The organism is Streptomyces albireticuli, assembly GCF_021228125.1.
Classification (GTDB): Bacteria; Actinomycetota; Actinomycetes; order Streptomycetales; family Streptomycetaceae; genus Streptomyces; species Streptomyces albireticuli.
Genome location: NZ_JAJQQS010000015.1, coordinates 1 through 54,154, shown reverse-complemented (window position 1 = coordinate 54,154; position 54,154 = coordinate 1). Strand labels below are relative to the sequence as shown.

Here is a 54,154-nt window from a genome sequence, read left to right as displayed (position 1 = left end):
GGCCGGGCAGTCCTGCCACTTGATGCCGGTCTTGGCCGCGCGCTCGGCGGCTATGCGCACACCGCGCGCCTCGGCGGCGCCGCCCGGCACGCGCTCACCGGCGCTGGCGGCCGGGGCGGTCAGGAACCCGGCCACCAGCGCGCCGGTCACCAGAGTGCCGGCCGCGCCGAGTATGGATGTAGCTCTCACGTAGGAATCCCCCTGCTGGGTGCGCCGCTTGGAGCGGCGTGATCGCAATGCACTGCTGGCGGGGATCCTTCCGTCTCCCATGCCACATACGACAGGTCGTACGGGTGTTTCTTTACTAATTCGTAAGGATGACGTCACAAAAAGCGGCACACGTGCCGCTGTTCATCACTCCTGCTCCCAAATCCCCCCATCGCGGCATTCCCTGGCAAACTCCCTCCATCCCCGGTCCAGGGCCCCGCGCAGCTCCAGTCCGTCCCGCGCCACCGCGCCCACCACCGCGGCCGGGCCCGCGAGCGGCATCAGCGCGGCGCCCTCGCCCAGCACCCTGGACGCCGCCGGGCGCGCCTCGAAGGCCGGGTCGACGACCAGAAGTTGGCCGACCGCCCGGAGGCCGCCCAGGACCGCCCCGCCGTCCCAGCCGGGCACCCCGGGCCCGTACGCCAGCTCCTGGTCGAACAGGACCCGGCCGGCCCGCAGGACGGTCAGCCGGGACCGCAGCCTCCCCGGCTCCTCCCCCGCCCGCCCGAGGATCTGCTCCTCCCGCAGCACCAGCCGGGCCGTCGGGGCGAGCTCGACGCGGGTGGTCGCCCGCAGGTCACTGCCGCGCGCGGAGATCAGCGGCTCCGGCAGCCAGCGCAGCACGGCCCCGTCGCCGACCCGGATCCGGGTGTCGTAGGTGGCCGGTTCCCCGGTGCGGCCGGGCAGGGCGAGGGTGGCGGCCGTGGTGGTGAACGTCAGCGCCGTGCCGTCCCCGGCCTCGGCGGTGAGCGCGAGCCGGTCACCGCCCAGCGGGGCGCTCATCGCCCCGACGAGCGCGACCCGCGCCCCGGGCCCGTACGGCCGCAGCCTGCGCAGCGCGAACGGGCCCGCGCCGTCGAGGACGGGCAGCGCCGTGCCGCCCCGGCCGTCCACGGCGGCGACGATCCGGGCCGTGGCCCGGAGTCCGGCGCCGGGGCGGGCGGCCCGGACGGCGCCCGCCGTCACGGCCTGACGGCCCAGTCCGCGAGCCGCGCGCGCACCCACTCGACCACGGGTGCCACGCCGCCCTCGGTGACAAGGGAGGTGAACACGACGGGCAGGCCGCCGCGCTGCGCCTCGGCGTCGCGCGCCATGCCCGCGAGGTCGGCGCCGACGTACGGGGCGAGGTCCGTCTTGTTGACGACGAGCAGGTCGGCGGTGGTGACGCCGGGGCCGCCCTTGCGGGGGATGTCGTCGCCGCCCGCGACGTCGATGACGAAGATCTGCGCGTCGACGAGGCCCTTGGAGAAGGTCGCCGTGAGGTTGTCGCCGCCGGACTCGACGAGGATCAGGTCCAGCGGGCCGACCGCGTCCTCCAGGTCCTCGACGGCCTCCAGGTTGGCGGAGATGTCGTCGCGGATCGCGGTGTGCGGGCAGGCGCCGGTCTCCACGGCGGTGATGCGCTCGGGCGGCAGGACGGCGTTGCGGAGCAGGAACTCGGCGTCCTCACGGGTGTAGATGTCGTTGGTGACGACGGCGAGCGAGAGGCCGTCGCGCAGTTCGCGGCAGAGCGCGGCCACGGTCGCGGTCTTGCCGGAGCCCACGGGCCCGCCGAGGCCGATGCGCAGGGCGCGGCGGGTGCCGTCGGGACGGTGGGGGTCGGCGGCGCTGTAGGTGTGCCGGTGGGGGAAGGCGTCGGCGTGGTCGAGGTGCACGAGGGGCTCCAAGAGTCGGGTGGGGTGGGGTGGGTGGATTCGGGGTCGGGTGAGGTGGGAGGGCTACGGGGCGGTTGAGTCGGGAGGGATGCGGGGCGGGGTCACGGGCGGCCGGGGCCGCGCGGCCGCCTCGTACGCCCGGTACGTCTGGTGCGCCCGTGCCCCCCGTCCGCCCCGGCCCCCCGTCCGCCCCGTCCGCCCCGGCCACCCGCTACGAGGCGAAGAGCCGTACCGCCCAGGCCGCGTGCTGCTCCGCCATGAGGTCCAGGAGCGGGGCCGAGGCCGCCGGAAGGGCGTCCGCGCCCTCACCGAGGGCCCGCCGCGCGGCCTCGGCGGCCCGGGCCGCCACATGATCGAGTTCGGGCGCGAGGCGGGCCAGCACGGCCGTCGCGTCGAACGGGTCGAGGCCGAGCAGCCGTACGGCCGCCGTGGTGGAGCCGCTGACCGTCTCGTGGCCGGCGGCGAGGGCGGCGTCCGGCGGTCCCAGGCCCGCGGCGCGCGCGGCGAGGCCGAGGACGACCGGCTGGTGGGCGCCGCGCGGCCGGGCGGCGGCCAGGGCGTCCAGCTCGGGCGAGGGCCAGGTGGCGCGGGCGGCCCGCAGCAGCTGACGGCCGAGCCTGCGGGCCGCGGCCCGCAGGGCGGGCGCGGGGGTGCGGGCGTCGGCGGCGTCGTCCAGGGCGAGCGGGTCGACGCCGGCGGCCGCCGCGGCGGCGAGGGCCGCCGCCGTCAGGCCGGTGGTGTGCAGACGCCCCCGGCAGAACTCCTCCAGGGTCCGGGCGTCGTGGATCCGCCCGGCCTTGACGGCCGCCTCGGCACCGCCCGAGTGCGCGTGGCCGCCGGCGGGGAAGCGGCCGTCGGCGAGGACGAGCAGCGCGGCGCGACTCCCAGCGGACGGCGCGGGAGCCGGCGCGGCCACCGGTACCGGTACCGGCGCGCCGTCCAGGACGTCGGGGTCGAGGCCCATCAGCACCCCATCAGAAGAGGAAGTAACGCTGGGCCATGGGCAGTTCCGCCACAGGGTGCGGGTCGACGGGGTCACCGTCGACGGTCACGGTGAAGGTGTCGGGGTCCACCTCGACGCGTGGCCGGGCGTCGTTGTTGCGCATGTCCGCCTTGGTGAGGCCGCGGGTGGACCGTATGGGGACGAACCGCTTACCGAGGCCGAGCCGCTCGGGCAGGCCGTCGTCCAGGGCCCACTGGGTGGTGAAGTTCAGGGAGTTGGCGGCCGGTGCCCGGCCGAGGGCGCCGAACATGGGGCGCGGCAGCACGGGCTGCGGGGTGGGGATGGAGGCGTTGGCGTCGCCCATCTGCGCGTACGCGATCTGCCCGCCCTTGAGCACCAGCAGGGGGCGGACGCCGAAGAACGCCGGTTCCCACAGCACGAGGTCGGCGAGCTTGCCGGACTCGACGGAGCCGATCTCGTGGTCGAGCCCCTGGGCGACGGCCGGGTTGATGGTGTATTTGGCGACGTAGCGGCGCGCCCGCAGGTTGTCGGCCGGCCCGTCGCCCGGGAGCGCGCCGCGCCGCCGCTTCATGACGTGCGCGGTCTGCCAGGTGCGCATCACGACCTCGCCGATACGGCCCATGGCCTGCGAGTCGGAGGAGATGATCGAGATGGCGCCGAGGTCGTGCAGGACGTCCTCGGCGGCGATGGTGCCGGGCCGGATGCGGGACTCGGCGAAGGCGAGGTCCTCGGGGACGGCCGGGTTGAGGTGGTGGCAGACCATCAGCATGTCGAGGTGCTCGTCGACGGTGTTGACGGTGTGCGGGCGGGTCGGGTTGGTCGAGCTGGGCAGGACGTTGGCCGCGGAGACGACCGTGATGATGTCGGGCGCGTGCCCGCCGCCGGCGCCCTCGGTGTGGTACGCGTGGATGGACCGGCCGGCGATGGCGGCCAGGGTGTCGCCGACGAAGCCCGCCTCGTTGAGGGTGTCGGTGTGGATGGCGAGCTGGGCGCCGCTCTCCTCGCACACGGCCAGACAGGCGTCGATCACGGCCGGGGTCGCGCCCCAGTCCTCGTGGATCTTGAAGCCGACGGCCCCGGCGCGCAGTTGGGCGCGCATGGAGTCGTACGAGACGGTGCTGCCCTTGCCGAGGAGGCCGATGTTGAGGGGGTATCCCTCCATCGCCTCGAACATCCGGGCAAGGTGCCAGGAGCCCGGGGTGACGGTGGTGGCCTTGCTGCCCTCGGCGGGGCCGGTGCCGCCGCCGACGAGCGTGGTGACACCGGAGGCGAGGGCCTCGTCGGCGAGCTGCGGGCAGATGAAGTGGACATGGGCGTCGACGGCGCCCGCGGTGAGGATCCGGCCGTTGCCCGCGATGACCTCGGTCTCGGGGCCGATGACGAGGTCGGGGTGGACGCCGTCCATGGTGTCGGGGTTGCCGGCCTTGCCGATGCCGGTGACACGGCCGTCACGGATGCCGATGTCGGCCTTGACCACGCCCCAGTGGTCGAGGACGACGGCGCCGGTGATCACGGTGTCGGGGGCGCCCTCGGCACGGGTGACGCGGGACTGGCCCATCGACTCGCGGATCACCTTGCCGCCGCCGAAGACCGCTTCGTCGCCGGCGTGGCCGGGGCCGCCGCTGCGGTCCTCCTCGATCTCGATGAGCAGGTCGGTGTCGGCGAGCCGGATCCGGTCGCCGGTGGTGGGCCCGTAGAGCTCGGTGTAGGCGGCGCGGCCGATCTCAGTCATCGAGCGGCCCTCCGCACTCGCCGCGCAGCCCTTCGACGACGCGCTTGCCGCCGATGGGCACGAGCTCGACCTCGACGGGGATGCCGGGCTCGAAGCGCACGGCGGTGCCGGCGGCGACGGAGAGCCGTTTGCCGTGCGCGGCGGCGCGGTCGAAGACCAGGCCGGGGTTGGCCTCGGCGAAGTGGTAGTGGGAGCCGACCTGGACGGGCCGGTCGGCGGCGTTGAGGACGGTGAGCCGGGTGCGCGGCAGTCCTTCGTTGAGGCGTACGGGGCCGTCGGCGGCCAGGATCTCGCCGGGAATCATCGCGGTGCCCCCGTCAGCCGATGGGGTCGTGGACGGTGACGAGCTTGGTGCCGTCCGGGAAGGTGGCCTCGACCTGTACCTCGTGGATCATCTCGGGGATGCCCGCCATGACGTCGGCCCGGGTGAGCACCTTGCGGCCGGAGGACATCAGCTCGGCCACGGTGCGTCCGTCGCGGGCGCCTTCGAGGACATGGACGGTGATGAGGGCCACCGCCTCCGGGTGGTTGAGCAGCAGCCCCCGGGCGCGGCGCTTGTCCGCCACGTCGGCGGCCACATGGATGAGCAGGCGTTCCTGCTCGTGTGGGGAGAGTTGCATGGGTCCACCTCACTGACGAACCGGGGTCCGGCCGAAAAGACCAGGCGCACAGCCGAGTTCAACACACTGTTGGCCTGGGGTTCTTCTTCCGGTGACCAGGGATTGCAGATTAGGGCGGAACCTTTTCCAACGCGTTAACTGACCCTTTGCACATCCATGGCCAGAGGTACCGGATTCACCGGAACGCCCCACGGAGCCGGCGCGGACACGGGACACTCGCACCTCACCCCTCTCCCCCGCCCGTCCCGCCCCGGGGGAAAGCGAAGAGAGCGGCTGCCGTCTGCAACTACGGGATCTTCTGGGCCGGATCAACTCCGCACGCGCGCATGACACGTACGGCGGTCTACGGGCCGCGCAGACCTTGGTCGTCGCCGCCGCGTGACCACCGGAAGCGCCCGAACCGGCGTTCGGCCGGGCTCGTCGGGAGTGGCGCGCGGTGCGCCCTGACGCGGACGGTGCCGGTGCCGGCCGGGGTGCGAAGGGCGCGTCAGGGCGCCGTCCCGCTCACGCTCCCGCCCGCGCCCACGGCACCCGGGTCGGCGGGCGGATAAACACCGCTCCCGCAGACGCCGGACGGTGTCGTAGACAGCGCGCGGTGATCGATTTCAACCGGGCACGCACACCGCGCCGGAGCAGGTGCGACGGCCCGCAGGCCAGGACCTCAACAGGGGAACCGGGACATGATCAAATCGCCCCGTGTCCACCGGAATCGCCCAGGAGTGATCAGGCTCACATACCTTTGGTTCCGCTCGGAATCCGTACCAGGGCTGCGCCAAGATCCGGTCGACGACAAGACCCCGCCATCCCGGCGGGGCGGTCCAGGCGGACGCCGAACCCCGCCGCTGTCTGGATGCCGGGTCGACCGAACTCATCGGTGGGGATGGAGGACCCAAGCACGGTGGGACGACCAAGAGTAGTGCGGTCGGCCCTTGGGGTGAAGCCGTTGACACGGCCGGGCAACCTTCGCCTGCCCGAACCCGACAGGTCATCCTTCACAGGCGGCTGACGAAGGGTTGGCATCATGGGCGCGCACAAACGTCCGTCAAAGCTGTCCAAGGCCGGAGCGGCCTCGGCCCTCACGCTCGCCGCCGTCGGCGCCACGGTGCTGGTGCCGGGTGGCGCGGCCGACGCGGAAGCCTCGTCCGTCTCGACCAAAGCGCTGAGCATCGCGGCCTCGAAACAGGGTTCCCCCTACCAGTGGGGCGCGACCGGCCCCCACCGCTTCGACTGCTCGGGCCTGACGCTCTACTCCTTCAAGCGGGTCGGGAAGTCCCTGCCCCGCACCGCCGCCCAGCAGTACAACGGGACCCACCACATCCCGCGCGCCGCCCGGGAACGCGGCGACCTCGTGTTCTTCGTCTCCGGCCGGGGGATCTACCACGTCGGGATATACGCGGGGAACGGCAAGATCTGGCACGCTCCCAAGACCGGCACCGTCGTCCGCCTGGAGCGGATCTGGACGAACAACGTCCTGTACGGCCGGGTGAACTGACCGACGACGGCCCCGCCCCGGCCCGCCCCGGTCCCCGCGCACCACGCGGGGGCCGGCCCCGGCGGGGAGGGGCCCGCGCCGCGCGCGCGGCGCCCGGCGGACTCAGCGCTCGGCGACGGCCGGCTCCGTCCAGGGCAGCGAGATCCAGACCGTCTTGCCGCCGTCCGAGGTCGGGGTGAAGAACAGCCTCCCGCCGTACTCGGCGGTGAGGCAGCGGATGATGACCAGACCGCGGCCGTTGTCCTGCTGGACGGCCGCGGGCAGCCGGCGCGGGTACCGCGGATGGCTGTCGGTCACCCCGATGCGCAGCTGCTGCTCCTGGTCGAGCCGGATGTCGACGGTGAACGTCGGCGACTGACCACGGGTGTGCTGAACGGCGTTGGTGGCGAGCTCGGAGACGATCAGCCGTACGGTCTCGGCGGTGTCCGTGCCACCCGGCAGCCCCCAGTCCGCGAGCACACCCGCCACATAGCGGCGGGCCGTGGAGACCGAGGCGGGAGCGCTCGGCAGAGTGACGGTGGCTTCTTGATGGTCTGCCATGACCTGTCCCTTTCCCGCCGAGACCGGATCCCGACGCATCGCGTGAACGAACGATTGCCGAAAGGGGGGAGCGGTTCTCGGACGGCTCTTCGCGACAGAGTGCCACTGATAACAGCAGTGATGTGAGCGATCCACCGAGATATGCATATATCTGTCGCCCGAAGCGGTGAACTCTACGACGGAAGACCGGATTTGGACGGCACACTGGTCTATCGACACCGACGTGACGTGTTCACCCCGTTCACCTCAATCACCTCGGGCGGTAGGGAGGGCAGATGCGATACGGACCCGCGGTGCGCCGCCGCAAACTCGGTGCGGAGCTGCGCCGTCAGCGCGAACTCGCCGGGCTGACGAGCCTGGAGGCCGCGCGCGCGGTGGGCTGGCACCAGTCGAAGGTCAGCCGGATCGAGACAGGCAGCAGCGGGGTGAAGTCCTCGGACGTCGCCCTGTTGCTGGATGCCTACGGAGTGACCGACGGCGAGCTGCGCGCCCTGCTGGGGGCGCTCTGCGGTGCCGGGTCTGCCGATGCGGAAGGGGCCCGCCGGGGCTGGTGGTACGCCTATCGCAATCTGCTGCCGCCCGCCTATCTGGACTTCATCAGCCTGGAGTCGGAGGCGTCGCGGTTACGGACCCTGGAGACCACGGTGGTGCCGGGGCTGCTGCAGACTCCCGCCTACGCCCGTGCCGTCACCCGGGCGGCCCTGCACGATCCCCCTCCGGAACAGGTGGAGGAGCTGGTGCGGGTGCGCATGGCGAGGCAGTCGGTACTGCGGGGCAGGCAGCCGCTGGAGCTCTGCGCGGTGCTGGACGAAGCGGTGCTGCGCCATGAAGTGGGCGGGCGGCAGGTGATGGCCGGTCAGTTGCGGCACCTGGTGGAGACGGGGGCGCAGCGGCATGTGCGGCTGCATGTCCTGCCGTTCACCAGTGGTGGTCATCTCGGCATCACCGGACCTTTTGTTATCTTCTCATTTCCGCGCATTGCTGATCTGGATGTGGTTGTTCTCGACCACTTGACGAGTAGCCTCTACTTGGAGCGGAAAGAAGACCTCCGGGCGTACGTCACGGCATTCTCGACGCTGCAGGCGCACGCCCTCTCGCACGAGAACTCGTTGGAATTCATCGCCGGGATCAACGACGGCGCGTAAGGAGGCACCATGTCCGCAATGCCTCGGTACGTTCCCTCTGCATCGACCCTGGGCGCCGCAGCGTGGCGGCGCAGCAGTCACAGCACCGGAATGAACAACTGCGTCGAGACGGCGGAGCCGGCCCCGGGGTTCCTGGCCGTGCGCGATTCCAAGCGCGCGGCGGGCCCCGCTCTGCTGTTCACCCCGAAAGCCTGGTCGTCGTTCGTCGGAGGGCTGAGCGAAGGGGTGCTCCGCCCTCCCGCCGTTCGCTGAGCGAGCGGCTCCGGGCACACTCAGGCGGCCGGCGCGGTCCGTAGGACCGTGGCGGCCGCCTCTTCGATCTGCCGGTCCGACAGGTCCGCGCGGGCGGTCAGCCGCAGCCGCGAGACGCCGTCGGGCACGGACGGCGGCCGGAAGCAGCCCACGGCGAGCCCGTCGGCCCGGCAGTCGGCCGCCCAGGCGACCGCGGCCTCCGGTGAGGGCGCCCGCACGGACACGACCGCGGCGTCGGGGCGTACGGACACCCGGCCCGCCGCGGTCACCCTGCGGTGGAGCTCCGCGGCCACGTACCGGACGCGGGCCGCCCGTTCCGGCTCGCGGCGCAGCACCGCGAGGCTGGCGAGGGCCGCGCCGACGGCGGCCGGGGCGAGGCCGGTGTCGAAGATGAACGTACGGGCGTTGCTGACGAGGTGGCGTATGACCCGGGCGGGGCCGAGGACCGCGCCGCCCTGGCTGCCCAGCGACTTCGACAGGGTGACGGTCGCGACGACGTCCGGGGAGCCCGCGAGGCCCGCCGCGTGGACGGCGCCGCGGCCGCCGTCGCCGAGGACGCCCAGCCCGTGCGCGTCGTCGACCAGGAGCGCGGCGCCGTGCGCGCGGCAGGCGTCGGCGAGGGCGGCGAGCGGCGCGGCGTCGCCGTCCACGGAGAAGACGGAGTCGGTGACGGCGAGCGCGGGGCCGCTGTGGGCCTCCAGCGTCTTGCGGACCGCCTCCGGGTCGGCGTGCGGGACGACGGCCGTGCCGGCGCGGGCGAGCCGGCAGCCGTCGATGAGCGAGGCGTGGTTGCCCGCGTCGGAGACCAGCAGGGGGCCGGGCCCGGCGGTGTCGGCGGGTGCGGCGAGCGCGGTGACCGCGGCGAGGTTGGCCGCGTAGCCGGAGGAGAAGACGAGCGCGGCCTCGAAGCCGCAGAAGTCCGCGAGCTCCGCCTCCAGGCGGGCGTGCAGCTCGGTGCTTCCGGTCACCAGCCGGGAGCCGGTCGCGCCGGCGCCCCAGCGGCGGGCGGCCTCGGCGGCCGCGGCGGTGACCTCGTGGTGGCGGGTGAGGCCGAGGTAGTCGTTGCCGGCCAGATCGGTCAGGGGCGAGTCGGCGGGGCGCGGGCGGAGGGTCCGCACGAGGCCGTCGGCACGGCGCCGCGCGTGGTGCCGGTCGATCCAGTCGAACGGGTCCTGAGCCAGCGGAGCCATCTGCCGCCCTTCGCGTCGTGTCGTGCGTGCCTGCCTGCCGCGCCCCGGCGCCCCTCCGTGCCGCGCCGGTGTCGCGATTTTCGTGGCGGAACGGGGCGCGTTCTGTTCGGTCCCACCAGAGCGCACGGGATCTGCCTAGAACCTAGCCCCGGTCCCGCCTGGTCACGGTGTGGCAATACACACACCTCGAACAGGCGGTGTTGTGTGATTCCTCCCTGGCCGAGGGTCGGTGGGGTGGGGAAGGATCTCCGGCATGGACCTGCTGAACACGCTGGTGGACAAGGGGCTGCGGCGGGAGCTGCCGACCCGCGAAGAGGCGCTCGCCGTGCTGGCGACCTCCGACGACGAGCTGCTCGATGTGGTGGCCGCCGCGGGCAAGGTGCGCCGCAGGTGGTTCGGGCGCCGAGTGAAGCTCAACTATCTGGTCAACCTCAAGTCCGGGCTCTGCCCCGAGGACTGCTCGTACTGCTCGCAGCGGCTCGGCTCCAAGGCCGAGATCCTGAAGTACACCTGGCTCAAGCCGGACGAGGCGTCGAAGGCCGCGGCCGCCGGTGTCGCCGGCGGCGCGAAGCGGGTCTGCCTGGTGGCGAGCGGGCGCGGCCCGACGGACCGGGACGTCGACCGGGTCTCGAAGACGATCGCGGCGATCAAGGAGCAGAACGAGGACGTCGAGGTGTGCGCGTGCCTCGGTCTCCTCTCCGACGGGCAGGCCGAGCGGCTGCGCGCGGCGGGCGCCGACGCCTACAACCACAACCTCAACACCTCCGAGGCCACGTACGGCGGCATCACCACGACCCACACCTACGCGGACCGGGTCGAGACCGTGCAGCAGGCCCAGGCGGCGGGCATGTCCGCCTGCTCCGGGCTGATCGCGGGCATGGGCGAGAGCGACGCGGACCTGGTGGACGTGGTCTTCTCGCTGCGCGAGCTGGACCCGGACTCGGTGCCGGTCAACTTCCTGATCCCCTTCGAGGGGACGCCGCTGGCCAAGGAGTGGAACCTCACCCCGCAGCGCGCGCTGCGCATCCTGGCGATGGTCCGCTTCGTCTGCCCCGATGTCGAGGTGCGGCTCGCGGGCGGCCGTGAGGTGCACCTGCGTTCGATGCAGCCGCTCGCGCTGCACCTGGCCAACTCCATCTTCCTCGGCGACTACCTCACCAGTGAGGGCCAGGAGGGCAAGGCCGACCTGGCGATGATCGAGGACGCGGGCTTCGAGGTGGAGGGCGCGGGCACCACGACGCTCCCGAAGCACCGGGCCGACGTGGCCGAGGCGGCCGGCCAGAGCGGCGGCTGCGGCGGGCATGGTGGTGGCGGCTGCGGCCCGTGCGGTGACGGCGGCGCGGAGCCCGCCGGGGCCTGCGGGCCCGTCGGCACCGCCGAGGCCGCTCCGGTCGCGGCGGCCGAGGTGCCGGCGCCGGCCGGTGAGGTCCGTACGGACCTGGTCGCCGTGCGGCGCCGGGGCGCGGGGACGGACCTGCCGCCCAATGCCTGATCTCACCCCCCAGGAGCTGCTCGCCCTCGACCGGCAGCACGTCTGGCACCCCTACGGCCCGATGCCGGGCCGGCAGGAGCCGCTGGTCGTCGCCTCCGCGTCGGGGGTGCGGCTGCGGCTCGCCGGGCCCGTCGCCGGGCAGCCGGGACCGTCGGAACTGATCGACGGGATGTCGTCGTGGTGGTCCGCCGTCCACGGCTACAACCACCCGGTGCTCAACGAGGCGGTCCAGGCGCAGCTGGGGCGGATGAGTCATGTGATGTTCGGCGGGCTCACCCACGAGCCCGCCGTGCGGCTGGCCTCCCGGCTGGTGGAGATCACCCCCGAGGGGCTGGAGCACGTCTTCCTCTCCGACTCCGGATCGGTGTCGGTCGAGGTCGCCGTGAAGATGTGCCTCCAGTACTGGCGCTCGCTCGGCCGGCCCGCCAAGCGCCGTCTGATGACCTGGCGCGGGGGCTACCACGGTGACACCTGGCAGCCGATGGCGGTGTGCGACCCGGACGGCGGGATGCACGAGCTGTGGTCGGGGGCGCTGCCCCGGCAGGTCTTCGCGGACGCCCCGCCGGACGGCTTCGGCGCCGGTACGGACCCGGCGTACGCGCGGCACCTGTGGGATCTGGTCGGCCGGCACGCCGACGAGCTGGCGGCGGTCATCGTGGAGCCGGTGGTGCAGGGCGCGGGCGGCATGCGCTTCCACGACCCGGGGTACCTGCGGGTGCTGCGGGAGGCGTGCGACGCGCACGACGTGCTGCTGGTCCTCGACGAGATCGCGACCGGCTTCGGCCGTACGGGCGCGCTGTTCGCGGCCGACCACGCGGGCGTCACCCCCGATGTGATGTGTGTGGGCAAGGCGCTGACCGGCGGTTACCTGTCGATGGCGGCGACCTTGTGCACGCCGCGCGTCGCGGACGGCATCTCGCGGGGCGAGGTCCCGGTGCTGGCGCACGGCCCGACGTTCATGGCCAACCCCCTCGCCGCCGCCGTGGCGAACGCCTCGATCGACCTGTTGCTGTCCCAGGACTGGCGCGCGGAGGTCCGGCGGATCGAGGGCGGGCTGCGGGCCGGTCTGGCGGACGTCGCCGGGCTGCCCGGTGTACGGGACGTCCGGGTGCTCGGCGCGATCGGCGTCGTCCAGCTCGACCACGGGATCGACATGGCGGCGGCGACCGCGGCCACGGTCCGCGAGGGCGTCTGGCTGCGGCCGTTCCGGGACCTGATCTACACCATGCCGCCCTATGTCACGGACGACGAGGACCTGGCGCGGATCTGCGCGGGTGTCCGCGCGGCGGCGGAGGCCGGCTGACGGCGCGTCGGTGCGGGCCGGCGAATGGACGAGGGAACGGGTACGGGAGCGGAGAGCGTGAACGCCATGGGAATACTGATCGTCACCGGCACCGGCACCGAGGTCGGCAAGACCGTGGTGACGGCGGCGGTCGCGGCGGCGGCGCTGGCCGCGGGCCGCACCGTCGCGGTGCTCAAGCCCGCCCAGACCGGGGTCGCGCCCGGCGAGGACGGTGACGTCGCGGAGGTGCGGCGGCTGGCCGGCGAGGTCACGGGCGCCGAGCTCGCCCGCTTCCCGGAGCCGCTCGCGCCGGCGACCGCCGCCCGCCGGGCGGGCCGCGCGCCCGTACGCCCGGAGGAGGTGGCGAAGGCGGCGGCCGAACTCGCCGCCACGCACGACCTGGTGCTCGTCGAGGGCGCCGGCGGGCTGCTCGTGGAGCTGGACGAGGCGGGCGCCACGCTCGCGGACGTGGCACGGCTGCTGGACGCTCCCGTGCTGGTCGTCGCCCAGGCCGGGCTGGGCACGCTGAACGTGACGGCGCTGACCGCGGAGGCGCTGCGCTCGCGCGGGCTGCGGTGCGAGGGCGTCGTCATCGGCAGCTGGCCGTCCGCGCCCGATCTGGCGACCCGATGCAACCTGGCGGACCTGCCCCGCTCGGCGGGGGCGCCGCTGCTGGGCGCGGTGCCGGAGGGGGCGGGGGCCTTGTCGTCCTCCGCGTTCCGCGCGGCGGCGCCGGGGTGGCTGGCGGCGGGGCTGTCGGGGACGTGGTCGCCGGAGCGGTTCGCTTCGCGGTACGCGGCGGAGCCGTACGGGGGCTGAGGCTTTCCCCCCGCCCCTTCCCGCTGCGTCCGATATGCGGCTCCGCCGCGTGGCGGGGCTCCGCCCCGGGCCCCGGTCCTCAAGCTCCCCCAGCTACCGCTGGGGGTGCCCCCGGACGGGCTGGATTTTCCAGCCCGTCCGGCGCTTGAGGACATTCGGGAAGGGGCGGGTAGGGGAAAACACCCCCGTCGCGGGAACAATCGCGGTAGCCGACGGATCCCTTCACGAAAGGGTGTGCCATGCCCCGCAGCCCCCGCGCCTCGAACGACCTCGTCCACCACCCGGTCTTCTCCCGCGCCTACGCCGCCCTCAGCCCCCTCGTCGACGTCCGCGCCGGGGTCGCCGCCCACCGGCGGGAGTTGCTGGCCGGGCTGTCCGGCCGGGTGATCGAGATCGGTGCGGGCAACGGGCTGAACTTCGCGTACTACCCGGGGACCGTCTCCGAGGTGGTGGCGATCGAGCCCGAACGGCGGCTGCGGAGACTGGCCGTGGAGGCCGCGGTGCGGGCCGGTGTGCCGGTGGACGTGGTGCCGGGCGTGGCGGAGGCCCTGCCGGTGAAGAGCGAGGCGTTCGACGCGGCGGTGCTGTCGATGGTGCTGTGCTCGGTGCGGGACGTCCGGCGATCCCTCGCGGAGTTGCGACGGGTCGTCAAACCCGGTGGCGAGCTGCGCTTCTTCGAGCACGGGCGGGCGACGGGGCGGATACTGGCGACGGTGCAGCGCACCCTGGACGCCTCGGTGTGGCCGGCCCTGTTCGGCGGCTGTCACACGGCGCGGGACCCGCTGCGGTCGATTACCGCCGCCGGGTTCGAGACGGTGACGTACCGGCGGCTGCGGGTGCCGGAGAGCAGGGTGCCGCTGCCCGCGTCGGCGTTCGTGCTGGGCACGGCCCGCCGCCCGGCCGCCGGGCCCGAGGATCCCCGGTCGCCGTGAGCGGGCCCCGTGACTTCGGTCACGGCGTTTCCGGGCGAACAGCGGGAATACGGACCGGGAGCGCACGCCTCCGCGCGGGCCGGCGAACCGGAACGGCCTAACCGGAGAGACCCTCCGCTAAATTGGCCGCCTCACCGTCGATCTTGGGGGATCCGATGTCACGACCGTTCCGCTTCGCCGTCAACATGCTCACGCCCGGCTCCGCCGCCGAGTGGCGCGAGAAGTGCCGCAAGGCCGAGTCCCTCGGCTACGACGTGATCCTCGTGGCCGACCACCTCGGCATGCCGGCGCCCTTCCCCTCGCTGGTCGCCGCCGCCGAGGCCACCGAGCGTCCGCGCCTCGGCACCTTCGTGCTCAACGCCGGCCTGTGGAACCCGGCCCTGCTCGCCCGCGAGGTGGCGACCACGGACCAGCTCACCGGCGGCCGCCTGGAGCTCGGCCTCGGCACGGGCTATGTGAAGGAGGAGCACGACCGGGCGGGGCTGCCCTTCGGCTCGCCGCGCGAGCGGGTGGACCACCTGGAGCGCACGGTCACGGAGCTCGACCGCACCCTGGCCGACCCCGGGCACGTACCGGCGCCCGCGCAGGCGCCGCGCCCGCCGCTGCTGCTCGGCGGCAACGGCAAGCGCATGCTGCGGCTGGCCGCGCGGCACGCCGACATCACGGCGTTCAGCGGGGCCGGGTCCTCGGACTCGGGGGCGCTCAGCCTGCTGCGCCCGTCCGTCCTGGAGGAGCGGACGAACCTCTACAAGGGCTTCGCGGCCGGGCGCGCGACGCCCGCCGAGCTGAACATCCTGGTGCAGGTCGTGGCCACAGGCGCGGACCGCCGGGCCACGGCGCGCAAGCTCGCCGAGTACGGCCAGGACCTCACCGAGGACGAGCTCCTGGAGCACCCGGTGGTGCTGGCGGGCTCGGTGAAGGACATCGCCGACCAGGTGCGCGCCCACCGTGAGCGGTACGGCTTCACCTATCTGACCGTCCTGGAGCCGAACCTGGAGGTGTTCGCGCCGGTGATGGAGGAGCTGCGCGGCTCCTGACAGGGGCCTGCCGTCCCTGGGCGCGGAGCCGACGGCCCGCGCCCACCACGACCTGGCTTTTTGCTGGTCCTTTACCATGGGTGGCAGCCATTGCCGTTCGGTACCCCTGAGTACCCCCCGTTTGAAAGGTGTGAGCGTCCGCCCATGGGCGAGCCTCCCAGTAGCCGACACCGCGCGATCCTTCCGCCTCTGCCCGACCATGGGACGGAGGTGAACCGATGACCGAAGTGCTCCTCCTGGTGGCGGCCCTGGTACTGACCCTGGCCTGCGCCGTCTTCGTCGCGGCGGAGTTCTCGCTCACCACCGTCGAGCGCGGCGAGCTGGAGCGGGCCGCCGAGAACGGCGACCTCGGCGCGGAAAGCGCCCTCAAGGCCGTCCGCGGCCTCACCTTCCAGCTCTCCGGCGCCCAGCTGGGCATCACCGTCACCGGCCTGATCATCGGCATGATCTCCAAACCGTCCATCGCGGCCCTGCTCACCGGGCCCATGGAGGCGCTCGGCCTCGGCGCCTCGGCGGCGTCCTCCACCGCGCTGATCCTGGGCACCGTGCTGTCCACCGTCGTGCTGATGGTGATCGGCGAGCTGGTCCCCAAGAACTGGGCGATCTCGCGCCCGCTGCCGGTGGCGAAGAAGGTGTCCGGGGCGCAGCGCGCGTTCAGCGCCGCCTTCGGGCCGCTGATCCGGCACCTGAACAACACCGCGAACCGCACCCTGCACCGCATGGGCCTGGAGCCGGCCGAGGAGCTGGCCACCGCGCGCGGCCCGCAGGAGCTGGCCGCGCTCGCCCGGCACTCCGCCAAGGAGGGCACGCTGGAGGCGGACACCGCCGAGCTGTTCGTGCGCACCCTGAGCCTGGCCCGGCTGACGGCCGAGAACGTGATGACCCCGCGGGTCCAGGTCACGGCGCTGGACGCGCAGTCCACCGCCGAGGACGTCGCGAACGCCACGCGCGCGACCGGCCTGTCCCGCTTCCCGGTGTACCGCGGCAATCTGGACACCGTCATCGGCATCGCGCACATCAAGGACGTCCTGGCGATACCCGCCGAGCGGCGCCCGCACCACCCCGTCACCGCGATGCTGCGCGAGCCCTTGCTCGTACCGGAGTCGCTGACCGTGGACCGGCTGCTGGACCGGCTGTCCGGCCGGCGGACCATCGCCGTCGTGATCGACGAGTACGGCGGCACGGCCGGGGTCGTGACCCTGGAGGACATCGTGGAGGAGGTCGTCGGCGAGGTCCGCGACGAGCACGACCCCGACGAGCTGCCCGACCTGGCACCGGCCGGGACGGACGCCGGGGGCCGCGCGCTGTACGACGCGGACGGCGCGGCCCGCACCGACCAGCTGGAGATCATCGGCCTGCGCGCACCGCACGGGCCGTACGAGACGCTGGCCGGCCTGGTCGCCACCGAGCTCGGCCGGATCCCGGCCGAGGGCGACACCGTGGAGGTGGCGGGCTGGCGGATCGATGTCGTCGACGCCTCCGGCCGGCGCGCCGCGCGGGTACGGCTCACCGGTCCCCGCCCGGCGGGGACCGGCCCGGAGACGGGCACGGACGGCAAGGACACGACGGACGGGGAGGCCGGCCGATGACCCTCGTCCAGTTGCTCATCGGTCTGGCGACGCTCGTCGTCAACGCCTTCTTCGTGGGCGCCGAGTTCGCCATGATCTCGGTGCGCCGCAGTCAGATCGAGCCGTACGCCGACCAGGGCGACCGGCGGGCCCGCAGCGTGCTGTGGGGCCTGCGGCACGTCTCGGCGCTGATGGCCGCGGCCCAGCTCGGCATCACCCTGTGCACGCTGGTGCTCGGTGTGGTCGCCGAACCGGCCATCGCCCACCTGCTGACACCGGTCTTCGACGCGGTGGGAATGCCGGAGGGGCTGGTGCACCCGCTGTCGTTCGTGATCGCCCTGGCCGTGGCGACCTATCTGCACATGCTCTTCGGCGAGATGGTGCCGAAGAACATCGCGCTGGCCGAGCCGGTGCGCACCGCCCTGCTGCTCGGCCCGCCGCTGGCCACGCTGGCCCGGGCGCTGCGCCCGTTCGTCTTCGCCATCAACTCGCTGGCGAACGGGCTCCTGAAGCTGATGCGGGTGGAGCCGAAGGACGAGGTGTCCGCGACGTACTCGGACGATCAGCTGGCCCGGATCGTCGCCGACTCCAGCGCGGCGGGGCTGCTCGACGACCGGTCGACGGAGCGGCTGCGGGACGCCCTGGAGCTGGGCACCCGGCCGGTCAAGGACGTGGTGACGCCCGTCGAGCGGGTCGTCTCGGCCCGGCTCGGGGTCACCCCGGAGCAGTTGGAGCGGCTGTCCGCCGAGTCCGGCTTCTCCCGCTTCCCGGTCATCGACGGCGCGGGCCGGATCCTCGGCTATCTGCATGTGAAGGACGCGCTGGACGCCAAGCCGCGCGACCTGCCGTTCCCGCTCCAGCGGATGCGCCGGATCGCGACCGTGCGCGCGTCGACCCCGCTGGACGACGTGATCACGACGATGAGCGGCACGGGCACGCACCTCGCGGCGGTCATCGGCGAGGACAACCGCCTCGCGGGCCTGGTCACCCTGGAGGACGTGCTCCGGGAGCTGGTCGGGCGGCGCGTGCACGGGTGACCGGGGTCCATCCCGGGGCGCCTGCCTTCGGGTCGCCGGACGGCCGGATCCCGGCCCGTCCGGCGCCTGGGGGCGCCGAGCGGAGCGCGGCGGTTCCGGAGTAGGATCGCCGCGCCATGCAGATGAATGCCACGTACACCAGTTTTGTCGCGGTCGGTGACTCCTTCACCGAGGGCATGTCGGACGGCCTCCCGGACGGCTCCTACCGCGGCTGGGCCGACCTGCTCGCCGCGCGCCTGGCCGCCCGTACGCCCGGCTTCCGGTACGCGAACCTCGCGGTGCGCGGCAAGCTGATCGGGCAGATCGCGGACGAGCAGGCGCCGGCGGCCGCCGGGATGGGCGCCGACCTCGTCACCCTGGTCGGCGGGCTCAACGACGTGCTGCGCCCCAAGTGCGACGTGAACCTGGTGTGCGCCCGGCTGGAGGAGGCCGTCGGCCGGCTGGCGCCGCACTGCAAGCAGCTGGTGCTGATGCGCAGCCCGGGGCGCCAGGGGCCGGTGCTGGAGCGGTTCCGGCCCCGCATGGAGCAGTTGTTCGACTTCATCGAGGAGCTGGCAGGGCGGCACGACGCGCTGGTCGTGGACCTCTTCGGCGCCGCGGCGCTGGGCGACCCGCGGCTGTGGGACGAGGACCGGCTGCACCTGAACGCCGAGGGCCACCGCCGGGTGGCCGAGGCGGTGTGGCAGGCCCTCGGTTACGAGCCCGAGGAGGACTGGCGGCGGCCGCTGCCCCCGGCCGTGCGCCCGGGCTGGGTCAGCCGCCGCGCCTCCGACGCCCGCTTCGCGCGCGAGCACCTCGGGCCGTGGATCGGCCGCCGGCTCACGGGCCGCTCGTCGGGCGACGGCCGCCCGCCGAAGCGCGCCGAGCTGCTGCCCTACGACGCCTCCTGACCGCGCTTCGTAGCTACCTACGAACCGGGGCGCGGCGCGGACCTGCGCGAACCGCCAGTAGAATCCGGTCACTGTTCTACGGACAGAGTTATTCGTACAGGTCAGATGAGGTAAGGGCTCTGAGGTAAGAGATCAAATCTCACAAATTCTCACATCAGCCTTTTGATCTACGCCGTGGAACACGTCCAAGGCGTCGGCCGCGCCCCGCATGTCCTCCGGCTCGATGGACACGTACCTGCGCTTAGTGAAGGCCGCGTTCGTGTGGCCGGCCCACGCCGCGAGGATCACATCAGGCACACCGGCGAGCGCCAGCGCCTTCAGCACAGCGTGACGGGCGTCGTACAGGCGCACCTGCCGCAGACCCAGTCTCCGCATCAACCGGTAGGCGTACTCCCGCAGCTGCCGGGTGTTCAGCGGCAGGCCGAGTTCGTCGACGGTGACGTACCCCGTATCGGCGTACCCCTCGCCCGCGAGCTCCTTCTCCAGCAGCTGTAGCACCTGGAAAGCGCGCAGGGCCTCCCACGGGCCGCGAGGCAGCGGTAGCCCGCGCTCGCCGGCCGCAGTCTTGGTGTCCTTTTCCAGCACCAGGTGATTGCCCACCATGGTCCGCGTCAAGGTGATGGACAGCAGGCCGGCGTCGAGGTCGACGTCGAGCCAGCGCTGCCCGCAGACTTCCGCCGGCCGCATCCCCATCAAGGACAGCAGCAGCGGCGCGCACAGCCGGTCGTCGGCGATGCCGCGGATGAACGTCTGCACCTCGATCACGGTCCACGGCTTGGGCCGCTCCCGCTCCCGCTTGTCCGTCTTCCTGTCGGCGAGGGACACCGTGACGTACTGGGCAGGGTTCACCGGGATCAGCTTCCGCACGACCGCGCGCCCCAGGGCCTCCCTCAGCCGCGTCAGGATGCCGAGGACCGTCGACACGGCCAGCCGAGTACCGGGCAGACCGCCCTTGCGGCGCCCGGTCGCCACGAGCGCATCCAGGAAGTCCTGGACCTGGTCCTCCGTGAGTTCCTGTAGCCGCACATGCCCGAGGCGTTCGTCGACGTGCACCAGCGCCATGCGGTAGGTGCGGATGGTCGTCTCCTCGACGTCCCGGCGCTTATGCTCCAGCCACTGGTCGAGCCACTCCCCCAGCGTGATCTTGTTGGGGGCGATGAACGTCCCGGCCGACCGCTGATGCAAGATCCGGTCACGCTCGGCTCGGCACTCCTTCGCGGTGTCCCTCGTGACCGTGAGCTGGATCCGCTTGCCGTTCTCGTCACGGCCAGCCTCGACCATCAGGCGGTAGCGGATCTTCCCGCTCGACAGGATGATCCGCTTCGGCTCAGCCACCTCCACCTCGCGACTCCACGATGTACCCGGGGATCCGATCGTCTCCCCGAGCGGCGAACAGGCCGATGGGGCGAGCGTCGAGCAAGAACTGCTTGACCGCCCGATCCGCCTCCGCCTCGTCCTCCGGCAGGGTGATCGGCTCGGTGCACCACATCCACTGCCACGCAACAGCCGCCTCAACCGCTCCAACTGCGGTCACCTCGGCCGCCCCGCGGGCGTCCTGAGGCAGCAGAAGCGATGCGGGGGATACGCCGAGGATGACGGCAAGGGCGATCAAGTCGTCGACGTCAACGCGCCTTACCTGCTTCCGCGTGCCCGCCTCGGCGCCGTTCTCGATCTTGTTGATTGCGTCCGGGCTCAGGTTCCTGCCAGCTCGGGAGAGGGCTTCAGAGAGCGCCCTCAAGCTCATGCCTCGCGAGGTGCGGAGCCGCTTCACGTTCGCAGCCACAGCTCGACCGGTGGGGCCCAATTCGATTCGTCCCGTCGTCATGATCTCGATGTTACTCATCGCGATAATCTCGATGAGTAACGAGATCTTGCGGATACTTCAATCAAGCCTTACGCTCGCCATCATCACCGAGTATCACGCGATGATGCAAGCTATCATCGCGAAAATCTCGACAGGAGTGATGATGGACAAGATCGAATGGCTCACATCTCGCGAGGTCGCCACTCAGCTCAGGGTCCACCCGGGCACTCTCGCCAACTGGCGTCACCAGGGCATCGGCCCCCGCTACACAAAGCTCTCCACCGCCCCCAACTCCGCTGTCCGGTACCGCAGTGACCACGTCGAGTCGTACCTGCGCGAGCAGGAAAGGAGGGCGGCGGCATGAACAAGAGCACCAGGCCGACTCTCTCCGACGTCCGAAAGTGGCCCGCGACCATCAGCGTCGCTCAGGCCGCCAGTGCGATCGGATGCAGCAAGAGTCACCTGCACGAACGCATCAGGCGCGGGGACAGCCCCGTCAAGACCATCCCTCTTGGCTCCCGCCACGTCATCATCACCGCCGACCTGGCTCGGCTGCTCTCCGCTGAAGGCGACGCAGCCGGAGAGCCAGACGGCATCCGGGGGGCGGCGTGACGATCAACGCAAAGACCCGCCCGGGGCTAACGGGCGGGTCTCAGGAAGTCCTCGCGGCGGGCGAAGGGACTGCGGTCACCGTAGCGCAGGGCCACCCGCCGCGTGTAGACGGCCGGCTCGACACGTACCGCTCCCGCTCGCGGAAGTGGCACCGGCAGGTGAAGGTCGAGAAGTGCCCCGGATGCGGGCACCCGCACCTGCACCGCGTGCCCCTGCCGCTCGTCCGGAGCGTGCTCAAGACCGCGCCCTGCGGGCTCGTGTACGTCGTGGTCCTGCGGACGACGCCGGTGGTGATCGCTTGAGCGCGTACCGCCGGATCGCCGAAGCTCTCCAGGCGCACGGCAGCAACGGCCGGGGTACCGCCTGGCAGTGCCCCTCGCACGATGACCGCTCGCCCTCCCTGTCCGTCACCAACGGCAACAAGGGCGTGGTCATCAACTGCCACGCCGGATGCGCCACCGAGGACATCGTCTCCACCCTCGGGCTCTCCATGGCCGACCTCTTCGACGAGCCGCTCCCGACCCGGGAGCGGCCCCAGGCGGTGGCGGAGTATCCGTACTGCGACGAGCAGGGGCAGGTGCTCTACCGCGTGCGCCGGATCGAACCCGGCTACGACGGGGAGAAGAAGACCTTCCGCCAGTACCGGCCCGACGGCACCGCGGGCGTCAAGGGCATCCGGCGCGTCCTCTACCGGCTGCCCGAGGTCGTCGCCACGGTTCAGGCCGGCGGGCCGGTGTTTGTCGTCGAGGGCGAGAAGGACGCCGACAACCTCCGGGCCACCGGAGCCACCGCCACGTGCAACGTGGGCGGGGCCGGGAAGTGGCACGACGACTATGTCCGCCACCTCGTGGGCGCCTCGGAGATCGTTGTGATCGCCGACCGCGACGAGCCCGGTCGCAAGCACGCCGCAGCCGTCGCCGCCTCGGTACGAGGCGCGGGCGTCCCGGTCCGCGTCCTGGAACCGGCCGTGGGCAAGGACGTATCAGACCACCTCTCGGCCGGCCTCGGCTACGAAGACCTCGTTCCCCCGGAAGCGCATCCCGTAAATCCCAAAAACCGGGTGGCGTCCCAGGATCCGGACTCTGGGCAGGGTTCTGGGATTTCTGGGACGCGATCCGAGGAAACAGGGTGGGACGAGCCGATCCCCATCGACGCCCCGCCCATGCCCCGCTTCCCCACGGAAAGACTGGGGACCCTGGGCAAGTTCGTCACCGCCACCGCGGCCTCTCTCCAGACCCCCGAGGACCTGGTGGCGTTCGCCGCGCTGGCCAGCATCTCCACAGCCACTGGTGGGCGCGTGCGCGTGCAGGTCAAGCCGGACTGGCACGAGTCCACGGCGCTCTACCTCGTCGCCCTGGCTGACTCCTCGGAGAAGAAGACCCCGGCCCTGAACGCCGCCGCCGCTCCCCTGCGGGAGATGGAAGAGGGGCTGATGGAACAGGCCCGGCCAGAGGTGGAGGCCACGGCCCAGGAGATCCGCATCACGACGGCCCGCATGTCCAAGGCCGAGCAGGGCGCCACGTCCCCGGACGCTGCCAAGCGTGCCGAGGCCGAGGCGGACGCCGAGGCCATGCGGGCCCGGCTGCTGGAGCTGGGAGACGCACCGGAGCTTCCCCGGCTGCTGGTGCGGGACATCACCCTCGAAGCGCTCGCCAAGCGCATGTACGAGCAGGGTGGGCGCATCGGCTCCCTGGCCTCGGAGGGCGGCCTGTTCAAGGTGGCCGCCGGCCTGTACGGCAACAACGGCAAAGCCAACACAGACCTGCTCCTGGAGGCGTACACAGGCGGCCCGTACACGATCGACCGCACCGGCCGGGCCTCGGCCCGCATGGCCCACACCTTCCTCGCGCTCGGGCTCGTCGTCCAGCCGGGCATCGTCGCGGGCCTAGAGAAGCAGAACCCGGAGTTCCGGCAGTCCGGCCTCCTCGGACGCTTCCTGTACGCCAAGCCCAGCCCGACCGACGAGGACACGTTCGACTCCCCACCGGTCCCCCTGCCGGTCGCCGAGGACTACCGCGACCGGATCCGCCACCTGATCACACGCCTATGGATGGGCCCACCCACGGCCCCCGAGACCATGTACCTGTCGCCCGGGGCCCGGCAGACGTTCGGGGAGTTCTACAACTCCTTCGCACGCCGCCGGAAGCCCGGCGGGGACCTGTACGACCTGGCGGACTGGGCGGGCAAGCTCCGCGGCCAGCTCATCCGTATCGCCGCCTGCCTCACGCTCTACGAGGACCATGCGGCCCGGGAGATCAGCGAGGAGCGCATCCGAGACGCACTCGACATGGCCCCCTACCTGATCGCTCACGCCCGCGCCGTGTTCGACCTGATGGGCCGCAACCGCGAGGGCAAGCTCAAGCCCCTACGGGAACTGCTGACCTGGCTCGGCGCCCGTAAGGACCCCGGAGCGGACTTCTCCGCCCGGGACGCCTGGCAGGCCCTCAAGGGCCGCGAGTGGGCCGAGGACATGGACGCCATGAACGACGTCCTCCTCCAGCTCGAAGAACACGGCTGGATCGCCCTGATCCCACCCCCCGACAACACCGGCAAGCGCGGCCGCAAGCCGTCCCCGCGGTTCGCCGTGCACCCCAAGGTGAGCACCGTCGGCGGCCGAGGCGCGGGACGAGGAGACGAACAGGCATAGGGAGTCGCAATCACGAAAACGGACATCACGGACAGCGCCCCGGTCAGCCGGGAAGACGCGCGCTCAATTCGCCGATAAGGGGGCAACGGAGAGATGACCATGGCCGATGAGCAGGATCCGACCGTCGAGGCCGCGCCGGATTGGCACCGGCCGCGCGCGAGCACGGTCCCGGTGGAGCCGCCGAGGTGGGACGGCCAGCCGCAGGAGATGGCGACGGGCGATCCGCTGGACGTGCAGGACTGGGATGACCGGCTGTGGAGGCGAGTGTGATGGTCAAGGCGATCGACGGCCGGACGGCCGCGGGCGTCCGGCTGCTGACAGTCGTGGTGGAACACGCGGAGGCGTCGGCGATGCCGTCGGGCCGGTGGCTGACGGAGGCGTCGGAGGGCCGTCTGATGGACGTCGAGGGCAGTGTCTGGTTCGTCGTGGAGGACGGCCTGGAGGTGCAGCGCCTGCGCATGCTGTCCTGCCCGTGCTCCTGCGCCGAGTTGACGGTCTACCAGGACGGCCGCGAGATCAGCCGCACTGTCGGCGCTGCGGCGTAGACTGATATCAGGTTGATCGACGGCCAGCAGTAGGGACCGCGAGCAGCTGCTCCGTGAGCGACGGAGGCAAGGGGCACGGCGGCGGCCACCGGTATCCAGTCCGGCCGCCAAGTCGCCGGCCCCGCGCCGACCCCCGCGGGCAGTGCCGCCAGCCCTGGTGTCCGCCCAGTTCGGCACCGCCCGGATCAGACCGAGCCCCCGCCCAGCGTTGCACGCGGCCGGCGCCCTGGGTGATGCGGGAAGCGATCACTACTTCCCGAAGGACAATCATGAACACCGAGACCATGCGCGAGCAGGCGGTCACCCATCTCAAGGCCGCTCAGGCCATCTTCGCGAAGGCCGACGAGGAGGGCCGGGACGTCACGCCAGGCGAAGTCGCCGAGGCGCAGCGCCTGGCTGCCCTCGCCAAGGAATGCAAGGCTCAGTGGGAGAAGGGGCAGGGGAAGGACTCCGTCCGGGGTGTGCTGCGGTCCCTCGGCGACGCCATCAGCGGCGAGCCGCGGGCGGCGAAGTCGCAGCTTCACCCGCGGGTGAAGGCGGCGGGCGGCTCCGAGTGGGGCGCCCAGGTCATGACGGCCACGGCGGATCACTTCGGCCAGTACAAGGGCATCCTCGCGTCTGGGTCAGTCCCGGTGTCGGTGCCGCTAGACCCGGAGCCGGTCCGCACCGACGTCCCCGTGCTGTCCCTGCGGCAGCTGATCCCGGCCGTGCAGAACAGCACGGGCCGCTTCTCGTACCTGCGGCAGACGACGCGCACGAACAACGCGGACGTCGTCGCCCCCGGGGCGAAGAAGCCCACGTCGGTGTACACGCTGACGCGGTTCGACGACCGCACGCGGGTGATCGCGCACCTGTCGGAGCCGATCAGCCGGCAGGATCTCGACGACGCGCCGATGCTGCGCACGTTCATCGACCAGGAGATGCGGCTGGGCCTGGAGCTCGCCCTGGAGGACGAGATCGTCAACGGTGACGGCACGGGCGAGCACATGACCGGGATCGCGAACGTGTCCGGCTCGCAGTCGCAGGCGTTCGCCACGGACATCCTGACGACCGCCCGGAAGGCGATCACGAAGCTGGAGCAGTTCGGCTACCTCGACGGCGCCGGCTGGGTGGTCAACCCGGCGGACTGGGAGACGTTCGAGCTGACGCAGGACAACGAGGCCCGGTTCTACTACGGCGGCCCGGTGGCCGCGGTGAACGCCTCCTCCCGCCGTCTGTGGGGCGTGCCCGTGGTCACCTCCACGGCCGTCACGGCGGGCACCGCGTACCTGGCGGACTTCGCCCGCGCCACGCGGCTGCAGGTCCGCCAGGAGGGTCTCCTGGACTGGTCGGAGAACATGTACGACCCCAACGCCCTGGGGACCGGGGTCGGTGCCTCGGACTTCGAGCGGAACATGCTGCGCTTCCGCTTCGAGGGCCGGTTCGGTCTGGAGATCCTGCGCCCGTCGGCGATCGTCGAGGTCGACCTGACCGCGTGACGTGGTGAAGCCCCCGGATCAGGCTTGCGAGCAATCCGGGGGCAGCCAGGCTACTTCGCAATCTTTCGCAATCCTCCTGCGCAGACCGTGAGCCACAGACGATTCTGAGGGCTCTGATCGACCACGCTGAGAGGAAGCCACTCATGGCCCTGGAGTTCATCGGTACGACGTCCAAAGACGGCGACTGCCCGACCCTCTATCGGGACACCGAGACCGGCAACTACGTCGTCCAAGGCGACCGGCTCACCGACCCTGAGCACCTCGCGCAGCTGCGCGACGTCAAGAAGTCCGAGACGTTCGTGGTCATCCCGGCCGATCTGCTCACGCGCTTCGCGCCCAAGGAGTAGGCGGCGTGCCCAACCTGATCAGCGGGCCGGGCATCACGGAGTTCTTCCGTGACGGCTTCCAACACACGGCGTGGCGTTGGGAGACGCGGCGGGCATACGGAGTGGCCCACGAGACCGAGGATCTCCAGCGCTTCCTGCGCGGCGAGCCACCGGTACCAGGGCCGGCGAGACCATGGCTGCTCACCATGGCCTCGCTGGAGGAGGAGGGGAAACGTGTTGAACGCGTCCGCGTGATCGATGAGCCGCCCACGGACTACCAGCGGTGGCTCCTGGAGGACGTGGCGGACAGCGTCGCCGCCGGCGAGGACATCCGGTACCTGCCCCGGGCCGAAGCCGAGCGGCTCGAAGTGCCGATGCGGGACTTCTGGTTGTTCGACTCCCGGATGATCGGGCTGTTCCACTTCGACGGGGACCGGTCTCTCGGCATGGAACTGACGGACGACCCGGCTGCCGTGCTCCAGGGCTGCCAGATCCGTGACGCCGCATGGCACTACGCATGCCCTGCCCACGAGCTGACAGGGCCGGTACGTTCCTCCATGTGAGCAACGATTTCCAGCAGGCCCGGGTAACCCTCGGTGCGCGTATGCGCGAACTGCGCACCGAGGCGGGCCTGAACGGGAAGGAGGCCGCGGACGCGCTGAGCTGGGCGCCATCCAAGGTCTCCCGCCTGGAGAACGGCAAGCAGACGCCCACGGCCGCGGACCTCGACGCGTGGGCCGTCGCCTGCGGGCAGCCTGAGACCGCCGGGGAGCTGAAGGGCCGGCTGCGGGGGCTGGAGACGCGCTACCGGACGTGGCGGCGGCAACTGGCCGGCGGACACCGGCCACGCCAGGAAGCCGGAATCGAGCAGACCCAGCGGACCGGCGTCACGCGCTCCTTCGAGGCGGGCATCGTGCCGGGCATCCTCCAGACCGCCGACTACGCCCGGCACGTCCTCACCCGGTACGGCCAGTTACGGAGCACGCCCCGGGACGTCGAACCCGCGGTGAACGCCCGCATGCAGCGCCAGGCGGCCCTGTACGAGGCGGGCAAGCGCTTCGACCTCGTGGTCTGGGAAGCGGCCCTGTATGTCCTGCTGTGCCCGCGCGAAGTGATGGCCGCCCAGCTCGACCGGCTCATCTCCGTCGCCGGGCTGAGCAACGTCACCCTCGGCATCATCCCGCTCGGCGCCCAGATGAACGTCGCCCCCGGAGACGGCTTCTCGGTCTACGACGAACGCCTGGTGATCTCCGAGACCTGGACTGTGGAGATGTGGCTTGACGATCCGGACGAGATCGCCATGTTCCTGAAGATCTGGGAGACCCTGCGCGAAAGCGCCGTCTACGACCACCAGGCGCACCGCCTCCTCGCCCGCGCCCGAGCAGCCCTGGACCTGAGTTAGCAATCCCGTGAAAGCCGGACCACCGGCTTCGCAATACCGCGCAATCGCAGCACGGGGTCGCAAACATTGCTCGTACGGTCCCGGCCATGAGAACGCCCGTCACTTCCGTGCCTCGCCGTACCCGCCCGCCGTGGTTACCCGCCGAGAGGGTCATCGACGCCGTCGGCGCCGGCCGCTGGTGGGACGCCATCGCCGTCGACGGGCCCCTCGGCTACGCCACCGCGGCCCGCCTCAAGCAGATCACCGACGGGCACACCGGGCCGATCATCTGCGATCCCCAGGGTCCCGAGCCCCGCCTGTACTTTCTCGTCCCCGCTGGCACCGCCGACCGCTGGGCCGAACCGGACACCACGCCGTTAGGGCAGTGCTGCTACGTCGGCGTCAACGGCACCCTCGACGCCGACACGGTCGGCCTCCACTGGATCACCCCGCCCCGCTGCTCACGCCCCGAACCCCTCGTCCGCCCGCAGCAACTGCGCAGCGCACTCGGCACCGCGCGGGGCATCTCGTGAGCGAGCACCCCGGGACGACGTGGCTCGCATCCTGCTCCCCGAGCCCGGACACGGTCCGCCGAGCCTGGCAGGCCGGGGAACTCGCCGCGGTCGCCGGCACCGGGTGGAGGGCCGTGGAAGCCCCGCTCATCCGGTCCATCGACGCCATGCAGATCCTGCGCCGGTCCGGGAAGCTGGGCCCCGTCCTGGCCTACGCCGAGGTATCGGTGGTCTGGTGGCTCGTGGGAGACGGGGCGGAGGAGCAACTCGCCGACCTGCCGATGCTGATCGTGCGCCCACCGCGGTGGCCCCTGCCGTGTCCGCCTGCCAACGAGTACATACACAGCCGGATCTGGCTGGAGAAGCCTGACGAGTCCGGCCGCCTCACCGACCCGATAGACCTGGGTGCCGCGTTCAGCCACGGACGCAGGCTCGCCGGAGGGATTTACGGGTGACGCCCTCGCAGGCCACCCGCCTGGCCATGGACCGGGAGACGTTACGGGAGGCGCGTGCGGCCGACCTGGCGGCCATGGAACCGGTGGCCCTAGTGCTCCTCGTCGAGCGGCTTCGCGGCGCGCTGGACGATGCCGTACGGCTCGGGGACGAACTGACCGAATGACCCACCGAGACCGGCGTGCCCTGGGCCCGTCCCGCCCCCCAGGCGGCGGCGCGGGGCACGCCCCCTGCTGCCCGTGGACGGCGCGTTCGTGCGAGGGGCGCCGGCACCCGTCCCGATGGCGGGCACGGGCACAAGGACGGCCCCCGGGGTGGCGTTGCGCGCATCCGCACCCTGGGGGCCGTCGCGTTGCTCGTCGGGAAAGGTGTGGTGTGCATGTGACGACGAGGTTTTCAGATCTGAAAACCTGCGAGACAGAGCCTGAAGAGCCAGACGGGACGTGGGGAAACTCCACACGTCCCGCAGCGGGCGCACCAGGCGACGGAATAGGCCGAGGAAGGGGTACTCACCAGCGAGTACCCATCGGTCCAAGGGTGGGCACTGATGCCCACCCTGGCGGTATGGGTACGCACCAGTCCCGACCCCTGGTGATCGTGGTGGCTCCCCTCCGCGAAGATCCGAGAACGCAGATGCCCCCCGCTCCCAAGGCGTCCGGGAGCGGGGGGCATCTGTTCGTCATCGGTCTGCGGATCGGCGTCGGCTCACCGCCGGAAGAGACGTCGAACCGAGGTAGCTATGCCGGTAGTCGAGTCGGGTACGCGGGTAGTTGACGGGTAGTCGTCGCAGGTCACAGGTGGACTACCTACCGAACTACCCTCCTCGGGGGCCTCCATGGAGGAGGCGAGGGGAGAGCGGTCCTGTGGACCCCGACGGAGGTGTCCCCGGCCACCTTGATGGAGTCCTTCACGGGCACCCCCAGCGCGGTGCACAGGGCCCGTGCTTCGGGCACTCCCCAGTCGGCCGGGGCGCCAGCCTCGTGGCGGTCGGCGACGACGGTCCGCAGGAGCACCCCGTTCCGGTCACCGATCAGCGCCCGGAGACGGGCCAGGAACTCGGCCGGTTCGAGGGGATCGGCGGACGCCGCAACGGGCTCCTCGCCGTCCGGTTCCTCGTCCGCCTCGGCAGCTGGGACGACAGCCTCGTCCACCTCGTCCTCGGGCTCTGCGGCGAGCGGGGGCGACTGCATCCAGGCCACCCCGAGCCACGCGAGGTACACACCGCCGGCCACGATGGGGGAGGACCCCGTCAGCCGGAAGGCGGTGCCGACGCCGATCACGAGCGCGAGGGCGCGCCAGACCTTGCTGGCTCCCTCGCCCGCCATGCACCAGGCACAGACACGGCCGATCGTGCGGTAGGTCAGGGCCCACGACCCGCGGACGAGATTGAGCGCGACGGCTTTCACGAGGCGAACCCCACGGCGAACTCGCCGAGGCTTCCCGCGATCATCGCCCAGCCGCCACCCGCGTTCGCGAAGACGGTAGCCATGGCCAGGCCGTTGATCCCAGCGGTGCGGGGCTTGAGCTTGACCAGGTAGGCGATCAGGACGAGTACCAGGGCAACTGCACCAGGCTGGACGTCGCCGAGCGGGCCCGTGCCGTTGCCGACGTGGAGGGCATGCAGGGCACCAAGGGTGAGGTCATTGGGCATGCCCCAGACGTGGCCGGCTGCGGTGAATACCGTGCCGGCGGCGAGGCCGCAGGTGACGGCCTGGACCTTGTTGAACCGGTGCTCGGCCTTGTCGCGGGTGCCGAGGATCAGGGCGGTGGTCAGGACTCCGGCGACGCCGCCGGTGCCGAGGCTGCCGAGGATCTCCGCGCCCGTGCTGGCGGCGGCGAGGGTGATGTCGTCGTGCATCGTGTTCCTCCGGTCAGAAGCGGGCGTCGGGGGTGTACAGGGCGAGGGCGAGGACGGCGGTGGCGAGGGGGATGCGGGCGAGCCAGCCCAGGAGCCGCATGGCGATGTGGTTGTTGGGGCCGCGCCAGTTGTGGGAGCGGATCTCCGCGAGGGCGGCGACGGCGATCACGCCGCAGCCGACGTAGACCCCGTTGGGCGTGTCGTGCTGGCCGTAGAAGATGAGGGAGTCGTGGACCCACGGGCCGATGCCGAGCCACCACCCGGTCCCGGCCGCCGAGCCGTTGTAGGCGAGGAGTTCGAGCTGACGCCGACGCTTCGGGTCATCGGTGACCGTGTCCAGCACGGCACGGATAGGGCTGCGAGGGGCCCGCTGCTCGCGCGGCTGCTCCGGCTCTTCCAGTTCCTCCTCCGGCTCCTCCTCGGGCTCGTTGGCCTCGGGGTCCGGCTCGGGCTCGTCGTCCTCGGCCGCGGGCTCCTCCTCCGGGTACGCCTCCGAGTCCTGGTCCGCTTCGGGCTCCGGCAACGCGGGCTTCGGGCTCCACCAGTCCGGCAGACGAGGGGCCACCGGTCGCGACGGGCGCGGCGCCTCGTCGGCGTACAGGTCGTCCCACCAGTCCGGTGCCGGGGCTCCGATCGTCGGCGGGTGCGCGGGCGGGGGCGGAATCAGTTGCTCGGTCATGGGGTTCCCCAGTGGAAGAGCGCGGCGACGTAGGCCACGGCGAGCGTGATCAACGTGGTGGTGGCGAGCACCGGGCGCAGGGCCCGCGGGGCGACGAGGAGGGAGGTCACGCCGCCCTCTCAAGCTCGGTCTTGATCCGGGCCGCTCGGGCCTGGCCGATGCCGTAGCGGGTCTTCAGGCCGCGGATGGACGGCACGTTCCCGGCCGCGAGGATGGCGGCGAAGTCTTCCCGGGCCTGAGGAGTCAGGGTGTCCTCGGCGGGCGGGGGCGGACTATCGTCGACGGGCCCCTCGATGGGGTCGGGCCCGTCCCCTTCCTGCCCCTCAGGTACGGGCGGGATGATCGGGTCGGGTACGTACTCGGCGTGTACTTCGAGGCGGGTACGCGCGGCCTCGGCGGCGACCGTGCCAGGCTCCGGCTGTCCAGCCGGGCGGGCCACGATCGGCAGCAGCCGGACGCGGGCGGGTACGGCCCGGGGTACAGGCGGGCCAGGGTGCTTGTCCGTCTCCGCGCGGTCCTGCCGGTGGTCCTCGGGCGCGGTCAGCTTCGGCGGCTCCTGGACGGCGCGTGCGGGAAGCTCCGGGTACATCTCGGGCGCGGGGATAGGCGCGGATACGCGCTCGACTTCCACTTCCCCGGCCTCGGGTACGGGCGGGGCCTGCCAGGGGGAGGGCAGGGCAATGGAGGCGAGTTGGCTGGCGTGCCGGTACGCGCCGATCCGCTCCAGGAGTACGGTCCGCTGCTCCGGGAGTACGCCCGCGTCCGTGCGGTCGACGGCGACGGCCAGGCGGCGGCGGGCCCGGCGGATGCGGCACGGCCAGGCGCCGGCGTCCTTGAGATCGGCGAGACGGGCGGCGCGCACGGTGGCGGCGCGCGTCCACCGGTCCCGGGTGATCTGCTCGGCGTCCCGGCCGCGCTGCGCGAGGCCGAGGCAGGACACGAGCCGTTCCCGCGCCTCCCGGGCGAGCATGGCGGGGAAGGACTGGGAATCGGCTCCCGTGCGGTGCCGCAGCTCGATCCCCATTGCGAGGTGCCACAGCAGGGCGGACATCACCGGGCCGACGAACGCGCGGACGGTACCGGCCACGATGCCGGACTCGGAGTACGCCGGGATCACCTGTACCCCGGTGACGATCCACACCAGGACGCCGGGCGTACCCGGGGCGCCGTCCGTGCGGAGGTTCTGGCGTGCCATGAACGCCATGGCGAACAGGCCGAGCTCGGCGGCGGCGAACATCATCGCCCGCTCACCGGTCGAGGTCATGCCGAGGTGGTCGCCGGCGAAGTTCCACGAGGTGTCGGCGGAGTACGCCGTACACACCACCGCGCCGATCGCGGCGACGACGACCGCAGCGGGAACACGGCCGACCGTCTCGCGGGCCTGGCGGGTTCGGTAGATGGCGGCGAGGAGTACGGCGGCGAGTACGCCGAGGACGGTGAGCAGGTACGGGGAGGCACTCGCCCAGAAGGCGGGTACGTCAACAGCCATGAGTGCTCCGTGAAGTACGGGAAGAGGAGCCCCGCCCGGGGCGCAGCAGCCAGAACGGGCGGGGCTGCGCTGGATTCAGCGGGTGGGGCCGCCGGAGCGGCACACGGGATAGCGGGTGGCCATCAGGAGCGCACCCCGCTTCCCCGGCACGTCTTGCAGGTGCGCCAGGTGCGGAGCACGACACCCTTGCGGGTGGTCTCCTCCACCCGGCCCCCCTCGCCGTCGCAGGCCGGGCACGGGGGCTTGCCGGTCATCCGGGCACCTCCCCGGCGGCGAGGAGCGCGGACAACTGACGGGCCAGGGAGCGCAGTTTGGCGGCGTGGTCGACGAGCGCGACGGCCAGGGCGTCCAGGCCCTCCGCGTCGAGGGTCAGCCAGTCGCCGCCCATGTCCACCGCGACGGCCGGGGCGGGGTCCCGGGTCTCGGCGAACGGGTAGGCCACGAGGCTGGCGGCGAGGATCCCGAACCCGTGGAAGCCGATGGCGGTCTCGGGGCCCTGGTGGGCGATGTCGACGCGGTGGCCGCCCTCGGGGTGGTGGCCGAGGCACCAGGCCGGTTCGGCCAGAGTGACCAGGCCCGCGCCGAGGGTGCGCACGGTGACCGTGGTGGCGCCCATCAGGTGCCAGCCCTCACCGGCTCGCGGTCCATCTCGCCGTTCTCGGCCCGCACCTGCTGAAGCAGCCGGAGCGCTTCGGTGAGCGGCACCTGGGCGGTGTCGAGGACGAACCGGGTCCGCCCGTCCGCGCCGGTGGTGAGGCGGATCGGCTCCCCGGCGGGCAGCTTCGCCAGGACCAGGACACCGCCGACGGTGATCACGGCGCCAACCGGGCGGCCGTGACGGCGGCCCAGCTCGGCGCGGAGGACGGCCTCCGCCATGGCGCGGGGGGTCTGGGCGGGGTCGTACGCGGCGCGGACCACGTTCTGGTGCTCGGAGAAGACGACGTAGATGTTCGCGTCGAGGTCCGCTTCCTCCAGGACGACCGGGGCGGTCGTGCCCGCCACGGCGGGCTCGACGCGAACGGGGGTGCCGACGGTCTCGGTCCGCTTGCCCTTGGGCGAACGGGCCGTGGCCTTCACACGCGGGGACCGCTCGGCGAAAGGCGTGGGAATGGGTACAGTCGTGCTCATGGTGAGACTCCCTTTGCGGAGGGTTCTGACCTAGGCCCCGGACTGGTGCGGACACACCGGTCACGGGGCTGCTGACTTTCCGGGGAAGCCCCGGTGTCATGACACCTACGCTAGCCCTGGTGTCATGACACCGCAAGGGCTAACCTCAGGACATGCCGAACGTGGAGAAGACCCCCCGCCAGACGGTCCGGGTCGACAAGGATCTGTGGGACAAGGCGGGCCAGGCCGTCGGCACACGGAAGCGCGGAGAAGTGATTCGGGACTTCCTGCGCTGGCTTACGCACGAGATCGACGAGCTGCCGCAAAGACCTCCGCGCCCGGCTGCCGCTGAGCCTCCAAAGAGACAGCCAGCTACCGAGTGACCTGACCTCGGCTGCCTGAGCCCCCGCCTGGGCGGGGGTTCAGACGTCTCACATCCGTCTCACAGACCCGACCGCGCATCGGCGGTCGGGGTCCTTTGACCTGCCGCTCAGCCCCCGCCGTGGACGGAACCGACACGCCATGGACGGCGGGTAAACTCCGGTCACGTGACTGCTGCGTCTTTGAAGCCCCGCATCCCGAACGTCCTCGCCGGCCGCTACGCCTCCACCGAGCTGGCCGTCCTCTGGTCCCCCGAGTACAAGGTCAAGCTGGAGCGCAAGCTGTGGCTCGCCGTGCTCCGCGCCCAGAAGGACCTGGGGATCGAGGTGCCGGACGCCGCCCTCGCCGATTACGAGCGGGTCCTGGACCAGGTGGACCTGGCCTCGATCGCCGAGCGCGAGAAGGTCACGCGCCACGACGTGAAGGCCCGGATCGAGGAGTTCAACGCCCTCGCCGGCCATGAGCACGTCCACAAGGGCATGACCTCCCGCGACCTCACCGAGAACGTCGAGCAGCTCCAGATCCGCCTCTCGCTGGAGCTCGTGCGCGACCGCGCCGTCGCCGTCCTGGCCCGGGTGGCCCGGCTCGCCGGTGAGCACGCGGAGCTGGTCATGGCGGGCCGCTCGCACAACGTGGCCGCGCAGGCCACCACGCTCGGCAAGCGCTTCGCCACCACGGCCGACGAGCTGCTGGTCGCCTTCGGCCGGGTGGAGGAGCTGCTCGCCCGCTACCCGCTGCGCGGGATCAAGGGCCCGGTCGGCACCGCCCAGGACATGCTCGACCTGCTCGGCGGCGACGCCGCGAAGCTGGACGAGCTGGAGGGCCGGATCGCCGCGCACCTGGGCTTCGCGCACGCCTTCACCTCGGTCGGCCAGGTCTACCCGCGCTCGCTGGACTACGACGTGGTGACCGCGCTGGTGCAGCTGGCGGCCGCGCCGTCCTCGCTGGCCAAGACGATCCGTCTGATGGCCGGGCACGAGCTGGTGACCGAGGGCTTCAAGCCGGGCCAGGTCGGCTCGTCCGCGATGCCGCACAAGATGAACACCCGCTCCTGCGAGCGCGTCAACGGCCTGATGGTCATCCTGCGCGGCTACGCCTCGATGACCGGCGAGCTGGCGGGCGACCAGTGGAACGAGGGTGACGTCTCCTGCTCCGTGGTGCGCCGCGTGGCCCTGCCGGACGCCTTCTTCGCGCTCGACGGCCTGATGGAGACCTTCCTCACCGTCCTCGACGAGTTCGGCGCCTTCCCGGCGGTCGTCGCCCGTGAGCTGGACCGCTACCTCCCCTTCCTCGCCACCACCAAGGTGCTGATGGGCGCGGTGCGCGCGGGTGTCGGACGGGAGGTCGCCCACGAGGCGATCAAGGAGCACGCGGTGGCGTCCGCGCTGGCGATGCGCGAGCAGGGCGCCGAGCGCAACGAGCTCCTCGACAAGCTCGCCGACGACGAGCGCATCCCGCTGGACCGGGCCGGCCTGGACGCCCTGATGGCCGACAAGCTGTCCTTCACCGGTGCCGCCGCCGCGCAGGTCGGCCAGGTCGTCTCCCGCGTCGAGGAGATCACCAAGCGGTACCCGGAGGCGGCCGGCTACGCCCCGGGGTCGATCCTCTGACACCCGCGGAGCACGGCTCCCCGTGAACGGCCGAGGGGCCGGTGGACATCTCCACCGGCCCCTCGGCCGTACCGGCGTCCGCCCGGCCCGCGCGCGCCGCACCCCTTGACCGCTATGTCTGGAATGTAGCGTTCTGCGTGCCTCATCGGACGTCCGACGCTAGGGAGCCGACCGTGCTCAAGGGTTTCAAGAACTTCGTCATGCGCGGTGACATCGTCACCGTGGCCGTCGGTCTGATCATCGCCTTGGCGTTCAGCACCCTCATCAAGGCGTTCACCGACTTCGTGGTCAACCCGGTCATCACCCGCCTCCAGGGCGGCCGTTCGATGGGCCTGGGCTGGCAGCTCGGGCGGCCCGGGAACAGGTCGACCTATCTCGACCTGGGGTCGTTCCTCTCGGCGGTGATCTACTTCCTGATCTTCATGGCCGTCGTCTACTTCTTCATCGTCGTGCCCTACAAGCACGTACAGGCCCGGCGCGGCCAGGTCGTCTTCGACGAGCCCGGCCCCCTCAAGACCTGCCCGGCCTGTCTGTCCGAGGACCTGCCCGAGGCCGCCTCCAAGTGTCTGCACTGCGCCTCGGAGCAGCCGCCGGTGAGCCCGGCGCGGCCCGCGTAGGAGCGGGCCCCGGGGCCGGGATCCGCCCGATCACGGGACGCACGGCCTCACGTATCCTCGGGACGACCGTCTTCCCGAGGAGCCAGGAGGGGCCGCCCCGTGATCGGTGACGTGATCGCCGAGGACCTCCGGGTCCTGTTCTGCGGCATCAACCCCGGACTGATGTCCGAGGCCACCGGCCACCACTTCGCCCGCCCCGGCAACCGCTTCTGGCCCGTCCTGCACCTCTCCGGCTTCACCCCGCGCCGGCTCGCCCCCGCCGAGCAGGAGGAGCTGCTGGAATACGGTCTCGGCATCACCAACGTGGTGGCGCGCCCCTCCGCGCGCGCCGACGAACTGAGCCGCGAGGAGTACCGCGAGGGCGGCGTGATCCTCAGCGAGAAGGTCACCCGGCTGCGCCCGCGCTGGCTGGCCGTCGTCGGTGTCACGGCCTACCGCGCCGCCTTCGACGACAGGCGCGCCGCGATCGGCCGGCAGGAGCGGACGATCGGTGACACCAGGATCTGGGTGCTGCCCAACCCCAGCGGACTCAACGCCTCCTGGTCACTGCCGAGGATGACCGAGGAGTACGAGCGGCTGCGCGCCGCCGCCGACGGCGAGGACTGAACCCGGACCGGGCCGGATCCGGTCGGACCGGACGGACCGTACGGACCGGACGGGCTCAGGCGTCGCGGCGGCATATCGCCCACCAGCCGGCGCCGGCCGCCGCGGCCGCCCACAGCGCCGTCACCCCCAGCCCCGTCCACGCGCCGAGCAGCCCCTCGGGCGCGGCGTGCAGGATCTGCTGACCCGCCCGGTCGGGGAGGAACTGCGCGACCCTGCCGACCGCCGAGCCTGAGTCACCGCCGAGCACCGGGGACAGGAAGCAGACGACCGGGACGAGCAGGCCGATGGTGCCGACCGGGCTGCGCAGGACGGCCGCCGCCCCGGCGGACAGGGCCGCCAGCAGCGCCAGGTGCAGACCGCAGCCGAGCACCGCGCGCAGTACGCCCGGGGCGCCGGGGCCGACGCCCCGGTCGCCGAGCACCCCCTGGCCCACGAAGAAGGCGCACACCCCCGCGAACAGCCCGGCGGCGAGCACGAGTCCGGCGGTGACGGCCAGCTTGGCCCCGTAGAGCAGGCCGCGGCGGGGCACCGCGGTGAGCGAGACGCCGATGGAGCCGCGGCCGTACTCCCCGGCCACCATCAGGGCGCCGAAGCAGACGGCGGCGATCCGGCCGAAGGAGATGCCGAAGAAGGACGCGAAGAGCGGTTCGAATCCGGGGTCGTCGCCGTCCCGCTGGAGCGCGCAGACGAGGACCGAGACGCCCGCGGTGGCCACGAAGGCGCTCACGAGGGCGAGGACGAGGGCCCGGACGGAGCGGAACTTGGTCCACTCGGAGCGGAGTACGGCGGTGAAGGACATGGTTCAGGACCTCTCGTCGGCGGTGTACTCGACGGCCCCGGCCGTGAGTTCGAGGTAGGCGCGCTCCAGGGAGCCGTGGCTCCCGACGAAGCCGGCCAGCGGTCCGTCCGCGAGCAGCCGGCCGCGGCCGAGGACGAGCACGTGGTCGGCGGTCTGTGCCGTCTCGGCCATCAGGTGGCTGGAGACGAGGACGGTCCGGCCCTCCGCCGCGAGGCGCCGCATCAGTTCCCGGACCCAGATGATGCCTTCCGGGTCCAGGCCGTTGGTGGGCTCGTCCAGCATCAGGACGGGCGGGTCGCCGAGCAGGGCGGCGGCGATCCCGAGCCGCTGGCGCATGCCGAGGGAGAAGGTCCGTACACGCCGCCGGGCGGCCTTCGTCAGCCCGGTCTCCGCGAGGACCTCGTCGACACGGCGGACGCCCAGCCGGTTGCTGTGGGCGAGGGCGAGCAGATGGTCCCGGGCGGTGCGGGCGGGGTGGGCCGCTCCCGCGTCGAGGAGCGCGCCGACGTGCCGCAGCGGTTCGTCGAGGGAGGCGTACGGGCGGCCCCCCACGGTCGCGGTGCCCGAGCTCGGCCGGTCGAGGCCGAGGACGAGGCGCATGGTGGTGGACTTGCCGGCGCCGTTGGGGCCGAGGAAGCCCGTCACCCGGCCGGGTTCGACGGTGCAGGTGAGGCCGTCCACGGCACGGACCCGGCCGTAGCGTTTGGTGAGGCGGACGAGGTCGATCGAGTTCATGCCCCCAGGCTGGCGCCGCGGAGGTGCCCCCGGCCTCCCTCCCGGGCGGGTACCTCCTCCCCCACGCGGGGGAGGTCCCGGCCGGGAGGGGGTTGAGAGGATGACGGCATGCTCGCTCCGTTCCGGCCGCGCCTTCGCGCCGTCGTCCTCACCCGCTGGCTGCACCTGGTCATGGCCTGTGTGGTCGGCACGCTCTTCGCGTTCGTCACCCCCGGGCTCGCGCGCATGAATGACACGCGTGGTCTGTGGCTGCTGGTGCTGCCGCTGCCGTTCCTGTTCGCCGCCGCGACGATCCCGGGCGTGCGGCTCTCCGAGGGCACACAAGCCCGTCTGCTGCTCTTCCCCCACGCCCGGGACGGCCGGCCGCCGGCGGTCGCCGCGAGCGCGTCCGTCTCCTGGGGCGACCGGTGGCGCACGGGGCTGTGGATGGCCCTGCGCTACGAACTGGGCATGCTGACGGCGTTCCTGAGCGTGCATCTGCCGTTCCTCGCCGCGGCGCTCGTCGCGCCGGCCCGGGGTACCATGCCGCCCGCGAAGCCGCCGGTCTGGCCGTCCGCGCTGTGGCCCTCCGGCGGCGGCGCGTGGCACGCGGCGCTCGCCCCGCTGCCCCTGGCGGCCCTGGTGGTGTTCGTCGTCGCGGCCGGTGCCCTGACGGCCGGGGCCGCCCGGCGGTTGCTCGGGCCGTCGGCGGCCGAGCGGATCGCCGCGCTGGAGGAGCGCACGGACCGGCTGCTGGAACACAACCGGCTCGCCCGGGAGTTGCACGACTCCGTCGGGCACGCCCTGACCGTGGCCGTGGTGCAGGCGGGCGCGGCGCGGGCGGCGGGGTCCGAGGAGTTCACCCGGCTGGCGCTGACCGCCATCGAGGAGACCGGGCGGCACGCGCTGGAGGATCTGGAGCGGGTCCTGCGGACCCTGCGGGAGGACGCCCCCGGACCCGGCGACCGCCCGACCCTCGCCGACACCGAGCGGCTGCTGACGGCGGCCCGGGGTTCCGGCGCCCAGGTCACGGCGGAGGTGACCGGCCCGCTGGAGGCCGTACCGGGCCCGGTGTCCCGCGAGGGCTATCGCATCGTGCAGGAGGCGCTGACCAATGTGGTGCGGCACGCGGGTCCGGTGCCGGTGTCCGTACGGATCGCGGTACGGGAGGGGACCCTGGAGCTGGACATCCGCAATCCGCTGCCGTCGTGCCCGGTGGCGGCCGGCGGCCTGGGCGGCGGCAGCGGGCTGCGGGGGATCCGGGAGCGGGCGGCGCTGCTCGGCGGGCGGGCGGAGACCGGTGAGCACGACGGCGGTTGGCGGGTACGGGCGCTGCTGCCGGTGCCCGGGACCGCGCCCCGGGGACCCCGGCTCGGCAAGGGCGGCAAGGGCGGAAGGGACGGACAGGGCGGAAGGGGCGGAGAAGGTGGAAGGGGCGGAGAGGAGTGGCGGGGGGAATGGCCCTCGCCCGCCGCGTCCTAAGGTGATCCGATGCCGATAACCGTCCTGCTCGTCGACGACGAACCCCTCGTCCGCGCCGGTCTCCGCGCGGTCCTCACCGCCCAGCCCGACATCGAGGTCGTCGGCGAGGCCGCCGACGGTGCCGCCGTCCTGCCCCTGGTGCGGTCCCTGCGGCCGGACCTCGTGGCCATGGACGTCCGGATGCCCCTGATGGACGGCATCGAGGCGACCCGGCTCGTGCTCCGCACGGTGGACCCGCCGCCGAAGATCATGGTCGTGACGACGTTCGAGAACGACGACTACGTCTACGACGCGCTGCGCGCCGGGGCGAACGGCTTCCTGCTCAAGCGGGCCGCCCCCGCGGAGATCGTGCGGGCGGTGCGGACGGTGGCCGCCGGGGACTCGCTGCTCTTCCCGGCGGCGCTGCGCGGGCTCGCGGCGGCGCGCGGCAACGAGCGGGCCCGCGCCGCGATGGAGCGGGCGGGGCTGACGACCCGGGAGGAGGACGTCCTGCGGCTGATGACGCGCGGGATGTCCAATCCGGAGATCGCGCGGAGCCTGCTGCTGGGCACCGAGACGGTGAAGTCGCACGTCAGCGCGGTCCTCGCGAAGCTGGGTGCGCGGGACCGCACCCAGGCGGTGATCGCCGCGTACGAGTCGGGATTCGTCTCCCCGGGGTGACGGCGCGGCGCGGTCCCGGACCTCGCCGCCCCGGCCGCCACCCGATACGATCCCGCCAGACAGCAAAGAGCGCGCAAAGCGGCGCGGAACGAGGAGGCGGCACGTTGGGGCGGCTCACCGGTGGGGACCCGTCCCTGCTGCGGCGGATCAATTCGGCCGTGGTGCTGCACGCGCTGCGCACGGCGGCTCCGGCCGCCTCCCCGACGCTCACGGACCTGGTGAAGGTGACGGGGCTGTCCCGGCCGACCGTGGAGGGCGTGGTCGAGGGGCTGATCGACGCCGGTCTGGTGGTCGAGGCAGCCGCCGAGGAGGGCGAGGCGCGGCGCCAGGGGCGTCCGGCGCGGCGCTTCCGGTTCCGCCGGGAGGCCGGTCATCTGCTGGGCATCGAGATCGGGCCGCACCGGATCGCCGCCCTGATGGCGGACCTGGGCGGCCGGGTGACGGGCTCGGCGGCCCAGGAGATCGCGGCGACGGCACCGGCGGACGAGCGGCTGGACGTGGTCCTGGCCACCGTCTCCGACCTGTTGCGGCGTTCGGGCGTGCCGCGCGGCCAGCTGCGCGCGGTGGGTGTGGCCACGCCCGGCATCGTCGAGGCCGACGGGACCGTGCGGCTGGGCACGGCGCTGCCGGGGTGGACCGGACTGCCGCTCGGTGAGCGGTTGCGGCGCTCGTTCCGATGTCCGGTCCTGGTGGAGAACGACGCGAACGCCGCCGCGGTGGCGGAGCACTGGAAGGGCGCGGCCACGGCCTCGGACGACGTGGTGTTCGTGCTGGCGGGGCTGAGCCCGGGGGCCGGGTCGCTGATCGGCGGCCGGCTGCACCGGGGGTACGGGGGCGCGGCCGGTGAGATCGGCGCGCTGCACCTGCTGGGCCGGGAGGCCACCCCGGAGGAGGTCCTCTCCACGACGGGCGAGCCGCTGCACCCGCTGGACGAGGCGCAGGTGGCACGGGTCTTCGCGCTGGCCAGGGCCGGGGACGAGCGGGCCGAGGCGGCGGTGGAGCGCTTTATGCGGCGGCTGGTGCACGACGTGGCCGCGCTGGTGCTGGCGCTCGACCCCGAGCTGGTCGTGGTGGGCGGCTGGGCGGCCGGTCTGAGCGGGGTCCTGGGCCCGCTCCGCGCCGAGCTGGCCCGCTACTGCCTGCGTCCGCCGCAGGTGGTGCAGTCGCTGCTGGGCGAGGCGGCGGTGGCGACGGGCGCGCTGCGGCTGGCCCTCGACCATGTGGAGGAGCAGCTGTTCGCGGTGGAGAGCACGGTGACGGCCCGCCGCTGAGCGGTCCATGGGACCGCGGCGACGGGGACGGTCCCGGTGCGGACCGGGCGTGCGGGTCCCGGCGCGCCCGGGACCTGACGACCGTCACGGGACGGTGGGGAACCCACCGGCCGGACGGCGGGCCCGTGTCCCGGCGCCCGGCCGATGCGGGACACGGGCCCGGCGGACCGACGGCCGGACGCGGCCACGGCACGGGAACGCCACGACGGGTGGGCGAAACCGGGCCGGCCTGCGAGGCCCGGGTGCCCGGCAGGGGCGGTACCGGCGCCCACGGCCCGGCCGTCAAAGGTGCCGGGCCTACGAGCGGTCCCGCGTTCCGGCACGGGAACGCCACGACGCGGGAGGCGGCACCGGCCCCCGTGAGGCCCGGGGGCCGGCGACCGGGGCCTGGCCGGCAGCGGGCCCCGCGCCGGGGGCGTCCGGGGTGGGGACACCGGACGTGACGCGCGCCTGCGGGCCGGCCCGCCGGGCGTCAGCCCGCCAGGAGTTGCACGCCCGCGTCGCCGAAGGTCAGCCGGCAGGTGTCCGCGCGGTAGGTGGCCACGGCGACGGCCGCGGTGCGGCCGGCCGCGATGTAGCGGGTGGTGACGAGGAGGACGGGCGCGCCGGGCAGCCGGTCGAGCTCCTTGGCGTCGTCGGCGCGGGCGGAACCGAGCTCGACGGACTGGTCCTGGCCCTCCAGCGGCAGGCGCTGGAGTTCGCGGAGCACCAGGCGGGCGCGGGCCGGGCCGGTCGGGACGTCGATGCCGGTGAGGCCGGGCACGGAGCGCGCCGGGACGTACAGCAGCTCGGCGGCGACGGGCTGGCCGTGGCTGCGGCGGATGCGGCGGACGGTGTGCGCGACCTCGTCGGGTGCGGTGTCGAGGAGCCGGGCGACGGCCGCGGGCGGGACCGCCGCGACGTTGTCGACGGGCTCCCACGTCTCGGTGCCGGGCCAGGTCTGGCCGGTGTCGCCGACGGCGACGCCCACCCGGGGCGGGGCGACGGTGGTGCCGACGCCGCGGCGGCGCTGGAGGCGCCCTTCCAGTTCGAGCTGTTCGAGGGCTTGCCGGAGCGTGGCCCTCGCGACGCCGAAGCGGGCCGCGAGCTCGCGCTCGTTCGGCAGGATCTCGCCCACGGCGAACTCGGAGTCGAGTGCGTCGGTGAGCACGGTCTTCAGGTGCCAGTACTTCGGCTCCGGCACCGGTTCCAGCTGCGTGGTCCCCACCCTGATCCTCCGCAAAGGCTTTTCGCGCGCTTCTTTATTAAAGGTTGTTGCAGTATGCCTGCGACCATAGGACGGCGCACAGACTTGGTCAAGACCAATGCCTTTCCTTCCCCGGAGGGTCGGATACGGTCATTGATCATCCGATGGTGCGACAAGGAGTGTGCGCATGGGCCGGGTCACCGTAGTGACGGGCGGCAGCAGGGGCATCGGCGCGGCGGTGGCGCTGCGACTGGCCCGGGACGGCCACGCCGTCGGCATCGGCTACGAGCGGGCGCGGGACGCCGCCGAGGCGACGGCCGAGGCGGTGCGCGCCGAGGGCGTCGGCTGTGTGGCCGTACGGGTCGACACCAGTGTCGAGAGCGAGGTCGACGCCTTCTTCGACGAGGTGCGGGAGGAACTGGGCCCGGTCACCGGGCTGGTGAACAACGCGGGGATCACCGGCCTGCTGGGCCGGTTCACGGAGACGCCCGTGGAGCGGATACGCCGGGTCGTGGACGTCAATGTGACGGGCGCGCTGATCTGCGCCCGGCGCGCGGCCCTGGAGCTGTCGACCCGTCACGGCGGACCGGGCGGGGCGATCGTGAACATCTCCTCGGGCGCCGCCACGCTGGGCTCCCCCGGTGAGTACGTGCACTACGCGGCGAGCAAGGCGGCCGTGGACGCGATGACGGTGGGCCTGTCCAAGGAGCTGGCCGCGGAGGGCGTCCGCGTCAACTCCGTACAGCCCGGGATGATCGTCACCGACATCCACGCGGCGATGGGCGACCCGGAGCGGCCGTGGCGGGACTCCGGCCGGGTGCCGATGGGCCGGCCGGGCGAGCCGGAGGAGGTGGCCGGGGCGGTCGCCTGGCTGCTGTCCCCGGAGGCGTCGTACACCACCGGGGCCGTCCTGCGGGTGGCCGGCGGGCTGTGACCGGCGGGCGCGGCCTATGGGAGGAGCCCCGTGAGCTTGTCGGGATTGCGCTGGAGGTAGACGGCCGTGACGCGGCCGTCGGCCACGTCGAGGGCGAGGACGGTGTCCGGGCGGCCCTGTGACAGGACGAGCAGCGCCGGACCGCCGTTGATCTCCAGGAAGCGGTACTCGTACGCGGGCCGGTCCGTCTCCGCCACGGCGAGGAGGAAGCGCCCGACCTTGTCGGCGGACTCGATGACGCGCAGGGGCCCCTTGGCCTTGCCGCCGCTGTCGCCGACCAGGCGCACGTCGGGGGCGAGGAGCTCCATCATCCGTTCGATGCTGCCGCCGGTGGCGGCGGCGAGGAAGCGCTCGGTGAGGTCGCGCCGGAGGGCCGGGTCCACGGTGTAGCGCGGTCGGCGCTCCTCGACGTGGCGGCGGGCCCGGCCGGCGAGCTGGCGGACGGCCGGCTCCGAGCGGTCGAGGGCCTCGGCGATCTCGTGGTGGGGGAAGCCGAAGGCCTCGCGGAGCACGAAGACCGCGCGCTCCAGCGGGGAGAGGGACTCCAGGACGACGAGCACGGCGAGCGAGACGGAGTCGGCCAGCACGGCCCGCTCGGCGGTGTCGGGCACGGTCGTGGCGAGGTCGGTGACGACCGGCTCCGGGAGCCAGGGCCCGGTGTACGCCTCGCGGCGGACCCGCGCCTGCCGGAGCCGGTCGAGGGCCAGCCGGGTGGTGATCCGTACGAGATAGGCGCGGGTGTCGCGCACGTCGTCGCGGTCGGCGGCGGACCAGCGCAGCCACGCCTCCTGGACGACGTCCTCGGCGTCCGCGGAGCCGCCGAGCATCCGGTAGGCCACTCCGGTCAGGAGGGAGCGGTGCTCCTCGAAGGCGTCCAGGACTGTCTCACGTGCGGTCACGGTCCCATCCCAGCGGAACGGATGCGCGCTTGTCCAGACGGGCCCCGGCCAGGCCGCCGCGCCCGGAACCGGACCCCGTGCCGCACGGGGTCTACCCAGCGGTAACCGTTGCTGACATCCTGTCTAAAACCTGTCGCGGACGACGGATCACGAGCGGACGACGAGGAGCCTCCATGGCCGACACGGTCGCCTTCCCCATCGGCACCCCCAACGGGACACGCACGGTCGAGGTGTCCTACGAGCGGCACGGCGGCGGGGAACCCCTCGTCCTGCTGCACGGCATCGGCCACCACCTCCAGGCCTGGGACCCGGTCACCGCGGTCCTCGCCGCCGAGCGCGACGTCATCGCCGTCGACCTGCCGGGCTTCGGCCGCTCCCCCGCCCTGGCCGACGGCATCCCCTACGACCTCGCGCACGTGGTGCCCGTCCTGGGCGCCCTGTTCGAGGCGCTGGACCTCGACCGACCGCACGTGGCGGGCAACTCCCTGGGCGGGCTGCTCGCCCTGCTGCTGGGCCGCGACAAGCTCGTCCGGAGCGTCACGGCGCTCTCCCCCGGCGGCTTCTGGACCGAGGCCGAGCGCCGCTACGCCTTCACCGTGCTGCGCGCGATGCGGGCCGGCGCCGTGACCCTGCCGCCGCGGACCGTCGCCCGGCTGGCCGGCACGGCCGCGGGCCGGGCGGCGCTCACCGGCTCCATCTACGCCCGGCCCGGCCACCGTTCGCCCGACGCGGTGATCGCCGAGACCCGGGCGCTGCGCGAGGCCACCGGGTTCGCCGCCACCCTCGCCGCCGGCCGCCGGGTGCTGTTCACCGACGACGTGCCGGACGTCCCGGTGACCGTCGCCTGGGGCACCGCCGACCGGGTGCTGCTGCGCCGCCAGGGCGTCCGCGCCAAGAAGGTGATCCCCGGCGCCCGGCTGGTGCGGCTGCCCGGCTGCGGTCATGTGCCGATGAACGACGACCCGGCGCTGGTGGCGCGGGTCATCCTGGACACGTCACGCTGACGCGTTCAGGCCGGGGGGCGCGGCGCGGGGGTGTTGCCCGGCGCGGCGGAGTTGGACCAGTCACGGGTGGAGAGCACCAGGCGGTAGCCGTCGGGGTCCTCCACCGTGACGCCCCAGGTGTCCCAGTAGGGGTTGTGGGCCGGGACGCGCTTCCCGCCGTGCGCCTCCAGCCGCTCGACCAGCTCGGGCGGCACCTCCCCCGCGACGTAGACGACGAGCAGGTCCTCCACGGTCGGCACGGGCTCCGTGAACTCATGGGCGGAGACGACCAGTTCGAGGTGCCAGGAGGCGTTCGGCCAGCCGAGCATCAGCAGCGAGTGGGCCTCCTCGGGCGGCGCGTCCGCGGTGGCCTCGTGGCGGAAGAGCACGGACAGGCCGAGCCCTTCGGTCCAGAAGCGTTCGGCGGCGGCGAGATCGCGGGACGGGCGGGCGATGCGCACATGGGCGTGTCCGTCGGCGGGCACGGCTTCCCCCTCTTCCTGGCTCTGTCCGGCTCTACGTGGCTTACCTGGCTCTTCTTGGCCCGGCACACCCGCTGTTCACGGTGTGTTCCGTTGCCGGGCATGTGCCGCCGATAGTAACGAGGAGGCGGCCGGGGCCGGTGTGGCGGGCCGGACACAGGAGGTTGGTTCATGGCATACGGATCCGGGCCCTCGGTCGGCCGGCGTACGGTGCTGCGGAGCTCGGCCGCGACGGCGGCCTCGGTGGCCTCGGTGGCCTCGGCAGGTGGAGTGCTGTCCGCGACCGCGGTCCCCGCGCTGGCGCTCGGCGGCCGGCCGTCGGCAGGCTGGGGCGTACAGGCCGGTGAGGTGACGACGTCCTCCGGTCTGATCTGGGTGCGCTCGGACCGCCCCGCCCGGATGATCGTAGAGACCTCGGCGACCGAGTCGTTCCGCCGGGTGCGCCGCTGGACCGGCCCGCTCGTCGGCCCGGACACCGACTTCACCGGCCGCACGGCGCTGCGCGGCCTGCCGCCGGGCGAGCAGGTGCACTACCGGGTCACGCTCGCCGACCCGGACGACCCGCGGCGCACCTCCCAACCAGTGCGCGGCACCTTCCGCACGGCCCCCGAGCGCCGCCGTGACGTGCGCTTCCTCTGGTCGGGCGACCTGGCCGGGCAGGGCTGGGGCATCAACCCCGACCTCGGCGGCTACCGCATCTACGAGCACATGCGCCGGCTGGACCCGGACTTCTTCCTGTGCGGCGGCGACAACATCTACGCCGACAGCCCGATCCCGCCGACCGTCGCGCTGCCCGGCGGGGGCGTCTGGCGGAACGTCACCACCGAGGAGAAGTCCAAGGTCGCCGAGACGCTCGCGGAGTTCCGCGGCGCCTTCCGGTACAACCTCCTGGACGAGAACCTCCGGCGCTTCAACGCCCAGGTCCCCTCGGTCGTCCAGTGGGACGACCACGAGGTGCGCAACAACTGGTACCCGGGCCAGATCCTGGACGACGCGCGCTACACCGAGAAGAACGTGGATGTCCTCGCCGCCCGGTCGGTGCGCGCCTTCGGCGAGTACTTCCCCCTCTCGGCCCGCCGCCCGGACGGCGACGGCCGCCTCTACCGGGTGCTGCGGCACGGCCCGCTGCTGGACGTCTTCGTCCTCGACATGCGCACCTACCGCAACGCCAACTCCCCCAACCGGCGGCCCGACGACGCCCAGGGCATCCTGGGCGCCCGTCAGCTGGCCTGGCTCAAGCGCGAGCTGGCGGCGTCCCGGGCGGTGTGGAAGGTGATCGCCGCCGACATGCCGCTGGGCCTGGTGGTCCCGGACGGCCCGGCGAACTTCGAGGCGGTGGCCCAGGGCGACCCCGGGGCGCCGCTGGGCCGCGAGCTCCAGATCGCTGAGCTGCTGCGGCACATCAAGCACCGCCGGATCACGGGCACGCTCTGGCTGACGGCGGACGTGCACTACACCTCGGCGCAGCACTACGACCCGGCGCGGGCGGCGTTCAAGGACTTCGCGCCGTTCTGGGAGTTCGTGTCGGGCCCGCTGAACGCGGGCGGCTTCCCGGCGAACGCCCTGGACGCGACCTTCGGCCCCGAACGGGTCTTCCTCAAGGCCCCCGCCACGGCGAACGTCCCGCCCGGCCGGGACAGCCAGTTCTTCGGCGAGGTCGCCATCGCCGGCGACGGCGCCGAGCTGACCGTACGGCTGCGTGACGAGACGGGCGCGGTGCTGTTCACCAAGGTGCTCCAGCCGGGGCGCGTCGGACAGTGACGCCCCGGGGTGCCGGTGGGAAGGTGGGAACGGCCCAGCGGTGCGAGCGGGAGGTCCGGCGTCATGGCCGAGCAGGTGGATGTCGTCGTCATCGGCATGGGGCCGGGCGGTGAGCACGTGGCCGGGCGGCTGGCCGAGGCCGGGCTGAGCGTGGTCGGCGTCGAGGCGGAGCTGGTCGGCGGCGAGTGCCCGTACTGGGGGTGCGTGCCCAGCAAGATGATGATCCGGGCCGGGAACCTGCTCGCGGAGGCCCGCCGGGTGCCCGGCATGGCCGGGGCGGCGCGGGTCGAGCCGGACTGGGCGCCGGTGGCCCGCCGGATCCGGGACGAGGCCACGGACGACTGGAACGACCAGGTGGCCGCCGACCGTTTCACCGGCAAGGGCGGCCGGCTGGCCCGCGGGCGCGGCAGGCTGGCGGGCCCCGGCCGGGTGGTGGTGGACGGCCCCGGCGGCGGCGAGTTCCAGGCCCGGCTCGGGGTGGTCCTCGCGACGGGCACCAAGCCCTCGGTACCGCCGGTGCCGGGCCTGGCCGGGGTGCCGTTCTGGACCAACCGGGACGCGATCGCCGCGAAAGAGCCGCCGCGCTCGCTGACCGTCCTCGGCGGGGGCGCGATCGGGCTGGAGCTCGCCCAGGTCTTCGCCCGCTTCGGCACCCACGTCGAGGTCGTGGAGGCGATGGACGGGCTGCTCCCCGCGGAGGAGCCCGAGGCGGGCGAGCTGCTGATGAAGGTCCTGCGCCGGGACGGCGTGGTGGTGCGGACGGCGGCCCGGGCCACCGGGGTACGCCACCACGGCGACACCTTCACCGTCACCCTGGAAAGCGGCAACGACGTCACGGCCGACCAACTGCTGGTGGCCACGGGCCGCCGCGTGGACCTCACGGACCTGGGCCTGGAGACCGTCGGGCTGGACCCCGCAGCCCGCGCCCTGCCCGTGGACAGCCGACTGCTTGCGGCACCTGCCCTGTGGGGCGTCGGAGATGTGACCGGGCACGGGGCCTTCACCCATGTGGCGATGTACGAGGCGGAGATCGTGGTGCGAGCGGTCCTCGGCGACCCGGGACCGGCCGCGGACTACCGCGCCCTGCCGAGGGTGACCTTCACCGACCCGGAGGTCGGGGCGGTGGGCCTGACGGAGAAACAGGCCCGGGACAAGGGCCTGCGGGTGCGCACGGGCCTGGCCCAGCTGCCGCCCTCGGCACGCGGCTGGATCCACAAGGCGGGCAACGAGGGCCTGGTGAAGCTGGTCGAGGACGTGGACCGCGGAGTCCTCGTCGGAGCCACCACGATCGGGCCGGCGGGCGGCGAGGTGATGTACGGCCTGGCGGTGGCGGTACAGGCCGGCGTGCCGGTCGAGGCGCTGCGGCACATGATCTACGCCTATCCGACCTTCCACCGGTGTGTGGAGGAGGCGCTGGCCGGCCTCCGCTCGGGTGACACCGCGGAGTAGGGCGGGGGCTGCGGTCGGGGAGCACGACCGGAGCACACGGTCCAGTGATCGGCGCCGAGGGCGCTGGCGAAATGCGGCGGCCCCTTCGCTTCTCAGACGGTGAGAGCCGCCCTTGTCACTTCCGTCACCAATAAATCTACACGAGCTACGCGTACGAATCGCCCTGCGTGGAGGCGTCCTCAATCGCCCCGAATCGAACATTCGCGTCGCCCGCGAGAGCGTCCAGTGCACGCTGAAGGCGTTCGGCTACCACAGCGGCGGGGTCGTCGGCGTCCCGCGGCATCGGCTCGGCGGCCACTGCTGCCGCCAGGACCTCCGGAGCCACCAGAGCGCCCGCGACAGCTTCAGCCGCACGCTTGCACACCGGATGCCGTGCGGGCAGCCGATAGGCCGCCGCCCGCACGGAGACGGGCAGCGCGGCCCGGAACCGAACCCACGCCCGGTCGCCGCTCCCCTGGAGAATCACCTCTCCTTCCATCCCACCCTCGCGCACGCGGACAGCGACTGTACGGACGGCATCAACCATCAACGTGTCACCACGTGTAGGACGTGTCGCTTCCGCACGTGCGGAAGGCTGTGGCGTTACGTGCGGAACGCTGGAGGCGTTACGTGCGGAAGGTTCGCCCCCCGCAGCCTCGCCTGAACGTTCCGCACGTGCGGAAGGTGCGGAGGGCTCCGAACGTTCCGCACGTGCGGACGGATGGGCACCCCGGCGCTCTTCGTTGGCGATGCGCCGACGGTCGTCGCGCAGTACGTCGAGACACGCCTGCCAGTCGGGGCGGTCACCCAAGGGAAAGGTCAGGCGGTACCCGCGCTGGAGGCCCTTGGCCGTGCGGTTGATGACGATGAGCCCGGCAGCCTCGGCGGCGGCGTAGAAGCGGATGACCGTTTCCTTTGAGGTCCGGGTGAACGTGGCGACGGTCGGGACTGACGGCGGGGTCTTGACGTTCACGCCGTCGGCGTCGCACTTGTCGCCGAGGTAGAGCAGGAAGCCGGTGAAGTCGCCGCCCAGGGAGCGCCACTGACGCTGACCTGCGGAAGCGCGGGGTATCTGGGCCACCCACCGGTTTTCGAGCGCCAGGCGCCACGTGAGCCGTACAGTCTCGGTGGCGGGCGTGGGTGGCATGGGGGTGCTCCTGGTGATGCTGGTCGGCAAGATTTTCGGAACACCTAGAGCGTACGCATAATCCGTGTAAGTTGTCATCCTTGGTGAGTGGCCAGAACCTACACGCTAAAAGTGCCCTATCCTGATGAGTGGAGCCTGCCCCGAGGAGAACCGTCATGCCCGCCGCAACCAGCCCCCAGGGCGACACCACCAGCACCCGGCGCAACTTCTCCGTCGAAGAGGCCGTCTGGGCGGCCGCCCAGGACAAGGCGAAGAACCAGGGCCTAGTCATCACCCGCGCCCTCGAATACCTCCTGGTCGGCTACACCGCAGGCACTATCACCATCACCCCGCCCGCCTTCACCTACGGCCGCGATCGCGTCCGCCGCAGCGCCGACATCACCGACATCACCTGGAATACCGCTGATAACCGGCGCCAGGCTGACGGCCTGCGCTCGATGGCCGCCCTCGTCGAGCTCCTCCTGCGCGGCTACGTCGACGGCACGATCACGCTCACCGTCATCGCCGCCGGCCACGCACGCGACACCGCCGCCCCCGCCGGCCGGGAGGCCACAGCATGAGCAACACGCCCGCCGAGCCGCCGCAGCGCCCCGCGATCACCACCGGCATCGCCGCCACGATCCGGGAACTCGCCGCTCTCGAAGACCGCCCGCCGGAGACCTCACCGTCGGGTACACCACGGGCGCGCTGAAGATCCCGGACGGACCGATCGACGCCAGCACCTGAGGCTTCTTCGACGATCTCACCGATCTCGCCAAGTGTCTGCTGCACCCGAGTACTGTCCTGGTTCACCTCACGCCGCTCGTCCTCCTCGCCTCATTGCGTGCGTGGCCTCACTCTTCGTCGCGGCCGTCGTCATCCTGATCGTCGGCAGGCTGAGCGTGGACCCAGCGATGCGGATGCGACGGACCCGTTGCCGGACTCGCTGCGAGGTCGTCGTCCCGTCGCCGTCGTCCATGGACGACGTTGGGGGCGGCGACAGCATGGGAGCGCGCTGGTGTCCTGCCACAAGCCTTCATCGTCGAACCTGGAGCGCTCGACCAGTGTCCTGAGGGGGCTGTCAGTGGGCGACGAGCGAGCCCGCGGGGAAGAGCGGAGTCACGAGGAATACTTTTGGTCGCCGCCGACACTCCTTGTCGAGCACAGCTAAAGACCGCCACCAGGACGAAGGTCGACCAGAAGTGGTGAGACACGCTCGCCGCGCACCGTGGTCAGTGAGATCACCGCGTGCCCGGCGGGGACAGAGTGAGCCAGTTCGGAGGCCGACCACCGCTCGCGTTCGACCTTCCGTACGGTCACGGATTCTGCGGTGACCGCCCGGCCGGTGACAATACGGCGCACTACGTGGCTCGCGCGGGTGAGTGGTTCATGCGCAATGACCTGCTGGTTGGTCACGTCGCGGGTCTCCACCCACTCCTTGCCCCATACCTCGGCGAATCGTGCGCCCTCCCACGTCGTCACCCCGGCGAAGGCCATTCGGCATCCGACCGATCCGAGCAAGGGGGCGCGCAGAGGCTCCGGAACCTCCTCGAGCGTCCGGATGGTCAGCACTGCGCCCGCGCCGACGGAGCGCAGCCGCTGGATGCCCCGTAGCGCTTCGGCCGTGATGGTGTGCGAGGCGTCGTCCAGCACCAGGGCAGCGAACACCGACCGATCCCTCCGAGCGACCGCGTGCTCGGTGAACTGGGCAAGCACCAGCCGGGTCAGTATCCGCGATGTCTCGGTGTGGCCGCGCGCGGGCAGGTCGATGCGGACACGCAGAGGGTGGTCCAGAGCTCGCAGCGAGAACAAGCGGTCACCTGCGGTGGAGTCGAACAAGGTGGTGAAGGCTGGCCGGTCGAGCAGCGCGATGCGATCAGCAAGCAGCGCCCCCACGTCCCCCGGCCGACTCGACTGCCGCTCCCGCGCGTCCAGCTCCCGCAGTTGCGCATCCTCCCCGGCCTTCTCCAGGGCCGAGCGAAGCGCCCCGAGGGCAGCGGGCGAGCCGTCGAGCAGTTCCCGTAACTCCGGCACAGACGGGAAGCGGCCATGGATGGCGCGGTAAGGGCCGAGGAGCTGTGCCAGAACCGCCGCGGCTCGACGGCTGCCGCCTCCCTCGAGCGCTGTGAGGTCGCCGACCAGGCCCTCCGCGAGCATGCCGGCAGCGGCGTCTGGGTCGGTCGTACCGCCATATAGGTCGAGGCCGTACCGGGAGCCGGTCTCGCCCGTTCGGACGATCACGTCGAAGGCATCGTCGGGTGCGAGCACTGCCCCCGCAGAGCCCACCGCGATGACAGCGGCCTGTCCAGCCAGCGCCTGCAGGCACAGCGACTCCACCACAGGCCGCACCAGGTGGGCCGTCTTGCCGGAGCCGGCCGGTCCGACGGCCACAAGCGAGGTCCCCAGGAGGTCTGGGTCAAGAGCGACGCCGACGCCCCGGTGCTGGTACGGATTACGGACATCCTCCACTGCGGCGCCGATCCGCACCTGGCGCGTCAGAAGGTCGTGCCGGGCGATACGCACGGGCAAATCACGCCCGCCGGACGGATGCCGACAGGCAGCCGCACCCAGGCGCTGCACAGCGTCGATGAACGCAGCGAAGCGTGTTGGATGGATCCGTACCGACTCCCAGGCCCGGGCGATGCGCGCATGGTCAACGTCGCTCATCAACCCCGCGCGCGCTTCCCCGGCCAGTCGGTCGGCGGCAGCGCTGGCAACGCCGCCGGCGGCCCGCAGCTCGGGCCATTCGAGCGGGTCGGCCTCCGGCTTCGGAGCCGGGGCTCGCTGTTCCATGAGGCGGCGAGATGGCGCGAGAACGTACCGGCGCCCGACCTCCTGCCAGCGCCCGAGTCGCCCGAAACCTACAACCAACACAAGTGCGAACAACGCGTAATAGAAGTATGCCGACCAGACAAACAACTCCTGCGAACCGCCTTCCTTCCTCCAGGAGTCGGGGGTGAACAGCAGCAGCGGCCACAGCCAGTAGGAGCCGAGATATCCGTTCCAGCACAGCGACCACACCAACCAACCGCACACCAGCGAGATCAGCGCGCCGCTGACCAACTGACGCCCCGGAATCCGGTCCGGCTCCTCCGGCGGCTTGGGGCGGTACGCGAACTTCCAGGTCCCGGGAGCGACCCCGACCGCGCGCGGGGTCCGCAGCCAGTCGACAAATGCCTCGCCCCTACCACTCATAAGAGGCGGCGCACTCGGCTTCGGTGGCGCGGCCGGGCGCGGCGGCGGATTGGAGCCAATGTCGCGCGGGTCGAATATGCCGTCAGTTTCCATGTGAAGCCCTGCCCCCTGACAACCCGTGATCATGCAGTGTGCACCTCAATGTAGTGTGAACCGTTCCGACTTCTCTGCCGCTCCGTTGTGAGCTAGCAGAGAGGATGGGCGCCATGCCCAAGAAGATTGACTCAACGCTTCGTAGCCAGGCTGTGCGGCTGGTGATGGAGCATCGCGCGGAG

60 protein-coding genes, 1 pseudogene and 1 riboswitch (1 of these 62 cut by a window edge) are annotated in these 54,154 nt (G+C 72.4%); of the genes and pseudogenes, 36 read left to right on the top strand and 25 right to left on the bottom strand.

Going from position 1 to position 54,154, the window contains the following annotated elements:
• The 7 genes from LUZ64_RS25155 to LUZ64_RS25125 all read right to left on the bottom strand — a co-directional run.
• A protein-coding gene (locus tag LUZ64_RS25155; protein ID WP_232390565.1) for an alpha/beta hydrolase crosses the window boundary here: on the bottom strand, positions 1-189 show its 5' portion. It extends 1,410 nt beyond the left edge of the window; only the first 189 of its 1,599 coding nucleotides appear in the window; the start codon lies at positions 187-189; the stop codon falls past the left edge of the window.
• A gap of 165 nt (positions 190-354) precedes the next feature.
• Positions 355-1,173 (bottom strand): urease accessory protein UreD, encoded by an 819-nt coding sequence (locus LUZ64_RS25150; protein ID WP_232390566.1) that lies wholly within the window; start codon positions 1,171-1,173, stop codon positions 355-357.
• Positions 1,170-1,862, bottom strand: a complete 693-nt coding sequence (ureG, locus tag LUZ64_RS25145) for an urease accessory protein UreG (RefSeq protein ID WP_095578946.1) — start codon at positions 1,860-1,862, stop codon at positions 1,170-1,172. Before ureG ends, LUZ64_RS25150 begins: the two co-directional genes overlap by 4 nt.
• Positions 1,863-2,073: 211 nt before the next feature.
• On the bottom strand, positions 2,074-2,826 hold the full coding sequence (locus tag LUZ64_RS25140; protein WP_232390567.1) for an urease accessory protein UreF: 753 nt from the start codon (positions 2,824-2,826) through the stop codon (positions 2,074-2,076).
• Between the two features lie 10 nt (positions 2,827-2,836).
• A complete protein-coding gene (locus tag LUZ64_RS25135; protein WP_095584860.1) occupies positions 2,837-4,558 on the bottom strand; it encodes an urease subunit alpha in 1,722 nt (573 codons plus the stop codon).
• Positions 4,551-4,862 carry an urease subunit beta gene (locus LUZ64_RS25130; RefSeq protein WP_095584859.1) on the bottom strand — a complete coding sequence of 104 codons (312 nt, stop codon included), beginning with the start codon at positions 4,860-4,862 and terminating at the stop codon, positions 4,551-4,553. Before LUZ64_RS25130 ends, LUZ64_RS25135 begins: the two co-directional genes overlap by 8 nt.
• Before the next feature lie 13 nt (positions 4,863-4,875).
• Positions 4,876-5,178, bottom strand: a complete 303-nt coding sequence (locus LUZ64_RS25125; RefSeq protein ID WP_095584858.1) for an urease subunit gamma — start codon at positions 5,176-5,178, stop codon at positions 4,876-4,878.
• A gap of 850 nt (positions 5,179-6,028) precedes the next feature.
• A riboswitch (cyclic di-AMP (ydaO/yuaA leader) is annotated at positions 6,029-6,194 on the top strand.
• 5 nt (positions 6,195-6,199) lie between these two features.
• On the opposite strand from LUZ64_RS25125, the gene LUZ64_RS25120 reads away from it, so the two are divergent.
• The gene (locus LUZ64_RS25120; RefSeq protein ID WP_095584857.1) at positions 6,200-6,670 is read left to right on the top strand and encodes a C40 family peptidase; all 471 of its coding nucleotides are present in this window, start codon (positions 6,200-6,202) and stop codon (positions 6,668-6,670) included.
• A gap of 102 nt (positions 6,671-6,772) precedes the next feature.
• On the opposite strand, the gene LUZ64_RS25115 is transcribed toward LUZ64_RS25120, so the two are convergent.
• On the bottom strand, positions 6,773-7,210 hold the full coding sequence (locus tag LUZ64_RS25115) for an ATP-binding protein (RefSeq protein ID WP_095584856.1): 438 nt from the start codon (positions 7,208-7,210) through the stop codon (positions 6,773-6,775).
• Between the two features lie 275 nt (positions 7,211-7,485).
• Here LUZ64_RS25115 and LUZ64_RS25110 point away from each other — a divergent pair, with 275 nt between their 5' ends.
• Complete coding sequence (locus tag LUZ64_RS25110) at positions 7,486-8,355, top strand: helix-turn-helix domain-containing protein (RefSeq protein ID WP_095584855.1); 870 nt, start codon at positions 7,486-7,488, stop codon at positions 8,353-8,355.
• 9 nt (positions 8,356-8,364) lie between these two features.
• Complete coding sequence (locus LUZ64_RS25105) at positions 8,365-8,607, top strand: DUF397 domain-containing protein (protein WP_095584854.1); 243 nt, start codon at positions 8,365-8,367, stop codon at positions 8,605-8,607.
• A gap of 20 nt (positions 8,608-8,627) precedes the next feature.
• On the opposite strand, the gene LUZ64_RS25100 is transcribed toward LUZ64_RS25105, so the two are convergent.
• Positions 8,628-9,797: an 8-amino-7-oxononanoate synthase gene (locus tag LUZ64_RS25100; protein ID WP_095584853.1), complete on the bottom strand. Its 1,170-nt coding sequence runs from the start codon at positions 9,795-9,797 to the stop codon at positions 8,628-8,630.
• Between the two features lie 253 nt (positions 9,798-10,050).
• Between LUZ64_RS25100 and bioB the strand changes: the two genes are divergently transcribed.
• From bioB to LUZ64_RS25060, 8 genes are all read left to right on the top strand, one after another.
• Positions 10,051-11,289 carry a biotin synthase BioB gene (gene bioB / locus LUZ64_RS25095; protein WP_095584852.1) on the top strand — a complete coding sequence of 413 codons (1,239 nt, stop codon included), beginning with the start codon at positions 10,051-10,053 and terminating at the stop codon, positions 11,287-11,289.
• Positions 11,282-12,592 carry an adenosylmethionine--8-amino-7-oxononanoate transaminase gene (locus LUZ64_RS25090; RefSeq protein ID WP_095584851.1) on the top strand — a complete coding sequence of 437 codons (1,311 nt, stop codon included), beginning with the start codon at positions 11,282-11,284 and terminating at the stop codon, positions 12,590-12,592. Before bioB ends, LUZ64_RS25090 begins: the two co-directional genes overlap by 8 nt.
• A 66-nt stretch (positions 12,593-12,658) precedes the next feature.
• On the top strand, positions 12,659-13,390 hold the full coding sequence (bioD, locus tag LUZ64_RS25085) for a dethiobiotin synthase (protein ID WP_095584865.1): 732 nt from the start codon (positions 12,659-12,661) through the stop codon (positions 13,388-13,390).
• Between the two features lie 239 nt (positions 13,391-13,629).
• Positions 13,630-14,322: a class I SAM-dependent methyltransferase gene (locus tag LUZ64_RS25080; protein ID WP_095584850.1), complete on the top strand. Its 693-nt coding sequence runs from the start codon at positions 13,630-13,632 to the stop codon at positions 14,320-14,322.
• Between the two features lie 155 nt (positions 14,323-14,477).
• A complete protein-coding gene (locus tag LUZ64_RS25075) occupies positions 14,478-15,359 on the top strand; it encodes an LLM class F420-dependent oxidoreductase (RefSeq protein WP_095584849.1) in 882 nt (293 codons plus the stop codon).
• A gap of 218 nt (positions 15,360-15,577) precedes the next feature.
• The gene (locus tag LUZ64_RS25070; RefSeq protein WP_095584848.1) at positions 15,578-16,948 is read left to right on the top strand and encodes a hemolysin family protein; all 1,371 of its coding nucleotides are present in this window, start codon (positions 15,578-15,580) and stop codon (positions 16,946-16,948) included.
• A complete protein-coding gene (locus LUZ64_RS25065) occupies positions 16,945-17,964 on the top strand; it encodes a hemolysin family protein (protein ID WP_095584847.1) in 1,020 nt (339 codons plus the stop codon). Before LUZ64_RS25070 ends, LUZ64_RS25065 begins: the two co-directional genes overlap by 4 nt.
• A 116-nt stretch (positions 17,965-18,080) precedes the next feature.
• On the top strand, positions 18,081-18,854 hold the full coding sequence (locus LUZ64_RS25060; protein ID WP_095584846.1) for an SGNH/GDSL hydrolase family protein: 774 nt from the start codon (positions 18,081-18,083) through the stop codon (positions 18,852-18,854).
• 132 nt (positions 18,855-18,986) lie between these two features.
• Here the strand turns inward: LUZ64_RS25060 and LUZ64_RS25055 are convergent, their stop codons facing one another.
• Together LUZ64_RS25055 and LUZ64_RS25050 are read right to left on the bottom strand one after the other, a co-directional pair.
• Positions 18,987-20,189 carry a site-specific integrase gene (locus LUZ64_RS25055; RefSeq protein ID WP_095584864.1) on the bottom strand — a complete coding sequence of 401 codons (1,203 nt, stop codon included), beginning with the start codon at positions 20,187-20,189 and terminating at the stop codon, positions 18,987-18,989.
• Positions 20,182-20,697 (bottom strand): helix-turn-helix domain-containing protein, encoded by a 516-nt coding sequence (locus LUZ64_RS25050; RefSeq protein ID WP_211305184.1) that lies wholly within the window; start codon positions 20,695-20,697, stop codon positions 20,182-20,184. The genes LUZ64_RS25055 and LUZ64_RS25050 overlap by 8 nt, the downstream gene beginning before the upstream one ends.
• Before the next feature lie 13 nt (positions 20,698-20,710).
• Between LUZ64_RS25050 and LUZ64_RS25045 the strand changes: the two genes are divergently transcribed.
• The 13 genes from LUZ64_RS25045 (at position 20,711) to LUZ64_RS24985 (ending at position 28,778) form a co-directional block, all read left to right on the top strand.
• Complete coding sequence (locus LUZ64_RS25045) at positions 20,711-21,022, top strand: helix-turn-helix transcriptional regulator (RefSeq protein ID WP_211305183.1); 312 nt, start codon at positions 20,711-20,713, stop codon at positions 21,020-21,022.
• Positions 21,019-21,270 carry a hypothetical protein gene (locus tag LUZ64_RS25040; RefSeq protein ID WP_095584844.1) on the top strand — a complete coding sequence of 84 codons (252 nt, stop codon included), beginning with the start codon at positions 21,019-21,021 and terminating at the stop codon, positions 21,268-21,270. Before LUZ64_RS25045 ends, LUZ64_RS25040 begins: the two co-directional genes overlap by 4 nt.
• A 158-nt stretch (positions 21,271-21,428) precedes the next feature.
• The gene (locus tag LUZ64_RS25035; RefSeq protein WP_232398789.1) at positions 21,429-21,572 is read left to right on the top strand and encodes a hypothetical protein; all 144 of its coding nucleotides are present in this window, start codon (positions 21,429-21,431) and stop codon (positions 21,570-21,572) included.
• Positions 21,569-23,917, top strand: coding sequence for a DUF3987 domain-containing protein (locus tag LUZ64_RS25030; protein ID WP_232390569.1), 2,349 nt, complete (start codon positions 21,569-21,571; stop codon positions 23,915-23,917). The genes LUZ64_RS25035 and LUZ64_RS25030 overlap by 4 nt, the downstream gene beginning before the upstream one ends.
• Positions 23,918-24,016: 99 nt before the next feature.
• Complete coding sequence (locus LUZ64_RS25025; RefSeq protein WP_170116955.1) at positions 24,017-24,187, top strand: hypothetical protein; 171 nt, start codon at positions 24,017-24,019, stop codon at positions 24,185-24,187.
• On the top strand, positions 24,187-24,462 hold the full coding sequence (locus tag LUZ64_RS25020) for a hypothetical protein (protein WP_095584842.1): 276 nt from the start codon (positions 24,187-24,189) through the stop codon (positions 24,460-24,462). Before LUZ64_RS25025 ends, LUZ64_RS25020 begins: the two co-directional genes overlap by 1 nt.
• Positions 24,463-24,731: 269 nt before the next feature.
• Positions 24,732-25,940 (top strand): phage major capsid protein, encoded by a 1,209-nt coding sequence (locus LUZ64_RS25015; protein ID WP_170116954.1) that lies wholly within the window; start codon positions 24,732-24,734, stop codon positions 25,938-25,940.
• Between the two features lie 143 nt (positions 25,941-26,083).
• Positions 26,084-26,287 (top strand): hypothetical protein, encoded by a 204-nt coding sequence (locus LUZ64_RS25010; protein WP_095584840.1) that lies wholly within the window; start codon positions 26,084-26,086, stop codon positions 26,285-26,287.
• 5 nt (positions 26,288-26,292) lie between these two features.
• Positions 26,293-26,829 carry a DUF6879 family protein gene (locus LUZ64_RS25005; protein ID WP_095584839.1) on the top strand — a complete coding sequence of 179 codons (537 nt, stop codon included), beginning with the start codon at positions 26,293-26,295 and terminating at the stop codon, positions 26,827-26,829.
• Positions 26,826-27,668, top strand: coding sequence for a helix-turn-helix domain-containing protein (locus LUZ64_RS25000; protein WP_095584838.1), 843 nt, complete (start codon positions 26,826-26,828; stop codon positions 27,666-27,668). Before LUZ64_RS25005 ends, LUZ64_RS25000 begins: the two co-directional genes overlap by 4 nt.
• 86 nt (positions 27,669-27,754) lie before the next feature.
• Positions 27,755-28,180: a hypothetical protein gene (locus tag LUZ64_RS24995; protein WP_143593456.1), complete on the top strand. Its 426-nt coding sequence runs from the start codon at positions 27,755-27,757 to the stop codon at positions 28,178-28,180.
• Positions 28,177-28,614: a hypothetical protein gene (locus LUZ64_RS24990; RefSeq protein WP_095584836.1), complete on the top strand. Its 438-nt coding sequence runs from the start codon at positions 28,177-28,179 to the stop codon at positions 28,612-28,614. The genes LUZ64_RS24995 and LUZ64_RS24990 overlap by 4 nt, the downstream gene beginning before the upstream one ends.
• Entirely contained in the window at positions 28,611-28,778 is a 168-nt protein-coding gene (locus LUZ64_RS24985) for a hypothetical protein (protein ID WP_170116953.1), read from the top strand. Before LUZ64_RS24990 ends, LUZ64_RS24985 begins: the two co-directional genes overlap by 4 nt.
• Positions 28,779-29,418: 640 nt before the next feature.
• On the opposite strand, the gene LUZ64_RS24980 is transcribed toward LUZ64_RS24985, so the two are convergent.
• The 7 genes from LUZ64_RS24980 to LUZ64_RS24955 all read right to left on the bottom strand — a co-directional run bounded on the left by LUZ64_RS24980 (position 29,419) and on the right by LUZ64_RS24955 (position 33,766).
• A complete protein-coding gene (locus LUZ64_RS24980) occupies positions 29,419-30,018 on the bottom strand; it encodes a hypothetical protein (RefSeq protein WP_095584835.1) in 600 nt (199 codons plus the stop codon).
• Positions 30,015-30,470: a hypothetical protein gene (locus LUZ64_RS24975; protein WP_095584834.1), complete on the bottom strand. Its 456-nt coding sequence runs from the start codon at positions 30,468-30,470 to the stop codon at positions 30,015-30,017. Before LUZ64_RS24975 ends, LUZ64_RS24980 begins: the two co-directional genes overlap by 4 nt.
• A 13-nt stretch (positions 30,471-30,483) precedes the next feature.
• Entirely contained in the window at positions 30,484-31,149 is a 666-nt protein-coding gene (locus LUZ64_RS24970) for a hypothetical protein (RefSeq protein ID WP_095584833.1), read from the bottom strand.
• A 106-nt stretch (positions 31,150-31,255) separates the two neighbouring features.
• Entirely contained in the window at positions 31,256-32,638 is a 1,383-nt protein-coding gene (locus LUZ64_RS24965) for a serine/threonine-protein kinase (RefSeq protein WP_095584832.1), read from the bottom strand.
• 122 nt (positions 32,639-32,760) lie between these two features.
• On the bottom strand, positions 32,761-32,892 hold the full coding sequence (locus LUZ64_RS37250; protein ID WP_267897239.1) for a hypothetical protein: 132 nt from the start codon (positions 32,890-32,892) through the stop codon (positions 32,761-32,763).
• Positions 32,889-33,254: a DUF6907 domain-containing protein gene (locus LUZ64_RS24960; RefSeq protein WP_095584831.1), complete on the bottom strand. Its 366-nt coding sequence runs from the start codon at positions 33,252-33,254 to the stop codon at positions 32,889-32,891. The genes LUZ64_RS37250 and LUZ64_RS24960 overlap by 4 nt, the downstream gene beginning before the upstream one ends.
• Positions 33,254-33,766, bottom strand: coding sequence for a hypothetical protein (locus tag LUZ64_RS24955; protein WP_143593455.1), 513 nt, complete (start codon positions 33,764-33,766; stop codon positions 33,254-33,256). The genes LUZ64_RS24960 and LUZ64_RS24955 overlap by 1 nt, the downstream gene beginning before the upstream one ends.
• 527 nt (positions 33,767-34,293) lie before the next feature.
• Here LUZ64_RS24955 and purB point away from each other — a divergent pair.
• The 3 genes from purB to mug all read left to right on the top strand — a co-directional run bounded on the left by purB (position 34,294) and on the right by mug (position 36,959).
• Positions 34,294-35,736 carry an adenylosuccinate lyase gene (purB, locus tag LUZ64_RS24950; protein WP_095584829.1) on the top strand — a complete coding sequence of 481 codons (1,443 nt, stop codon included), beginning with the start codon at positions 34,294-34,296 and terminating at the stop codon, positions 35,734-35,736.
• Between the two features lie 173 nt (positions 35,737-35,909).
• On the top strand, positions 35,910-36,353 hold the full coding sequence (locus tag LUZ64_RS24945) for a large conductance mechanosensitive channel protein MscL (RefSeq protein WP_095584828.1): 444 nt from the start codon (positions 35,910-35,912) through the stop codon (positions 36,351-36,353).
• Between the two features lie 102 nt (positions 36,354-36,455).
• Positions 36,456-36,959 carry a G/U mismatch-specific DNA glycosylase gene (gene mug / locus LUZ64_RS24940; protein WP_232390571.1) on the top strand — a complete coding sequence of 168 codons (504 nt, stop codon included), beginning with the start codon at positions 36,456-36,458 and terminating at the stop codon, positions 36,957-36,959.
• Positions 36,960-37,014: 55 nt separating this feature from the next.
• Here mug and LUZ64_RS24935 read toward each other — a convergent pair whose 3' ends face one another.
• The gene (locus LUZ64_RS24935) at positions 37,015-37,758 is read right to left on the bottom strand and encodes an ABC-2 transporter permease family protein (protein WP_095584827.1); all 744 of its coding nucleotides are present in this window, start codon (positions 37,756-37,758) and stop codon (positions 37,015-37,017) included.
• An 84-nt stretch (positions 37,759-37,842) separates the two neighbouring features.
• A pseudogene (locus LUZ64_RS24930) lies at positions 37,843-38,493 on the bottom strand (ABC transporter ATP-binding protein); the annotation flags it as partial.
• 108 nt (positions 38,494-38,601) lie between these two features.
• Between LUZ64_RS24930 and LUZ64_RS24925 the strand changes: the two are divergent.
• From LUZ64_RS24925 to LUZ64_RS24915, 3 genes are all read left to right on the top strand, one after another.
• Entirely contained in the window at positions 38,602-39,954 is a 1,353-nt protein-coding gene (locus tag LUZ64_RS24925; protein ID WP_095584825.1) for a sensor histidine kinase, read from the top strand.
• Between the two features lie 9 nt (positions 39,955-39,963).
• On the top strand, positions 39,964-40,614 hold the full coding sequence (locus LUZ64_RS24920; protein ID WP_095584824.1) for a response regulator transcription factor: 651 nt from the start codon (positions 39,964-39,966) through the stop codon (positions 40,612-40,614).
• A 104-nt stretch (positions 40,615-40,718) separates the two neighbouring features.
• The gene (locus LUZ64_RS24915; protein ID WP_095584823.1) at positions 40,719-41,885 is read left to right on the top strand and encodes an ROK family protein; all 1,167 of its coding nucleotides are present in this window, start codon (positions 40,719-40,721) and stop codon (positions 41,883-41,885) included.
• Between the two features lie 472 nt (positions 41,886-42,357).
• Here LUZ64_RS24915 and LUZ64_RS24910 read toward each other — a convergent pair whose 3' ends face one another.
• Positions 42,358-43,092: a GntR family transcriptional regulator gene (locus tag LUZ64_RS24910; protein WP_095584822.1), complete on the bottom strand. Its 735-nt coding sequence runs from the start codon at positions 43,090-43,092 to the stop codon at positions 42,358-42,360.
• Positions 43,093-43,258: 166 nt separating this feature from the next.
• Between LUZ64_RS24910 and LUZ64_RS24905 the strand changes: the two genes are divergently transcribed.
• Positions 43,259-44,005, top strand: a complete 747-nt coding sequence (locus LUZ64_RS24905; protein WP_095584821.1) for an SDR family oxidoreductase — start codon at positions 43,259-43,261, stop codon at positions 44,003-44,005.
• A 14-nt stretch (positions 44,006-44,019) separates the two neighbouring features.
• Here the strand turns inward: LUZ64_RS24905 and LUZ64_RS24900 are convergent, their stop codons facing one another.
• Positions 44,020-44,904 (bottom strand): RNA polymerase sigma-70 factor, encoded by an 885-nt coding sequence (locus LUZ64_RS24900; protein WP_211305182.1) that lies wholly within the window; start codon positions 44,902-44,904, stop codon positions 44,020-44,022.
• Positions 44,905-45,077: 173 nt separating this feature from the next.
• On the opposite strand from LUZ64_RS24900, the gene LUZ64_RS24895 reads away from it, so the two are divergent.
• The gene (locus tag LUZ64_RS24895; RefSeq protein ID WP_095584819.1) at positions 45,078-45,908 is read left to right on the top strand and encodes an alpha/beta fold hydrolase; all 831 of its coding nucleotides are present in this window, start codon (positions 45,078-45,080) and stop codon (positions 45,906-45,908) included.
• 5 nt (positions 45,909-45,913) lie between these two features.
• Here the strand turns inward: LUZ64_RS24895 and LUZ64_RS24890 are convergent, their stop codons facing one another.
• A complete protein-coding gene (locus LUZ64_RS24890) occupies positions 45,914-46,372 on the bottom strand; it encodes a VOC family protein (protein WP_095584818.1) in 459 nt (152 codons plus the stop codon).
• Between the two features lie 168 nt (positions 46,373-46,540).
• Here LUZ64_RS24890 and LUZ64_RS24885 point away from each other — a divergent pair, with 168 nt between their 5' ends.
• Both LUZ64_RS24885 and LUZ64_RS24880 read left to right on the top strand, forming a co-directional pair.
• Positions 46,541-48,130, top strand: coding sequence for an alkaline phosphatase D family protein (locus LUZ64_RS24885; RefSeq protein ID WP_095584817.1), 1,590 nt, complete (start codon positions 46,541-46,543; stop codon positions 48,128-48,130).
• A gap of 63 nt (positions 48,131-48,193) precedes the next feature.
• Positions 48,194-49,579 (top strand): dihydrolipoyl dehydrogenase family protein, encoded by a 1,386-nt coding sequence (locus tag LUZ64_RS24880; RefSeq protein ID WP_095584816.1) that lies wholly within the window; start codon positions 48,194-48,196, stop codon positions 49,577-49,579.
• A gap of 145 nt (positions 49,580-49,724) precedes the next feature.
• Here the strand turns inward: LUZ64_RS24880 and LUZ64_RS24875 are convergent, their stop codons facing one another.
• A complete protein-coding gene (locus tag LUZ64_RS24875) occupies positions 49,725-50,705 on the bottom strand; it encodes a hypothetical protein (protein WP_143593454.1) in 981 nt (326 codons plus the stop codon).
• A 155-nt stretch (positions 50,706-50,860) separates the two neighbouring features.
• Here LUZ64_RS24875 and LUZ64_RS24870 point away from each other — a divergent pair, with 155 nt between their 5' ends.
• Both LUZ64_RS24870 and LUZ64_RS37245 read left to right on the top strand, forming a co-directional pair.
• Positions 50,861-51,265, top strand: coding sequence for a hypothetical protein (locus LUZ64_RS24870; protein ID WP_095584813.1), 405 nt, complete (start codon positions 50,861-50,863; stop codon positions 51,263-51,265).
• Positions 51,262-51,396, top strand: a complete 135-nt coding sequence (locus tag LUZ64_RS37245; protein ID WP_267897238.1) for a hypothetical protein — start codon at positions 51,262-51,264, stop codon at positions 51,394-51,396. Before LUZ64_RS24870 ends, LUZ64_RS37245 begins: the two co-directional genes overlap by 4 nt.
• Before the next feature lie 455 nt (positions 51,397-51,851).
• Here LUZ64_RS37245 and LUZ64_RS24865 read toward each other — a convergent pair whose 3' ends face one another.
• The gene (locus LUZ64_RS24865) at positions 51,852-53,972 is read right to left on the bottom strand and encodes a type IV secretory system conjugative DNA transfer family protein (RefSeq protein ID WP_095584861.1); all 2,121 of its coding nucleotides are present in this window, start codon (positions 53,970-53,972) and stop codon (positions 51,852-51,854) included.
• Positions 53,973-54,154: the final 182 nt, after the last annotated feature.

Bases quoted from the DNA above. Each gene is read 5' to 3' on its own strand.
- LUZ64_RS25045 (WP_211305183.1), top strand. From the start codon at position 20,711: ATGAGTAACGAGATCTTGCGGATACTTCAATCAAGCCTTACGCTCGCC.
- LUZ64_RS25120 (WP_095584857.1), top strand. From the start codon at position 6,200: ATGGGCGCGCACAAACGTCCGTCAAAGCTGTCCAAGGCCGGAGCGGCC.
- LUZ64_RS25060 (WP_095584846.1), top strand. From the start codon at position 18,081: ATGCAGATGAATGCCACGTACACCAGTTTTGTCGCGGTCGGTGACTCC.
- LUZ64_RS24955 (WP_143593455.1), bottom strand. From the start codon at position 33,766: ATGAGCACGACTGTACCCATTCCCACGCCTTTCGCCGAGCGGTCCCCG.
- LUZ64_RS25040 (WP_095584844.1), top strand. From the start codon at position 21,019: ATGAACAAGAGCACCAGGCCGACTCTCTCCGACGTCCGAAAGTGGCCC.
- LUZ64_RS24920 (WP_095584824.1), top strand. From the start codon at position 39,964: ATGCCGATAACCGTCCTGCTCGTCGACGACGAACCCCTCGTCCGCGCC.
- LUZ64_RS25100 (WP_095584853.1), bottom strand. From the start codon at position 9,797: ATGGCTCCGCTGGCTCAGGACCCGTTCGACTGGATCGACCGGCACCAC.
- LUZ64_RS24865 (WP_095584861.1), bottom strand. From the start codon at position 53,972: ATGGAAACTGACGGCATATTCGACCCGCGCGACATTGGCTCCAATCCG.
- LUZ64_RS25080 (WP_095584850.1), top strand. From the start codon at position 13,630: ATGCCCCGCAGCCCCCGCGCCTCGAACGACCTCGTCCACCACCCGGTC.
- LUZ64_RS25015 (WP_170116954.1), top strand. From the start codon at position 24,732: ATGAACACCGAGACCATGCGCGAGCAGGCGGTCACCCATCTCAAGGCC.
- LUZ64_RS25115 (WP_095584856.1), bottom strand. From the start codon at position 7,210: ATGGCAGACCATCAAGAAGCCACCGTCACTCTGCCGAGCGCTCCCGCC.
- LUZ64_RS25105 (WP_095584854.1), top strand. From the start codon at position 8,365: ATGTCCGCAATGCCTCGGTACGTTCCCTCTGCATCGACCCTGGGCGCC.
- LUZ64_RS25140 (WP_232390567.1), bottom strand. From the start codon at position 2,826: ATGGGCCTCGACCCCGACGTCCTGGACGGCGCGCCGGTACCGGTACCG.
- LUZ64_RS24960 (WP_095584831.1), bottom strand. From the start codon at position 33,254: ATGGGCGCCACCACGGTCACCGTGCGCACCCTCGGCGCGGGCCTGGTC.
- bioD (WP_095584865.1), top strand. From the start codon at position 12,659: ATGGGAATACTGATCGTCACCGGCACCGGCACCGAGGTCGGCAAGACC.
- LUZ64_RS24895 (WP_095584819.1), top strand. From the start codon at position 45,078: ATGGCCGACACGGTCGCCTTCCCCATCGGCACCCCCAACGGGACACGC.
- LUZ64_RS24965 (WP_095584832.1), bottom strand. From the start codon at position 32,638: ATGGCTGTTGACGTACCCGCCTTCTGGGCGAGTGCCTCCCCGTACCTG.
- LUZ64_RS25025 (WP_170116955.1), top strand. From the start codon at position 24,017: ATGGCCGATGAGCAGGATCCGACCGTCGAGGCCGCGCCGGATTGGCAC.
- LUZ64_RS25010 (WP_095584840.1), top strand. From the start codon at position 26,084: ATGGCCCTGGAGTTCATCGGTACGACGTCCAAAGACGGCGACTGCCCG.
- LUZ64_RS24935 (WP_095584827.1), bottom strand. From the start codon at position 37,758: ATGTCCTTCACCGCCGTACTCCGCTCCGAGTGGACCAAGTTCCGCTCC.
- LUZ64_RS25050 (WP_211305184.1), bottom strand. From the start codon at position 20,697: ATGAGTAACATCGAGATCATGACGACGGGACGAATCGAATTGGGCCCC.
- LUZ64_RS24995 (WP_143593456.1), top strand. From the start codon at position 27,755: ATGAGAACGCCCGTCACTTCCGTGCCTCGCCGTACCCGCCCGCCGTGG.
- bioB (WP_095584852.1), top strand. From the start codon at position 10,051: ATGGACCTGCTGAACACGCTGGTGGACAAGGGGCTGCGGCGGGAGCTG.
- LUZ64_RS25070 (WP_095584848.1), top strand. From the start codon at position 15,578: ATGACCGAAGTGCTCCTCCTGGTGGCGGCCCTGGTACTGACCCTGGCC.
- LUZ64_RS37250 (WP_267897239.1), bottom strand. From the start codon at position 32,892: ATGACCGGCAAGCCCCCGTGCCCGGCCTGCGACGGCGAGGGGGGCCGG.
- LUZ64_RS24880 (WP_095584816.1), top strand. From the start codon at position 48,194: ATGGCCGAGCAGGTGGATGTCGTCGTCATCGGCATGGGGCCGGGCGGT.
- LUZ64_RS24885 (WP_095584817.1), top strand. From the start codon at position 46,541: ATGGCATACGGATCCGGGCCCTCGGTCGGCCGGCGTACGGTGCTGCGG.
- LUZ64_RS25125 (WP_095584858.1), bottom strand. From the start codon at position 5,178: ATGCAACTCTCCCCACACGAGCAGGAACGCCTGCTCATCCATGTGGCC.
- LUZ64_RS37245 (WP_267897238.1), top strand. From the start codon at position 51,262: ATGAGCAACACGCCCGCCGAGCCGCCGCAGCGCCCCGCGATCACCACC.
- LUZ64_RS24875 (WP_143593454.1), bottom strand. From the start codon at position 50,705: ATGCCACCCACGCCCGCCACCGAGACTGTACGGCTCACGTGGCGCCTG.
- LUZ64_RS25130 (WP_095584859.1), bottom strand. From the start codon at position 4,862: ATGATTCCCGGCGAGATCCTGGCCGCCGACGGCCCCGTACGCCTCAAC.
- LUZ64_RS24970 (WP_095584833.1), bottom strand. From the start codon at position 31,149: ATGACCGAGCAACTGATTCCGCCCCCGCCCGCGCACCCGCCGACGATC.
- LUZ64_RS24925 (WP_095584825.1), top strand. From the start codon at position 38,602: ATGCTCGCTCCGTTCCGGCCGCGCCTTCGCGCCGTCGTCCTCACCCGC.
- LUZ64_RS25065 (WP_095584847.1), top strand. From the start codon at position 16,945: ATGACCCTCGTCCAGTTGCTCATCGGTCTGGCGACGCTCGTCGTCAAC.
- LUZ64_RS24975 (WP_095584834.1), bottom strand. From the start codon at position 30,470: ATGCACGACGACATCACCCTCGCCGCCGCCAGCACGGGCGCGGAGATC.
- LUZ64_RS25090 (WP_095584851.1), top strand. From the start codon at position 11,282: ATGCCTGATCTCACCCCCCAGGAGCTGCTCGCCCTCGACCGGCAGCAC.
- LUZ64_RS24905 (WP_095584821.1), top strand. From the start codon at position 43,259: ATGGGCCGGGTCACCGTAGTGACGGGCGGCAGCAGGGGCATCGGCGCG.
- LUZ64_RS25020 (WP_095584842.1), top strand. From the start codon at position 24,187: ATGGTCAAGGCGATCGACGGCCGGACGGCCGCGGGCGTCCGGCTGCTG.
- LUZ64_RS24870 (WP_095584813.1), top strand. From the start codon at position 50,861: ATGCCCGCCGCAACCAGCCCCCAGGGCGACACCACCAGCACCCGGCGC.
- LUZ64_RS25110 (WP_095584855.1), top strand. From the start codon at position 7,486: ATGCGATACGGACCCGCGGTGCGCCGCCGCAAACTCGGTGCGGAGCTG.
- LUZ64_RS25075 (WP_095584849.1), top strand. From the start codon at position 14,478: ATGTCACGACCGTTCCGCTTCGCCGTCAACATGCTCACGCCCGGCTCC.
- LUZ64_RS25135 (WP_095584860.1), bottom strand. From the start codon at position 4,558: ATGACTGAGATCGGCCGCGCCGCCTACACCGAGCTCTACGGGCCCACC.